This is a genomic window from Stappia albiluteola (assembly GCF_014050225.1).
In the GTDB taxonomy this organism is placed as follows: domain Bacteria; phylum Pseudomonadota; class Alphaproteobacteria; order Rhizobiales; family Stappiaceae; genus Hongsoonwoonella; species Hongsoonwoonella albiluteola.
This window is the reverse complement of record NZ_JACFXV010000042.1, coordinates 1-50,652: the sequence shown is the minus strand read 5'-3', so window position 1 is coordinate 50,652 and position 50,652 is coordinate 1. Positions and strand designations below refer to the sequence as shown.

Annotated in this window: 47 protein-coding genes and 1 pseudogene; 27 read left to right on the top strand and 21 right to left on the bottom strand. The window is 62.5% G+C overall.

The window, feature by feature from the left end; genetic code table 11:
* Positions 1–251 precede the first annotated feature (251 nt).
* The 6 genes from H2509_RS04360 (at position 252) to H2509_RS04335 (ending at position 7,038) form a co-directional block, all read left to right on the top strand.
* The gene (locus H2509_RS04360; RefSeq protein ID WP_182162680.1) at positions 252–986 is read left to right on the top strand and encodes an HAD family hydrolase; all 735 of its coding nucleotides are present in this window, start codon (positions 252–254) and stop codon (positions 984–986) included.
* A 106-nt stretch (positions 987–1,092) separates the two neighbouring features.
* On the top strand, positions 1,093–2,715 hold the full coding sequence (locus H2509_RS04355; protein WP_182162695.1) for a long-chain-fatty-acid--CoA ligase: 1,623 nt from the start codon (positions 1,093–1,095) through the stop codon (positions 2,713–2,715).
* A gap of 42 nt (positions 2,716–2,757) precedes the next feature.
* Entirely contained in the window at positions 2,758–3,777 is a 1,020-nt protein-coding gene (locus H2509_RS04350) for a DUF1499 domain-containing protein (RefSeq protein ID WP_182162678.1), read from the top strand.
* 26 nt (positions 3,778–3,803) lie between these two features.
* The gene (locus tag H2509_RS04345; RefSeq protein WP_182162676.1) at positions 3,804–5,183 is read left to right on the top strand and encodes an aminotransferase; all 1,380 of its coding nucleotides are present in this window, start codon (positions 3,804–3,806) and stop codon (positions 5,181–5,183) included.
* A 438-nt stretch (positions 5,184–5,621) separates the two neighbouring features.
* Positions 5,622–5,771 (top strand): hypothetical protein, encoded by a 150-nt coding sequence (locus tag H2509_RS04340; protein WP_182162675.1) that lies wholly within the window; start codon positions 5,622–5,624, stop codon positions 5,769–5,771.
* Between the two features lie 292 nt (positions 5,772–6,063).
* The gene (locus H2509_RS04335; RefSeq protein WP_182162673.1) at positions 6,064–7,038 is read left to right on the top strand and encodes a magnesium transporter CorA family protein; all 975 of its coding nucleotides are present in this window, start codon (positions 6,064–6,066) and stop codon (positions 7,036–7,038) included.
* A gap of 4 nt (positions 7,039–7,042) precedes the next feature.
* On the opposite strand, the gene pdxH is transcribed toward H2509_RS04335, so the two are convergent.
* The gene (pdxH, locus tag H2509_RS04330; RefSeq protein WP_182162671.1) at positions 7,043–7,681 is read right to left on the bottom strand and encodes a pyridoxamine 5'-phosphate oxidase; all 639 of its coding nucleotides are present in this window, start codon (positions 7,679–7,681) and stop codon (positions 7,043–7,045) included.
* Positions 7,682–7,762: 81 nt separating this feature from the next.
* On the opposite strand from pdxH, the gene H2509_RS04325 reads away from it, so the two are divergent.
* On the top strand, positions 7,763–8,257 hold the full coding sequence (locus H2509_RS04325) for an RT0821/Lpp0805 family surface protein (protein ID WP_182162668.1): 495 nt from the start codon (positions 7,763–7,765) through the stop codon (positions 8,255–8,257).
* 138 nt (positions 8,258–8,395) lie between these two features.
* Positions 8,396–9,361 carry a DnaJ C-terminal domain-containing protein gene (locus tag H2509_RS04320; protein ID WP_182162666.1) on the top strand — a complete coding sequence of 322 codons (966 nt, stop codon included), beginning with the start codon at positions 8,396–8,398 and terminating at the stop codon, positions 9,359–9,361.
* On the opposite strand, the gene H2509_RS04315 is transcribed toward H2509_RS04320, so the two are convergent.
* The 5 genes from H2509_RS04315 to H2509_RS04295 form a co-directional block, all read right to left on the bottom strand.
* Positions 9,362–10,342, bottom strand: a complete 981-nt coding sequence (locus H2509_RS04315; RefSeq protein WP_235974679.1) for a bifunctional helix-turn-helix transcriptional regulator/GNAT family N-acetyltransferase — start codon at positions 10,340–10,342, stop codon at positions 9,362–9,364. It lies immediately after the preceding gene.
* 62 nt (positions 10,343–10,404) lie between these two features.
* Entirely contained in the window at positions 10,405–10,788 is a 384-nt protein-coding gene (locus H2509_RS04310) for an MAPEG family protein (protein ID WP_182162664.1), read from the bottom strand.
* A gap of 31 nt (positions 10,789–10,819) precedes the next feature.
* Positions 10,820–11,686 carry an SDR family oxidoreductase gene (locus H2509_RS04305; protein ID WP_182162662.1) on the bottom strand — a complete coding sequence of 289 codons (867 nt, stop codon included), beginning with the start codon at positions 11,684–11,686 and terminating at the stop codon, positions 10,820–10,822.
* A gap of 21 nt (positions 11,687–11,707) precedes the next feature.
* Positions 11,708–12,454, bottom strand: a complete 747-nt coding sequence (locus H2509_RS04300) for a crotonase/enoyl-CoA hydratase family protein (RefSeq protein ID WP_182162660.1) — start codon at positions 12,452–12,454, stop codon at positions 11,708–11,710.
* Between the two features lie 25 nt (positions 12,455–12,479).
* Complete coding sequence (locus H2509_RS04295; RefSeq protein ID WP_182162658.1) at positions 12,480–14,258, bottom strand: acyl-CoA dehydrogenase; 1,779 nt, start codon at positions 14,256–14,258, stop codon at positions 12,480–12,482.
* Between the two features lie 278 nt (positions 14,259–14,536).
* Here H2509_RS04295 and H2509_RS04290 point away from each other — a divergent pair, with 278 nt between their 5' ends.
* From H2509_RS04290 to H2509_RS04230, 13 genes are all read left to right on the top strand, one after another.
* Positions 14,537–15,541: an L-threonylcarbamoyladenylate synthase gene (locus tag H2509_RS04290; protein WP_182162656.1), complete on the top strand. Its 1,005-nt coding sequence runs from the start codon at positions 14,537–14,539 to the stop codon at positions 15,539–15,541.
* Positions 15,542–16,153: 612 nt separating this feature from the next.
* On the top strand, positions 16,154–17,083 hold the full coding sequence (locus tag H2509_RS04285) for a histone deacetylase family protein (protein WP_182162654.1): 930 nt from the start codon (positions 16,154–16,156) through the stop codon (positions 17,081–17,083).
* A gap of 112 nt (positions 17,084–17,195) precedes the next feature.
* Positions 17,196–17,450, top strand: a complete 255-nt coding sequence (locus tag H2509_RS04280; protein WP_182162652.1) for an exodeoxyribonuclease VII small subunit — start codon at positions 17,196–17,198, stop codon at positions 17,448–17,450.
* Between the two features lie 585 nt (positions 17,451–18,035).
* Positions 18,036–19,952, top strand: coding sequence for a 1-deoxy-D-xylulose-5-phosphate synthase (gene dxs / locus H2509_RS04275; RefSeq protein WP_182162650.1), 1,917 nt, complete (start codon positions 18,036–18,038; stop codon positions 19,950–19,952).
* Between the two features lie 157 nt (positions 19,953–20,109).
* On the top strand, positions 20,110–21,396 hold the full coding sequence (locus H2509_RS04270; protein ID WP_182162648.1) for an MFS transporter: 1,287 nt from the start codon (positions 20,110–20,112) through the stop codon (positions 21,394–21,396).
* A gap of 537 nt (positions 21,397–21,933) precedes the next feature.
* Positions 21,934–22,416 carry a copper chaperone PCu(A)C gene (locus H2509_RS04265; RefSeq protein ID WP_182162646.1) on the top strand — a complete coding sequence of 161 codons (483 nt, stop codon included), beginning with the start codon at positions 21,934–21,936 and terminating at the stop codon, positions 22,414–22,416.
* Positions 22,417–22,538: 122 nt separating this feature from the next.
* The gene (locus tag H2509_RS04260) at positions 22,539–23,033 is read left to right on the top strand and encodes a copper chaperone PCu(A)C (protein ID WP_182162644.1); all 495 of its coding nucleotides are present in this window, start codon (positions 22,539–22,541) and stop codon (positions 23,031–23,033) included.
* Positions 23,034–23,041: 8 nt separating this feature from the next.
* Positions 23,042–23,662 (top strand): SCO family protein, encoded by a 621-nt coding sequence (locus tag H2509_RS04255; protein ID WP_182162642.1) that lies wholly within the window; start codon positions 23,042–23,044, stop codon positions 23,660–23,662.
* Between the two features lie 92 nt (positions 23,663–23,754).
* Positions 23,755–24,192 (top strand): EamA family transporter, encoded by a 438-nt coding sequence (locus H2509_RS04250; RefSeq protein ID WP_182162640.1) that lies wholly within the window; start codon positions 23,755–23,757, stop codon positions 24,190–24,192.
* Positions 24,193–24,257: 65 nt separating this feature from the next.
* Positions 24,258–24,407, top strand: a complete 150-nt coding sequence (locus H2509_RS04245) for a hypothetical protein (RefSeq protein ID WP_182162638.1) — start codon at positions 24,258–24,260, stop codon at positions 24,405–24,407.
* A gap of 25 nt (positions 24,408–24,432) precedes the next feature.
* Positions 24,433–25,176 (top strand): TlyA family RNA methyltransferase, encoded by a 744-nt coding sequence (locus tag H2509_RS04240; protein WP_182162636.1) that lies wholly within the window; start codon positions 24,433–24,435, stop codon positions 25,174–25,176.
* Positions 25,177–25,226: 50 nt separating this feature from the next.
* On the top strand, positions 25,227–26,471 hold the full coding sequence (locus tag H2509_RS04235; protein ID WP_182162634.1) for a class I SAM-dependent RNA methyltransferase: 1,245 nt from the start codon (positions 25,227–25,229) through the stop codon (positions 26,469–26,471).
* Between the two features lie 12 nt (positions 26,472–26,483).
* Positions 26,484–27,566, top strand: a complete 1,083-nt coding sequence (locus H2509_RS04230; RefSeq protein ID WP_182162632.1) for a class I SAM-dependent methyltransferase — start codon at positions 26,484–26,486, stop codon at positions 27,564–27,566.
* Between the two features lie 5 nt (positions 27,567–27,571).
* Here the strand turns inward: H2509_RS04230 and H2509_RS04225 are convergent, their stop codons facing one another.
* The 4 genes from H2509_RS04225 to H2509_RS04210 all read right to left on the bottom strand — a co-directional run bounded on the left by H2509_RS04225 (position 27,572) and on the right by H2509_RS04210 (position 31,993).
* Positions 27,572–28,159, bottom strand: coding sequence for a hypothetical protein (locus H2509_RS04225; RefSeq protein ID WP_182162630.1), 588 nt, complete (start codon positions 28,157–28,159; stop codon positions 27,572–27,574).
* A gap of 33 nt (positions 28,160–28,192) precedes the next feature.
* Positions 28,193–29,512, bottom strand: a complete 1,320-nt coding sequence (ribB, locus tag H2509_RS04220) for a 3,4-dihydroxy-2-butanone-4-phosphate synthase (protein ID WP_182162628.1) — start codon at positions 29,510–29,512, stop codon at positions 28,193–28,195.
* Positions 29,513–29,589: 77 nt separating this feature from the next.
* Positions 29,590–30,678, bottom strand: coding sequence for a chorismate synthase (gene aroC / locus H2509_RS04215; protein ID WP_182162626.1), 1,089 nt, complete (start codon positions 30,676–30,678; stop codon positions 29,590–29,592).
* A gap of 97 nt (positions 30,679–30,775) precedes the next feature.
* Positions 30,776–31,993 carry a DUF3095 domain-containing protein gene (locus H2509_RS04210; protein WP_182162624.1) on the bottom strand — a complete coding sequence of 406 codons (1,218 nt, stop codon included), beginning with the start codon at positions 31,991–31,993 and terminating at the stop codon, positions 30,776–30,778.
* A 299-nt stretch (positions 31,994–32,292) separates the two neighbouring features.
* Between H2509_RS04210 and H2509_RS04205 the strand changes: the two genes are divergently transcribed.
* On the top strand, positions 32,293–32,547 hold the full coding sequence (locus tag H2509_RS04205; RefSeq protein WP_182162622.1) for a DUF1344 domain-containing protein: 255 nt from the start codon (positions 32,293–32,295) through the stop codon (positions 32,545–32,547).
* 72 nt (positions 32,548–32,619) lie between these two features.
* Here the strand turns inward: H2509_RS04205 and H2509_RS04200 are convergent, their stop codons facing one another.
* On the bottom strand, positions 32,620–33,516 hold the full coding sequence (locus tag H2509_RS04200) for a D-alanyl-D-alanine carboxypeptidase family protein (protein ID WP_328804975.1): 897 nt from the start codon (positions 33,514–33,516) through the stop codon (positions 32,620–32,622).
* A 291-nt stretch (positions 33,517–33,807) separates the two neighbouring features.
* Here H2509_RS04200 and galE point away from each other — a divergent pair, with 291 nt between their 5' ends.
* Positions 33,808–34,794 (top strand): UDP-glucose 4-epimerase GalE, encoded by a 987-nt coding sequence (gene galE, locus H2509_RS04195; RefSeq protein ID WP_182162618.1) that lies wholly within the window; start codon positions 33,808–33,810, stop codon positions 34,792–34,794.
* 44 nt (positions 34,795–34,838) lie between these two features.
* Here galE and H2509_RS04190 read toward each other — a convergent pair whose 3' ends face one another.
* The 3 genes from H2509_RS04190 to H2509_RS04180 form a co-directional block, all read right to left on the bottom strand.
* The gene (locus H2509_RS04190) at positions 34,839–36,002 is read right to left on the bottom strand and encodes an AGE family epimerase/isomerase (protein ID WP_182162616.1); all 1,164 of its coding nucleotides are present in this window, start codon (positions 36,000–36,002) and stop codon (positions 34,839–34,841) included.
* Positions 36,003–36,014: 12 nt separating this feature from the next.
* Entirely contained in the window at positions 36,015–37,514 is a 1,500-nt protein-coding gene (locus tag H2509_RS04185) for a phosphomannomutase/phosphoglucomutase (protein WP_182162614.1), read from the bottom strand.
* 72 nt (positions 37,515–37,586) lie between these two features.
* Positions 37,587–39,020 carry a mannose-1-phosphate guanylyltransferase/mannose-6-phosphate isomerase gene (locus tag H2509_RS04180; protein WP_182162612.1) on the bottom strand — a complete coding sequence of 478 codons (1,434 nt, stop codon included), beginning with the start codon at positions 39,018–39,020 and terminating at the stop codon, positions 37,587–37,589.
* Between the two features lie 473 nt (positions 39,021–39,493).
* On the opposite strand from H2509_RS04180, the gene H2509_RS04175 reads away from it, so the two are divergent.
* Genes H2509_RS04175 through H2509_RS04160 form a run of 4 tightly spaced genes read left to right on the top strand, consistent with a single transcriptional unit; the run spans position 39,494 to position 43,382 of the window.
* A complete protein-coding gene (locus H2509_RS04175; RefSeq protein WP_182162610.1) occupies positions 39,494–40,294 on the top strand; it encodes an ABC transporter permease in 801 nt (266 codons plus the stop codon).
* Positions 40,291–40,947, top strand: coding sequence for an ABC transporter ATP-binding protein (locus tag H2509_RS04170; RefSeq protein WP_182162608.1), 657 nt, complete (start codon positions 40,291–40,293; stop codon positions 40,945–40,947). Before H2509_RS04175 ends, H2509_RS04170 begins: the two co-directional genes overlap by 4 nt.
* A gap of 14 nt (positions 40,948–40,961) precedes the next feature.
* On the top strand, positions 40,962–42,323 hold the full coding sequence (locus H2509_RS04165; RefSeq protein WP_182162606.1) for an RkpR, polysaccharide export protein: 1,362 nt from the start codon (positions 40,962–40,964) through the stop codon (positions 42,321–42,323).
* Positions 42,324–42,371: 48 nt separating this feature from the next.
* Entirely contained in the window at positions 42,372–43,382 is a 1,011-nt protein-coding gene (locus tag H2509_RS04160; protein WP_235974680.1) for a capsular polysaccharide export protein, LipB/KpsS family, read from the top strand.
* 475 nt (positions 43,383–43,857) lie between these two features.
* Here H2509_RS04160 and H2509_RS04155 read toward each other — a convergent pair whose 3' ends face one another.
* From H2509_RS04155 to H2509_RS04125, 7 genes and pseudogenes are all read right to left on the bottom strand, one after another.
* A complete protein-coding gene (locus tag H2509_RS04155; protein ID WP_182162576.1) occupies positions 43,858–44,382 on the bottom strand; it encodes a DUF4376 domain-containing protein in 525 nt (174 codons plus the stop codon).
* Positions 44,382–45,497: a hypothetical protein gene (locus H2509_RS04150; RefSeq protein ID WP_182162578.1), complete on the bottom strand. Its 1,116-nt coding sequence runs from the start codon at positions 45,495–45,497 to the stop codon at positions 44,382–44,384. The genes H2509_RS04155 and H2509_RS04150 overlap by 1 nt, the downstream gene beginning before the upstream one ends.
* Positions 45,490–48,807 (bottom strand): phage tail protein, encoded by a 3,318-nt coding sequence (locus H2509_RS04145; RefSeq protein ID WP_182162580.1) that lies wholly within the window; start codon positions 48,805–48,807, stop codon positions 45,490–45,492. Before H2509_RS04145 ends, H2509_RS04150 begins: the two co-directional genes overlap by 8 nt.
* Positions 48,777–49,208: a C40 family peptidase gene (locus H2509_RS04140; protein WP_182162582.1), complete on the bottom strand. Its 432-nt coding sequence runs from the start codon at positions 49,206–49,208 to the stop codon at positions 48,777–48,779. Before H2509_RS04140 ends, H2509_RS04145 begins: the two co-directional genes overlap by 31 nt.
* A 10-nt stretch (positions 49,209–49,218) precedes the next feature.
* Positions 49,219–49,737, bottom strand: coding sequence for a DUF1833 family protein (locus H2509_RS04135; protein ID WP_182162584.1), 519 nt, complete (start codon positions 49,735–49,737; stop codon positions 49,219–49,221).
* Between the two features lie 4 nt (positions 49,738–49,741).
* Complete coding sequence (locus tag H2509_RS04130) at positions 49,742–50,101, bottom strand: hypothetical protein (RefSeq protein ID WP_182162586.1); 360 nt, start codon at positions 50,099–50,101, stop codon at positions 49,742–49,744.
* Positions 50,098–50,652 (bottom strand): annotated as a pseudogene (locus tag H2509_RS04125) (hypothetical protein); the annotation flags it as partial. The gene H2509_RS04130 and the pseudogene H2509_RS04125, both read right to left, overlap by 4 nt.

Genomic DNA, 50,652 nt, shown 5'->3' with positions numbered 1-50,652 from the left:
ACTCAATTCGCAAGAGCGGCAAAGCCGCGCCTTGCCGCTTCCCAGGCCAAACCGCCGGCGCACACGAGCGCGCGGCGATGTTCCTGCTGGCCCCGAGCCACGCACTGCCATCATCCCGGACCGTGCGTGCGAAAGCGCACTGCGAGAACCGCGTCCATATTTGAATAGAGAGCGGGTGAGTGCCCCTCCCCTTGCAACATCGCACCGCATCCCCCATTGAAGACGGGAACCTTCACAAGGACGGGCAGGCCATGACGATCCGCGCGGTGCTTCTGGACAAGGACGGGACGCTGATCGATTTCGACCGCACCTGGGCGCCAACCTTCCATGACCTGATATCGGAAGTGACCCGGTCCGACGCCCGGCTGATGCGGGCCCTGTCGGAAAGCTGCGGCTATGATCTCGACCGCTGCGCCTTCGCGCCCGATTCCGTCGTCGTCGCCGGCTCCAATGCCGATTTCACCGAAAGTTGGGCTTCAATCCTGGGCGTTGCGGACGCGGACGCGCTGCTTGCCTATGTCGACGAGGCGCTCGGCCGCCTCAGCATCGCCCATGTCAGCCCCTTCGACGATCTCGCCGAGAGCCTGGAGCGGATGGCGCGCGCCGGCTTCCTGCTCGGGGTTGCCACCAACGACGCGGAAGGCTCGGCCCGCGCCCAGCTCGACGCGCTCGGCATCACGCCCCGCTTCGCCCATGTCTTCGGCTATGACAGCGGCCACGGGGCCAAGCCAGGCCCGGGCATGGTGCGTGCCTTTTGCGAGGCGGTCCGCCTGCCGCCGTCACAGGTCGTCATGGTCGGAGACAGCCTGCACGACATGCATGCCGGACGCGCCGCGGGCGCCCGCACGCTGGCGCTGACCACCGGCACGATCCCTCGCGCAGCCCTTGCTCCCCATGCCGATCACGTCGCCGACAGCCTGTCGCTCGGCTGTGACTGGATCGAGGCGCAGGCCACGGCACACGGAAAACCGGCACAGGCAATTTGAGGGTGGACAGGCCCGCATCGGCTTAGGATAGAATCCCGGAAAATAACGGCCTTTTCAAAAAACAGCGGGCCGACTTCCGGAGGAAAAGCCAATGCCGTCACCCGTCATGCCGGGCCTGATGCAGGACTGGTCGCTGACCTGCAATCGCATTCTCGATCACGCCGCCCTCCAGCATCCGCATCGCGAGATCGTCTCGCGCAGCATCGAGGGCCCGATCCACCGCATCGCCTATCGCGAATTGCGGGCTCGCGCGCTGCAGCTTGCCAAGCGGCTGGACGCCTATGGTATCCGCGAGGGCGACCGGGCGGCGACGCTTGCCTGGAACACCTGGCGCCACATGGAAGCCTGGTACGGCATCATGGGAGTGGGCGCCATCTATCACACCGTCAACCCGCGCCTGTTTCCCGACCAGATCGCCTGGATCGTCAACCACGCCGAGGACCGGCTTATCATGGTCGACCTCAATCTGCTGCCGATCGTCGAGAAGATCTGGAGCGAGTTGAGGACGGTCGAGCTGGTGGTGGTGCTGACGGATGCCGCCCACATGCCCGAGACCTCCCTGCCCGTCGTCCCCTACGAGGACTGGCTTGCCGAGGTCGACGGCGATTTCGCCTGGAAGGAACTCGACGAGAACGCCGCCGCCGGCATGTGCTACACCTCCGGCACGACGGGCGATCCCAAGGGCGTTGTCTATTCGCACCGCTCCAACGTGCTGCATGCCATGGCGGCGAGCCTGCCGGATGTGCTCGGCCTGTCGTCGCGCGACCGGGTGATGCCGGTGGTGCCGCTCTTTCATGCCAATGGCTGGTCGCTTGCCTTTTCGGCGCCGCTCAACGGCTCGGCACTGGTCATGCCGGGCGCGCGCATGGACGGAGAGGCGATCTGGGAGCTGCTTGACGCCGAGAAGGTGACGCTGACGGCGGCCGTGCCCACCGTCTGGCTGATGCTGCTGCAATATCTGGAAAAGACCGGCAAGACGCTGCCATGGCTCGAACGGGTGCTCATCGGCGGATCCGCCTGCCCGCGTGCGATGACGGAGAAATTCGAGACCGTCTACGACGTCCGGGTGATGCATGCCTGGGGCATGACTGAGATGAGCCCGCTCGGCACCGTATGCAGCCTGAAGCCGGAAGTGGCGAACCTTTCAGGTGAAGCCCTGCTCGACATCCAGGAAAAGCAAGGCCACGCCCCCTTCACCGTGGAGATGAAGATAACCGGCGACGATGGGGCGCCGCGTCAGTGGGACGGCGCCACCTTCGGCCGGCTGAAGGTTCGCGGCCCCGGCACGGCCAGGGCTTACTTCAAGGGTGACGGCGGCAACATTCTCGACGGGGACGGCTATTTCGACACCGGCGACGTCGCCCATATCGACGAACATGGCTACATGCAGATCACCGATCGGGCGAAGGACGTCATCAAGTCGGGCGGCGAATGGATCTCGTCGATCGATCTGGAGAACATCGCCGTCGGCCATCCGGCGGTCGCCGAGGCGGCGGTCATCGGCCTGCCCCATCCCAAATGGGACGAGCGTCCCCTTCTCGTCATCGTACCGCGCGAAAATGCGACGGTGACGAAGGAGGATATCCTCGCCTTCATGCACAACAAGGTCGCGCGTTGGTGGCTTCCCGACGACGTCGCCTTCGTGGACGAAATTCCCCATACCGCGACGGGAAAAATCAAAAAAACGGCACTGCGCGCGCAATTCGCCGATTTCACCTTCTCAGGCTGACGGGAGACGCCCCGGGCGACCCTTTCGGAGCCCCCGCCGGTCATGCTAGAGCATGGGTCGAGCGCAACCCGTCCGGGGTCCAACCGTCCAGGCATGCACAAGTACATTCCCCCTCGCCGCTCCAGATCGGCCCGTGTCAGCTATCGCGCAGGTCTGTTCGCGGTGCCGGTGCTTGTCATCGCCACGCTGTCCTTTCGCGGCGGCCTGATCTCGGCACGCGAGTTCTTTCCGGCGATGGGGCTGGGTTTCGTGCTCGGAGCCGTTGCGGTCATCGCCGCGCTCGGCGCCCTTGTATCGCTCTGGGAACAGGGTGGAATCGGCTGGAGCAAGGCCGTTCGCGGCATGCTTTACGGCGGCATCGCCCTCATTCCAGCCGCCATGGCCGTCGCCGGCGTCGTCGCCTATCCGAAGCTGAACGACATCAGCACCGATATCAATGAACCGCCGCCGATTGCCGGCCGCAACCAGGACGACCATCCTGCTCCCAATCGCGCCCTGCAGCGTCAGGCCTATCCGGACCTGCTGTCGCGCCGCTTCCGCGTGACGCCGGCCGAGTTGCATGCGGCCGCCCGACAGGTCATCGAGCGCCAGCGCTGGACCATCGTCGGCGAACTCACGCCGGCGCTCCCCGACGATCCATCGCTGATCCAGGCGGACGTGCGATCCCTGGTTTTCGGCTTCACCGACGACTTCGTCATCCGCATTCGGCCGGACCCCTTCGGCGCGCGGCTCGACCTGCGTTCCGCCTCGCGTATCGGCGAGCACGATCTTGGCGCCAATGCGGCTCGCATTCGCCTGTTCCAGCAGGACCTCGACGCCGTGCTTCTGGAAGCCTATGGCGCGCTGGAGCCGGTCGGCGAAGACGACGAGGCGCCCGTGGAGGAAGAGGAACTGCCGCTTCTTTCCGACGTGCCGCAGGAGGAACGAGAGGGCCCTCCCCCGGCACCAAGCCGCAAGCCGGGCGAGGAGCCGGAAGGTCCGCTTTCGCTTGACGGAGGGCTGGAACGGCTGCCCTCCGACCTTGAAGAAATCTACGAAGACGAACCCGCTCCGCAGCAATGAGCAGGATCAGACAAAAGGATCGTCGAATGCCGCTCACCAACGTACAGACGCGCGATGTCGAAGCCCTGCTTCATCCCTATACCGCCCTGCACAAACTCAGGGAAACCGGGCCGCTGGTGCTCGACCACGGCAAGGGCGTCTATGTCTACGACACCCAGGGCAAGGAATATATCGAGGGCATGTCCGGCCTTTGGTGCGCCGGCCTCGGCTTCGGCGACGAGGAGCTGATCGAGACCGCGAAGGAGCAGCTTTCGCGGCTGCCCTATTATCATCTCTTCGGCGGCAAGAGCGTCGAACCGGCGATCGAGCTGGCCGAAAAGCTCAAGGAGATCGCGCCGTTCGAGGCTTCGAAAGTGTTCTTCACCTCGTCCGGCTCGGAGGCCAACGACACGCAGGTGAAGCTCGCCTGGTATTTCAACAACGCCAAGGGCCGGCCGGAGAAGAAGAAGATCGTCTCCCGCGTGAAGGCCTATCACGGCGTCACCATCGTCTCGGCCTCCCTCACCGGCCTGCCGAACAACCACCGCGACTTCGACCTGCCGGTCGACCGCATCCTGCACACCGACTGCCCGCACTACTATCGCTTTGGCGAAGCGGGCGAGAGCGAGGCCGACTTCACCGCCCGCATCGTCGGCAACCTGAAGGCAATGATCGAGCGTGAGGGGCCGGAAACCATTGCCGCCTTCATCGCCGAGCCGATCATGGGCGCCGGCGGCGTCATCGTGCCGCCCAAGGGCTATTACGAGCAGGTGCAGGCGCTGCTTGCCGAACATGACATCCTCTTCATCGACGACGAGGTCATCAACGGCTTCGGTCGCACCGGCAACTGGTGGGGCTGCGAGACGATGAACTTCACGCCGGACTCGATTTCCTGCGCCAAGCAGCTCACCTCCGCCTATGCGCCGCTTGGCGCTGTGATGGTGTCGCAGGAGCTTTACGACGCCTTCGTTGCGGAATCGCAGAAGATCGGCGTCTTCGGCCATGGCTTCACCTATGGCGGCCATCCCCTGTCCTGCGCGCTTGGCGTGAAGTCGATAGAGATCTACCAGAAGCGGAACATCCTGGCGCATGTGCGCTCTCTCGCGCCGCAGTTCGAGGAGCGCCTGAAGCGCATCGCCGATCACCCGCTCGTCGGCGAGGTCCGCTATTCCGGTCTGGTCGGCGGCGTCGAGCTCGTCGCCGACAAGACGACGAAGCGCCCCTTCCAGCCGGGTCACGGCATCGGCGCGCTCTGCGCCCGCCATGGCGAGTCGAACGGCCTCATCGTGCGCGCGATCGGCGATACGATCGCCCTTTGTCCGCCCATGATCATCACAAGTGACGAACTGGATGCGCTCTTCGACAGGCTCGAGAAAACTTTGGACGACACGGAAAGGTCGGTTGCGGAAGGTAGCCTAAGAGACTGATATCAAGCAGTCTTTTCGGATTTCTTGGCGAACGGCCGGCCGCATCCTGCGGCCGGCTTCTTTTTTCCGCGCCGCTTCCGGCCGTCCGTTCCGGCCGCAATTACGCGAATGTGACGTTACGACAAGGAATGTGACTGGAACTATCGCCTATTGGGGCGTCATCCTTATATTTGCCTGAATTGCACAGTTGATGTGCAACGTGCCCATCGATTAGGCGGGCGCCGTTTGGAAATGCTGTACCTCTTTTTCCTGAAAAACGGTGGATCGCTCTTCGAGAGGGGGCAGGCACGTCCTGGCTTTGACCGGATAGCGGCAAGGCAGATGGGCGATTGGCCGAGACGGGATGTAACCGGGAATGGAGGCTTCCCTGTCGCATATCCCTCGACCGGACATACGAACCGCCGCTTGAATCGCGGCATTCACAATCGGAACAAGGCAATGACTGCGCAACCGAAGAAAGTCGAACAACCAAGCCCGCGCCCGGACCTCGACAAGCTCTACAAGCCCGTCGGCATCCAGGCGGTGACCGCGGCAACGCTTTGCCGCAAGGCTGTGGCTCCGATGACCCGCAAGCCGCTCAAGCACTGAGCGACGCCTCCAGAAATTCAGCGGCGGCGGCATCGCGGCCGCCAGTAAGTCATGTGCCGGCCAGGGAGGACCTGACCGGCACTTATCTTTTCTCCGTATAAGGCATAGTTTCCCGAAAGGATGATTTCCCCGGAGCGCTTTCCACGAAAGCGGGATCGCTTTTCTGGATTAAGAAACCGCACCGGGATCAATACCTTGCGCATATCCCTGTTGCCAAATCCGATTCAGATCTGGTGGGATATGCTCCAGGGTTCTGGCCCTAGCGGCGATCAGCCCTTTACGGAGCATGCCGATGATCACAGCCTTCCTGCCGACGGCACGGGCCATGGAAGCGGTCAATATTGCGCCCGGCAACGCGATCCCCCCGACGGCGATCTGGATCGACCTCAACTCTCCGACGCCGATGGAACGAAAAGCGGCGGAAGACTTGATCGGTGTTGAGATACCGACGCCGGAGGACATGGCGGCGATCGAAACGTCAGAGCGGCTTTACGAGGACAATGGCGTATTGGTGATGACCGCCGTCATGCCGATGGCGGTCCGCGAGCCCGACCCCAAGGTCTCTTCGCTCACCTTCGTGCTGACAGCACGACGCCTGATCACCGTGCGCTACGGCGATCCGAAATCCATCGCAATGAGCGCGCGGCGCGCGCAGACAGACGGCACCGTGCCTCACACCGGCCCCGGCGCGATGTTCCTCTTGCTTGAATCGATCATCGACCGCGCCGCCGACGAAGTGGAGAAAGCATCGAGCGAATACGACCTGATGGCGATGAGGGTTTTCGAGGGCGGCGTCAACACGCGCAAGAGCGGCGACTACCAGCAGGCGATCAAGACCATTGGCCGCATCGGCTTGAAGATCGCCAAGATGCATGACGTCTGCGCGACGATTGCCCGGCTGATGCTGTTTCTGTCATTCCACCGCACCACCGTCTCGCTCACCCAGCAGCAGAGCGCTGCGTGCAAGTCGATCGGCCGCGACATTCAGTCGATCAAGCAGCATGCCGACGCGCTCGATGCGAAGCTGAATTTCCTGCTGGACGCGACGGTGGGTCTCGTCACGCTGGAGCAGAACCAGATCATCAAGCTTTTCTCGGTGCTGGCCGTGATTTTCCTGCCGCCCACCCTCATTGCCTCGATCTACGGCATGAATTTCGAGATCATGCCCGAGCTGAAATGGGTCTACGGGTATCCGTTTTCCCTCGTCGTGATGGTGGGATCGGTGGCGCTGACCTTCCTCTTCTTCCGCTGGCAGAAGCTTCTCTAACGCGTTACGGATAAAGCCTCTCCTTGGTCCAATCCGCGGTCGGCGCCTCTCGACTGAAGACGATGCGATCATGCAGGCGGAAAGGCCGGTCGTGCCAGAACTCAATTGACGACGGCACCAACCGGAAACCCGACCAGTGCTCGGGACGGGGGATTTCGCCGATCGCGAATTTGGCGGTGTATTTCGCCACTTCCTTCTCCAGCGCGAAGCGGCTCTCCAGCGGTCGAGACTGTTTCGACGCCCAGGCGCCGATGCGGCTGCCGCGCGGTCGTGATTGATAATACTCGTCAGCCTCTGCATCGCTGACGATTTCCACCGACCCACGGATGCGGATTTGCCGGCGCAACGATTTCCAGTGGAAACACAGCGCTGCCTTCTGCTGCGACAGGAGTTCGCGCCCCTTGGCGCTTTGGAAGTTGGTATAAAAAACGAATCCAGCCTCGCTGAACCCCTTCAGGAGTACCATGCGGACATTCGGCAGTCCCGTTTCGTCAACCGTCGCCAGGGCCATGGCGTTCGGATCGTTGGGTTCGGAGGCTGTCGCGTCTTCAAGCCATTCGGCAAAAAGGCGAAACGGATCCGCCCCCTCTTCAAAGTTACGCTTTGTTAAGAGTTCTGCCGGAATCTCGGAATTCTCCGTCATGATGTCTCCTGCCGGACACGAGGCGGATGGGCCCCTGCCGCGCTGTACCTTTTCGCGGCCGGACCCGGAGGTCCAGAACCGATGACCGTATCGACATATACCGCGAAGGCCGAACGACGCCAGTTTCGTTTTTGGATGCATTGCCTGCTGCTTTCGGGGCTGGCGACGAGCCTTGCCGCATGCGGATCTTTCGGCGGTCCCGTCGGCAGCGACGACCTGGTAGCGCCGCTCGATCTGACAGGTTCGATCGAAGGCACGCAAAATCCAGCCGACGCCGACATAGGCCAGGGCGACCGCAGCGCCATCGCCTTCGCGCTTGCCGCCGGGCCGACTTCGGTCGCCAAGTCTCCCGCCTTCACGTGGTCGAACCCGGTCAGCGGCAATTCCGGCACCATCATCTCGGCAACGAAGGAGCCGGTGACCATCGGCACCGAATGCACTCGGTTCGAAACCACCGCCAACACGATTGCGGGAGTGCGGGCCTACGAGGGTCTGGCCTGCCGCGACGCCAAGACAAACTGGACGATCGTCGAGCTGAAGCAGAAGTCCGAACAGGCCGCGGCAACGCCATCCTGAGCCGCTTGTGACCCGGCGAGCGCTCTGGCAAATATTCCTATTCACCCCCATATGAAGATACGGGCCCAGACCGGTATATCCGGGAGGCCATTGACCGGTATATATCTGGGGCATTCCTTTTAAATGACGGTCCATACGATGAGAGATCCCTATAGCGTCCTGGGTGTCGCCAAGACGGCGAGCGAGGCCGACATCAAGAAGGCCTTCCGCAAGCTGGCGAAGAAATATCATCCGGATCAGAACGCCAACGATCCCAAGGCCAAGGAACGCTTCGCCGAGGTCAACCAGGCTTACGAGATCGTCGGCGACAAGGAAAAGCGCGTGAAATTCGACCGCGGCGAGATCGACGCGGAAGGCAAGCCACGCTTCCAGGCGCACGGTTTCGAGGGCTTCTCCGATTTCGATTCCTTCCGCCAGGCCGGTGCGGACAAGGGCTTTCGCTTCAACGAACCCGGCGGCGGTGGCAGCGGCGGGTTCGAGGACATTCTGGGCGACATTCTGGGCGGCTTCGGCGCGCGCCGGCGCGCAGGCGCGGGTGCCGGCGGGTTCCGCCGCGCAGCGGCGCCGCGCCGGGGGCAAGACGCCCAGATCACGGCCCGCATTCCTCTGGAGAAGCTGGCGCATGGCGGCTCCGTCCGCGTGACACTGCCAACCGGCAAGACGGTCGACGTGAAACTTCCGGCGGGGACCACGGACGGTGAGAAGATCCGCCTGAAGGGTCAGGGGTTCGAAGGCGAGCAGGGCGGGCCGAGCGGTGACGCCATCGTGGAAATCCACCTCACCCCGCATCCGCTCTTCAAGGTCGACGGGGATGATCTGCGCCTAGAACTGCCGCTTACGCTTTATGAAGCCACCCTGGGAGCCAAGGTACGCGTCCCTACGCTCGACGGCGCGGTAAACCTGACCATCCCGGAAAACGCCAGCGGCGGGCGCACCATGCGCCTCAAGGGCAAGGGCCTGCCGAACCGCACTGGCGGCCATGGCGACCTGCTGGTCACGCTCAGGCTTGTCCTGCCCGAAAAACCCGACAAGGAGTTGCAGATGCTCATGCGCTCCTGGCAGGAGACGAAGCCCTATCGGGCACGCGGTCCGGAATACGATTGATCACTGCCCGGCATTGGATGGCGCCGTCCTGACGAAGCGCTGTTCCAGCAGGCGCGTGCCCCATTGATCGCCATGATACTCCTCCGTCAGGCGGAAACCATGGCGCTCGTAGAGCCGGCGTGCCGCGTCGAGCCCGCTGAAGGTCCACAGATGGGTCTCGCCGAACCCACAGGCGTCGCAAAACGCGACGGCGCGCTTCACCAGTTCATTGCCGAGACCCGTACCGCGCAAGCCATCCTCGAGGATAAACCAGCGCAAATGCGCACGCCCCCCGCCCAGGTCCTCGCCGTCGACCGCAAGGCTGCCCGCAATCCTGCCGTAGCTTTCGATATGCCAGATTTCGTTGCAGGAATTTGTGAGGCGCGGCGCGAATTCGGCAACACCCGCAGCGACCTTCGCCTCGAAGACCGGGCCGAAGCCGTAATGTCGGTTGTAATAGGTCCCGTGCATCTCGGCGATGCGGCCGATCAGGCCGGGCTTGAAGCCGGTGAGGATTTGCGCGTCAGGCTGTAGCGCAACCGCTGCGCCGGTCCTGCTCGCGGCAAGCGCATGCGAATAGGCGCCCATCCCTTCCGCCACCTGAAGTTGCTCGTCCGGCGGCAACTGGCCAAGCGCATTGCGGACTCGGCTTTCCGCGAAGGCGGCGATCTCGGCATGCAGCCTCTCGCCGGCGCCGGTCAGGAAAAGGTCTTTGGAGCGGCCGTCGCCCTCGCTGCGCGCTTCGCACACGAGACCCCGGACGACCAGCGACTGGACGAGACGGCTGACCGTCGATTTCTCCAGGAGCAGGATCTCCGACAACGCTTTCGCCGAAATCCGCCCCGCCGCGCCGATTTCGATCACGGCGTGAACCGCGGACGCGGAATAGTCGGTTCCGGCTAGCGTACGGTTCATGAAGCCGAGTTCGCGCACCAGCCGGCGGGATGCAGCGCGGATGTGCGAAACGATCTCGTTATCGACGGCAAGCATCATCTGACCCATATAGTTGTATGTGACAACTATATGGGTCAGTCAGCGCTATCTCAAGTTCCCTGCAGCGAAAATCAGCTGAAAGGCAGGAGCAGATTGGCGACGGAACCGCATAGCAGAGCGGCGAACGTCAAATACATGCCGGCAACACGGAACTGGAACGGCCGGCTCTCGCCGCCAAGCGCATAGGCATGCGACAGCCGCCCGCACAGCAGGCAAAGCCCCGTCAGGTGCAGCAGCAGGAAGGGCGCGCTCTGGATCTCGGCCAATGCCATCAGGATCAGGACAAGCGGGGTGTATTCCGCGAAATTGCCGTGCGCCCGCTGCCTGCGCAGCAGGATCTTGCTGCCGCCGTCGCCGAGGCTGACCCTTTCGCCCCGCCGCACCCGGATGACACGAATGCTCAAGACAAGGAACACGAGACCCAGAAGCCCCGCATAGATCGGAGTAATTGTCATTCTGAAACAGAACCTTGAAGTTTGTTATTGATCAGTTCGTCTTGACAGGCCCGAGGCCGACCGGTGCAACGCTGTCATCAGGCACGAAGAAATCCGGGGTCAGTGCCTTCGTCGGATCGACCCGGTACTTGTCAAAGTCCCGTTCGCCGCGCTCGAAAAGGAAGGTATCGTCGATCAGGAACTGGCCGGTGAGGTCGCGCGAGGGCGTGGCGAAAATCTGGTAGGCCGCATCGGCGAGAATTTCCGGCGTACGGCTGGAGCGGATCATCGCGTCGCCGCCGATGATGTTCTTCACCGCCGCCGTCGCAATCGTCGTGCGTGGCCACAGCGCATTGACGGCAATACCTTTCGACCGCAATTCGCCGGCGAGCCCCAGCACCACGAGGCTCATGCCGAATTTCGCGATTGCATAGGGCGTAAAGGGCGCGAACCACTTTTCCTGCATGTCGAGCGGTGGCGACAGCATGAGGATATGCGGGTTTTCGGCCTTCTCCAGATGCGGAATGGCGTATTTCGAGCACATCAGCGTGCCGCGCGTATTGATCTGATGCATCAGGTCGAAGCGCTTCATGTCGGTCTGGGCGAGCGGCGTCAGCTGAATGGCGCTGGCATTGTTGACCAGGATGTCGATGCCGCCGAAGGTCTCCGCAGTTCTGTCGATCGCATCCTTCACGCTGTCTTCGTCGCGTACGTCGACGACAATTGGCAGCGCCTTTCCGCCGGCTGCCTCGATCTCTTCGGCAGCCGTATAGATGGTGCCCTCGAGCTTGGGATGCGGTTCCGCCGTCTTGGCGGCAACGGCGATATTGGCGCCGTCGGCAGCCGCCCTCAGCGCGATTGCCTTGCCGATGCCACGAGATGCGCCCGTGATGAAAAGCGTCTTGCCTTTCAGTGACATGATGTCCTCCCGCCTGTGTCCTCAGGCTTTCGATTTCTGCATGAAGGCGGTGAAGGCCGCCATTGCCTCGCGCGAAGTCAGGCGTTCCGCGAACAGGCGGATCTCCTCCTCCATACGCTCGCGCAGGGCGGTTCGATCCCCCATCAGGAGCGAGCGCGAAATCCGCATGGCTTCCGCCGGTTTCGCGGCAATCGCCTCCGCCGTTTCAATAGCGCGCGGCAGCAGGTCTTCCGCCGCCACGATATGATTGACGATGCCGGCCTCGCGGGCGCGCTCGGCGCTGAAGCCTTCGCCAAGACACAGAAGCTCGAAGGCGCGCGCATGGCCCATCCGCTGCGGCCCGAGCAGGCTTGCCCCGGCCTCTGGCACGAGGCCGAGATCCAGGAACGGCGTCTTGAAGAGCGAGGCTTCCGTCGCGAACACCATGTCGCAATGGAAGAGCAATGTTGTACCGACACCGATCGCAAGCCCGTCGACAGCCGCGACGATCGGCTTCTCGCAGCCGACCAGTGCCCGCAGGAAGCGGATCACGGGCGCGCCCGACATATCGCCGCCCATCGCCGATTGCAGGAAATCCGCGATGTCGTTGCCGGCGGTAAAGGCGCCCGGCTGGCCTGCGATTACATGGCAGCCGAGCGTTTCATCGCCGTTGCCGGCTTCGAGCGCTTCGGCAAGGCCGGCATACATCTCGCCGGTCAGCGCATTCTTCTTTTGCGGACGGTCGAGGGTCAAAAGCCCCACCCTGCCCCGCCGTTCAACGCGGATCATCTTCTTACTCCGGTAGCGATTGCGGTCAGGACGCGATCAGCGACACATCGAAATCCGTCACGGCGTCGGCTCCGCCCATGACGTCGGCGGCCAGACCGCCGGTGAGCGGCAAGTGGCTGTCCGCAAAATGGCGCGCAGCCAGAAGGCGCAACCGCTCTGCCGGGCTGTCGCCCGACGAACGCAGCGCTCCCTTGATCAGCAGAGCCCCGCCCAGCGTCAGGCCCGCGAGCCGAAGGAACGGCGTGGCGCCGGCAAGCGCCTCGCTCATGCGTCCCTCGCCCAAGGCCGCGAGCAGCCATTCGACCGCCTCCCGCAGATCGGCAATCGAATTTTCCAGCCTTTCGGCCATGCGGGCGAATTCGGCCCTGTTGGCACCGCGCGCCGACGTGGCGATCTCACCCAGTTCGGCAAGGAAGCCCCGGATGTGCTCACCACCCGAAAGCGGCAGCTTGCGCGTGACCAGATCGATCGCCTGGATACCGTTCGTGCCTTCGTAGATCGGGGCGATCCGCGCGTCGCGAAGCAGGCGGGCAGCCCCGGTTTCCTCGATATAGCCCATGCCGCCATGCACCTGGACGCCCATGGAGGCGACCTCCACACCGATATCGGTGGAGAAGGCCTTGGCGATCGGCGTGAGCAGGCCGGCACGTTCGCTCCAGTAGCGGCGGGAGCCCTCGTCGTCGACAAGGCCGGCCATGTCGATCGCATGGGCATTGGAATAGCAGATGGCGCGCGCGGCCTGCGTCAGCGCCCGCATGGTCAAAAGGGTCCGCTTGACGTCGGGATGGTGGGCGATCGGGCTCATGCCCTCGCCCGCATCGCCCGCCGCGCGGCCCTGCCGGCGCTCCAGAGCATAATTGGCGGCATGCTGCATCGCGCGCTCGGCCACGCCCACTCCCTGGATGCCCACCGCAAGGCGGGCGTTGTTCATCATCGTGAACATGCAGGCAAGACCACGGTTTTCCTCGCCGATCAGCCAGCCGACAGCCCCCCCCTCGTCGCCATAGGACATCGTGCAGGTCGGCGAACCGTGAATGCCGAGCTTGTGTTCGACGCCGGTGCAGCGGGCATCGTTACGCGCACCCAGCGAGCCGTCTTCGTTGACGAGGAACTTAGGTACCAGGAAAAGCGATATTCCGCGCGTACCGGCCGGCGCATCGGGAAGGCGGGCCAGCACCAGATGCACGATATTGTCGGTGAAATCGTGCTCGCCATAGGTGATGAAAATCTTCTGGCCGAAGATGCGGTACGTCCCGTCGCCCGCCCGCTCGGCGCGCGCCTTCAATGCGTTGAGATCCGAACCCGCCTGCGGCTCGGTCAGGTTCATCGTCCCCATCCACTCGCCCGAGACGAGCTTCGGCAGATACGTTTCCTGCAATTGCGGGCTGGCATGCTTCTCCAGCGCCTCGATCGCGCCGATGGTCAGCGTCGGACCGATGGCGAAGGCCATGGAACCGGAGTTCCACAACTCCATTGCGGCCACATGCAGCATGGTCGGCAGGCCCTGGCCGCCGAATTCCGGCTCGCTGATGACGGAGTTCCAGCCGCCTTCCCGCCAGCGCAGATAGGCCTCCTTCCAGCCCGGCGGCGTGGTGACCGCGCCGTCATTCAGCACCGCTCCCTGCCGGTCGCCGATCTCGTTCAGCGGTGCGATCTCCTCGGCGGCAAAGCGGCCCGCTTCCTCGATGATCGCATCGACCAGATCGTCCGAAAGCTCGCCATGCGCGGGAAAGGCCATGACGTCGGTGAGTCCTGCCACGGACTTGAGAGTGAACAGGATATCGCCGACCGGTGCGCGAAACATGATGACAGAGCCTCCCGAGTGTATATTGCAGCGGGCTTTGACGCCCGCCGGCATCGGTCTTCGATCCGCCGGAGGTTCGCTCGACCGCAAACCACTATGGCGGAACGGCTTGACGAATGCGCGGGCAATTCGCACAACGCCGTGGACGAAGCCGACCCGGCGGACATTATCGCAGTTGACGTAAACGTCAACCTCAAGTCTGGCGCCATCGGGTCCTTCTTTGGAATAGGCTGTTGGACGGCGCGGCATTGCCGGCCGCAAACCATGCAGGCAGGCGGATGCGGCGTTTCACCATAGACCCGGGCAACGAATCCTGGCGGAATTCCGAGGATTTTCGGGCCGCCGTCACCGCGATCCGGAACGGCCTGCTTGTCGCCGTGCCGACGGAGACCGTCTACGGGCTCGCCGCTGACGCGACGAACGCACTCGCCTGCGCCTCGATCTATGCCGCGAAGGGGCGGCCGAGCTTCAATCCGTTGATCGCTCATGTCGCCTCGCTCGAAGACGCCGAGCGTCACGGTGTCTTCGACGAGCGGGCGCGCAAGCTCGCCGCCGCCTTCTGGCCCGGCCCGCTGACGATTGTTGTGGAGAAGCGGCCAGACAGCCCGATAGCCGATCTGGCGACCGCGGGCCTTCAAACCGTGGCATTGCGCGTGCCAGCCGCCGCCGCGATGCGCGCCCTGGCGGCGGATAGCGGCTGTCCGATTGCCGCGCCCAGCGCCAATCGGTCCGGCCGCATCAGCGCAACCACCGCAGATGCGGTGATCGAGGACCTTCGCGACAGCCTTGCCGTCGTTATAGATGCGGGTGCAACGCCGGTTGGCGTGGAATCGACCATCGTGGAATGCGTCGGCCCGAGGCCGCGACTGCTGAGGCCCGGCGGCGTGCCTACCAACGAGATCGAAGCCGTTCTCGGCGAAACGTTTCAGGCCGCGGCGCCGAACGATACCGCCCCGACTGCACCCGGGATGCTCACATCGCACTACGCGCCGGCCGCCCGAATGCGGCTCGACGCCAAATCGGTTCGGCCGGGCGAGGCATTGCTCGCCTTTGGCCTGCCATTGCCGCCCGGCAGCGAGCAGGCGATGGCAGTGGAGAACCTCAGCGAGAGCGCAGACCTGACGGAAGCCGCCGCCAGGCTCTTTTCAGCCCTGAGACGCCTGGATGCGACTGGCGCGAAGGCAATTGCGGCGACGCCGATCCCGCGAACCGGACTTGGCGAAGCGATCAACGATCGGCTTCGACGCGCGGCGGCTCCCAGACCCCAAGAAAACGCTACGTAAGCCTCAATCACACCCACTACACGTGCTTCTGAAGGCCTCCGGATTTTCTTTGCCCGGTACTGTGTCTTTTATGCACCAACGACCTGCAGGCCCAGGAGCCTTCGAGTGGAGGCTTTTATTTTCTTCATTTTTTCAAGCACTTCTGGAAGTGGCCTTCCGAGAGGAAAATTAGTTTAAGTTTCCAATAATGTGAAAAACCGGTGAATACGCGCCTCTTCAACTTGGCTTCTACATGTTCGGTGCTTCGCAAATCGCTTCGAATCAACTAGGTTAATACTTGTAACCTTGGTGATGCAGCGGACCTCCCCACGAGCCATTAGCGCTCGCAACTTTCCCCCGGAGCAGGCCCCTCCAGCCCGCTCCGGTTTTCCTTGTCCGGGCCCCGCTTTCTTCCGTTTCATCTCGATCAGGATCGCAGGTGTCTCGCACCTCCCAACGGTGTTGGCGCTGACGACCGGGCACGCAACGTCCCCCGCAGGTTTGACCCAGCGCATTGACTTGGCCAGACCCCCTCGGTCACATGTGCATCCCCGTTTGCGTCAGCGATGACGACCGCCGCATATTGCGGGCCGGCATCCGCACCGCGACTGGTTCGACCCGAGGATCTGTATCTTGGCAACGCTTCTCCTGCACCACACGTCGTTTCTCGACCACCTGACGCCTGTGGGCCACCCTGAACGTCCCGATCGCATCCGGGCGATCGACCGGATCCTGGAGCATGAGAAGTTTCAGGCGCTCGAACGCGAAGTGGCACCGATGGGAACGGTCGTCGACATCGCGCGATGCCACCCGTCAGCCTATGTCGACATGATCCACAATGCGGTGCCGGAGGAAGGTCTGGCGCGCCTCGATGCGGATACGACGGTTTCCCCGGGTAGTTGGGAGGCCGCCATGCGCGGGGTGGGCGGCGCATGCCGGGCGGTCGACGAAGTGATGGAGCGCAAGGTCAAGAACGCCTTCAGCGCTTCACGCCCTCCCGGCCATCACGCCGAACGGGACCGTGCAATGGGTTTCTGTCTCTTCAACAATGCGGCCATCGCCGCACGCTACGCGCAGTCGAAATTCGGCGCCGAGCGTGTCGCCATCGTCGATTTCGACGTCCATCACGGCAATGGCACGCAGGATATCTTCTGGTCCGACCCGTCGGTGATGTACTGCTCCACTCACCAGATGCCGCTCTATCCCGGCTCCGGCTCTGCTTCCGAGCGGGGTGATGCTGACACCATCGTGAACGCACCGCTCATGGCCGGCGACGGCGGTGCAGAATTCCGCGAAGCGATGGAAGTCACCATCCTGCCGCGCCTTGCGACTTTCGCGCCGGATCTCGTGGTGATCTCGGCGGGGTTCGACGCCCACGCCCGCGATCCCCTCGGCGGGCTGAACCTTGTCGAGGCCGACTTCGCCTGGGCTACACTGAAACTGATGGAAATTGCCGACAAGCATGCTGACGGACGGGTCGTCTCGGTGCTGGAAGGCGGTTACGATCTCGAGGGCCTGGCACGTTCCGTCGCAGCTCACGTCATGACGCTTATGACCGCATGACCGTCCACAGGCATGTCCTCCGGCGGGCTCCCTTCGCTTGACCGGGGGTGCGCTTTCTTCGATCCTGCCGCGCGCACGAACGGATCGAGAGTTCCCTGAAAGGACAGTTCCCATGGCCAAGGATGCGGCGGCCGCCGAAGTTTCAAACCTTTCTTTCGAGGAAGCCCTCAAGGAACTCGAAGGCATCGTCGGGCGCCTGGAGCGTGGCGACGTGCCCCTTGAAGAAAGCATCGGCCTCTACGAAAAAGGCGACGCCCTGCGGCGCCATTGCGACAAGCTGCTGAAGGCTGCGGAGGCCAAGGTCGAAAAGATCCAGCTTTCGCAGAATGGCGACGCCGCAGGGACTGCACCTCTCGACGTCGACTGAGCCCGCCCAGAAAGACTCAGGCGCGATCCATGCCGCTTGCGGTCCTGCGTTGACGCAACGTTAGAAATACCACTTCCGATTGCATCACCATAGGCTGTACCGATGCTGACACTGCACGCCCATGGTCGAATATTCGTATCGAACGAGGTCTTTTGCCTGCATCAGTCCCGTAAAATATGACGCGTCGGGACGTCAAAAATCATAAGTTTGCCTGAGATTGTCAATTTTTACAGGGGCAAATGCCTCTAGACGGCAAAGCTCCAGCCTGCGACAAAAAAAGGGCCGCATTGCTGCGGCCCTAAGTCGATCACTGTGCACGTGGCCCCATCGACCACAACCCTTGTTTAGTGCTTTTCACGCTGATTTGCATCACCTTTCTGAAGCCAGAGGCGGAAAAAATTCACCATAGAGGTAACATTTCCGTTCCAAGCATGTGATGACGTTGCGGCACGACGCTGGAACAGGCATGCGTGAGGCACGCGCTTCCGGATCGTCAATTGCGCCCCATATTTCATTGGTGTAAGCCAAAACCATCCACTGGAATAACCAGACGCCCGACAATCCAAGTATAGCGACCGAACAAAAGTGCCCGATCAACCCAAGACCCCTCTGCTCGACACCATCGTCTATCCGGCGGATCTGCGGATGCTTGCGGAGTCGGATCTCAAGCAGGTCGCCGAAGAACTGCGCCGGGAGACGATTGACGCGGTATCGACCACCGGCGGCCATCTGGGCGCGGGGCTGGGCGTCGTCGAATTGACGGTTGCACTCCACTATGTTTTCAACACGCCGGAAGACCGGCTGATCTGGGACGTTGGCCACCAGGCTTACCCGCACAAGATCCTCACCGGCCGGCGCGACCGGATCCGCACGCTGCGACAGGATGGCGGCCTGTCTGGATTCACCAAGCGCACGGAGAGCGAATACGACCCCTTCGGCGCGGCCCATTCCTCCACATCGATTTCGGCCGGCCTCGGCATGGCCGTCGCGCGCGACCTCGACGGTCGTGCCAACAACATCATCGCGGTGATCGGCGACGGAGCCATGTCGGCGGGCATGGCCTATGAAGCGATGAACAATGCGGGCGCGCAGCATTCGCGCCTGATCGTCATCCTCAACGACAACGACATGTCGATCGCTCCGCCCGTCGGCGCGATGTCGGCCTATCTTGCCCGTCTGGTGTCGGGACGCACCTATACCTCGCTGCGCGACGCGGCGAAGCACCTGGTGCAATCGCTTCCCAAGCCGCTGAAGGAAAAGGCGGCTCGGGCGGAAGAATACGCACGCGGCTTCCTGACCGGCGGCACCATGTTCGAGGAACTCGGCTTCTACTACGTCGGGCCGATCGACGGTCACAACCTCGACCATCTCCTGCCCGTCCTGAAGAACGTCCGCGATACTCATCAAGGTCCGGTGCTGATCCATGCCGTGACCCAGAAGGGCAAGGGCTATCCGCCGGCGGAGACGTCGTCCGACAAATATCACGGCGTATCCCGCTTCGACGTGATCACCGGCAAGCAGGCAAAGCCGAAGGCCAATGCGCCGAGCTATACGCGCGTCTTCGCGGAAAGCCTGATCGCCGAGGCGCGCGACGACGAAAAGATCCTGGCCATTACCGCCGCCATGCCGGACGGAACGGGCCTGAACCTTTTCGAGGAAGTTTTCCCGAAGCGGACATTCGATGTCGGCATTGCCGAGCAGCACGCGGTCACTTTCGCCGCAGGCTTGGCGTCGGAAGGCTACAAGCCGTTTTGCGCGATCTACTCCACCTTCCTGCAGCGTGCCTACGATCAGGTCGTGCACGACGTGGCGATCCAGGGCCTGCCGGTCCGTTTCCCGATCGATCGCGCCGGACTTGTGGGTGCCGACGGCCCGACCCATGCCGGTTCCTTCGATACGACCTATCTTGCCTGCCTGCCCGATTTCGTGGTGATGGCGGCCGGCGACGAAGCAGAGCTTCGCCATATGGTGGCAACGGCCGCCGCCTTCGATGAAGGCCCGATCTCATTCCGCTATCCGCGCGGCGAAGGACTTGGGGTCGATCTGCCGGAACGCGGCGAAATTCTGGAAATCGGCAAGGGCCGTATCCTGAGGGAGGGAACGAAAGTCGCCCTGCTCTCCTTCGGCGGCCGCCTTGGCGAGTGCCTGAAGGCAGCGGACGATCTGGAGGCCGCCGGCCTTTCGACGACGGTTGCCGACGCCCGCTTCGCCAAGCCGCTCGACGTTGACCTGATCAGCCGGCTTGCCCGCGAGCACGAAGTCCTCATCACGATCGAGGAAGGGTCGGTCGGCGGCTTCGCCAGCCATGTCATGCAGGCACTGGCCACTCTCGGCCTCTTCGACACCGGCCTCAAGATTCGGCCCCTCGTCCTGCCCGATATCTATATCGACCATGGCAAGCCCGAGGCGATGTATGCGGCGGCCGGCCTTGATGCGGCTTCAATTTTGGCTAAGGTTTTCGAAGCGCTCGGACAGGACGCCATCCCCGTTCGCCGTGCCTGACGGATCGTGGCGTAAAGGCGCGTTTCCTCAATCCGGCGTCGGATAGGACGCCGGGCCGACGTGTCATTTCCGTTATTTTCTAATACGGTAACCTGAGCTTCCTTCGCCGCGGACATCCGCGCAAGCACATATTCGCTCGAGAAGCAGATCGGAAATCATGGCGCAAACCCTTGGCTCAATCGCAGCCTTGCTTCTTTCGATCGCCTTCGTGCTGTTCGGCCACGGGCTGCAGGCGACGCTGCTGCCGCTCGCTGCAAACCAGGCGACTTTCGGCGACGTGGCGATCGGCGTCCTTTCTTCGGCCTACTATGTCGGCTTCGTCGCAGGCTGCCTGCTGGCGCCCTATGCGATCATGCGAGCGGGCCACATCCGGGCATTCGCCGCAATCGTTTCCCTCATGTCCGGAGCGGCGATCTTCCATCCGATCCTGATCGATCCGGTGTCGTGGTCCGTGATCCGCTTCGTTTCCGGCTTCTGCCTTGCCGGCTTCTACCTGATCGTCGAAAGCTGGTTGAACGAACGCGCGACGAACGAGAACCGCGGTACGGTCATGTCGATCTATATCGTTGTGCTCTACCTCTCCATGACCATCGGGCAGGTCACGGTGACGGGCTTCGATATCTCGACCTTCGTCCCTTATGCGATCGCCTCGGTCGTCGTCAGCGTTGCCGTCATTCCCGTTTCACTCACCCGTGCCAACCAGCCGGCTCCGATCACGCTCGTTCGACTGAGGCCGATCGCTCTATACCGGACATCGCCGGCAGCGGTTGTCGGCGTTCTGTTAATCGGCATGGCGAATGGCGCGATCTGGACGCTTGCACCGCTTTACGGCTCCCTGATCGGCCTCGAAACCAGCAATGCCGCCTATTACGCCGCCGCCGTGATTTTTGGCGGAGCGCTGGCGCAATGGCCGTTCGGACGCCTCTCCGACCGCATGGATCGGCGCTACATTCTGGTCGGACTTGGAACCGGGGCAGCCTTGAGCGGTCTCATCGTCTATCTACTGGAGCCGACATCCCCGCTCCCCGCTATCGCGTTTGCCTTTCTTGTCGGTGCGATGACGCAGCCAGCCTATGCAATTGCCGTTTCGCATGCCTACGACCACTGCGAACCGGACGCCTATGTGGAAACCTCCTCCGGTCTTCTGCTTGCCAACGGCATAGGTTCGATCATTGGCCCGTTCACGGCCTCCCTGCTGATGGAGGCCATGGGACCCGGCGGGCTGTATATCTGGATCGTCGGCGTACAGTCCCTGCTGGCGGGCTTCGTCCTTTCGAGGCTTTTCATCCGCTCCGCGCCACCCGAAGGGACCCGAACCGAGTTCGAATACGCGGCCTCGGCTCCTGTCGGCGCCGTCATCACGCCCGATCCGCTCGACACCGACAACCCGGATGTCATTCCGCCCGAAGAGTTCCCGGCCTACGAGGAACGGGCGGTCAGCTGATGCCGGTCGGCATGCGGCATGGTGGCACTGGACGTGGCTTCGACCAACCGTCATAGTCCGGCGCGATGGGACAGGGCATGACGATATTGCAAGCCTTTCGGCGGGAAAGGGCCCCGGTGGCGCTTCTTGCCGCGCTTGCCTTTGCCTTCGGCCTCTATCTTCAGGCGTCCGTAGCCCTTGCAGGATTCGATCCCGCCGCCGCCGCCGGTCTATGCCTTTCAACAGGCGAGGCCCCGCAGTCGAATAACGCACCGGGCGACCAGGATCCCGGCAACTGCCCCTGCGGCCCAGCCTGTATTGCCGGTCATTGCTGCGCGACCGCTTTGGCGCCCACACTCGCTGCGCAAGATTTCGAACCCCGTTGCGGGCATGCGGAACACCCACTGGCGGTTCGCCTGCCTTGGCATGGCGACACCGGCAACGGCCACGCCATCCGCGCGCCGCCGCGCGCCTGATTTTGCATCATCCATATTAACAACCGGGTGGGATCAAGACTCGCCCGCGCGCCATACAAAGCAAGTTCAGGACTGCAATCCAATGTCTCTCATCAGCAAGCTCGCGCTCGCAGCAATAGTTGCGCTCACACCCCTTTCTGCCCTGGCTCACGACATCACGCTCGGCAGCCTCACGCTTTCGCCCGGCTGGACACGCGCCACACCGCCCAATGCCCAGATCGGTGGCGGCTTCCTCACCATCGCGAACAACGGCAGTGAAGACGACCGGCTGATCGCGGTGGCGGCCCCCTTCTCCGGCCATGCGGAGCTGCATGAAATGAGCGTCGTCGACAATGTCATGACCATGCGCCACATGGAGGGCGGCATTCCGATCCCGGCCGGACAGACGGTGGAACTGAAGCCCGGCGCCTATCACGTCATGTTCATGGACCTGACCGGACCACTGAAACAGGGCGATACGCTGACGGTAACCCTCACATTCGAGAAAGCCGGCTCCGTCGAGGTACCCTTCAACGTCGAGAAGATCGGTGCCAAGGAGCCATCGCAGGAGCACGGGGCGCACTGAGCCAGGAGCCTCGCGAACACGCTTGATTGTGATGGAGCCCGACCGGCCTTGGCCTCGACGGCAGGGTAGTCGCGCTCCATAGTCCCGGCAACAAAGGCGTGGTGCAGACAGGAAGGACGGGAATGAGGATCATCCGCTTTGCAGCTCTGGCTTTCGCGGCCTGCCTCCCCTTCTGTACGGCGCTGGCGGGCGAGGCCTCGCTCGGCGATCTGAGCATCTCGGGAGCCTGGGCGCGGGCAACGCCTCCCTGGCCTGTGGCGACGCTCGGCTTCCTGACCATAGCCAACGCGGGCGATGACGACCGCCTCATGGCGGTGGCCGCTCCAGTGGCGGGCCAATCCGTGCTTCACCGCGTCGTTTTGGAAAATGGCCAGGCGATCATGCTGCCGCAACAGGAAGGAATTCCACTTTCCAGCGGCGAAACGCTCGACATGGCGCGTGCCGGCTTCCACCTGATGTTCATCGGGCTCAAGGAGCCGCTCGACGACGGCACGAAAATGCCCGTCGAACTGACCTTCGAAAAGGCCGGCAAGATCACAGTCGAGTTCGATATCCGCAAGACACCGCCGGCTATAGCCGCTGCCGGTGCCGAATCCGCACAGGACAAGACAAAGTAGGAATTGCCATGTCCGGACTGAAAATCATCCGCTACGGCGCATGGGCGGCGGTCGCCGTTCTCGTCTTTGCAATCATTACAATTTCGCTCGGCCACTTCCGCTCGATCGACAAGGACGAACTCATCTCGCCTGTCGCCGGCATCGGCGGCCCCTTCGAGCTCGTTGATGGCGCGAGCGGTCAAACAGTGACCGACGCCGATTTCAAGGGCAAGCCGTCGGCCTATTTCTTCGGTTTCACCTTCTGTCCCGATGTGTGTCCGACGACGCTGGCCGAAGTTCAGGGCTGGATCGATGAACTCGGCAGCGACGCGGACAAGATGAACTTCGCCTTCGTCACCGTCGATCCGGAGCGGGATACGCCGGAAGTGCTGCGCGACTATGTCTCCGCCTTCGACAAGCGCATCCATCCGCTTTCCGGCTCGCCGGAAAAAATCGCCGACATGCTCATGACCTACCGGGTGTATTCTCGCAAGGTGACGCGGCCTGACGGCGGCTACACGATGGACCATTCGGCGGGCGTCTTCCTGATGGACGCGGATAACCGGTTCGTCGGCACCATCGCCTATGGCGAAGCGCATGAAAATGCCATGGCCAAGCTGCGGCGGCTGATCGGCAAGGCGGGGGCCTGACGAAAGCCGGCTGCCAAACCTTGTCGATCAGGTGGAATCGCCTGATCGACAGGAATATGCTCACGGAAGGCATGTGAGCGGGAGCCACCGGCATGAAGCTTGTCATCGCATCCTGGCAGTTCTGGGCGCTGCTCGCCGCAACCTTCGCTGCCTTGACGGCCATCTTCGCCAAGATCGGCGTGGAGACGGTCAGCTCCGATCTGGCGACCTTCCTGCGCACCCTCGTTGTGATTGCCGCATTGGCAGGGATCCTCTCCTTCACGGACGGCTGGCGCGACCTGACAGCCGTATCCTCCAGGTCCGCCACGTTCCTGGTATTGTCCGGCTTGGCGACCGGAGCGTCATGGGTGTGCTATTTCCGCGCCCTGAAATTGGGCGACGCTTCGCGCGTCGCACCGATCGACAAGCTGAGCGTCGTGCTTGTCGCTGTTTTCGGAACGCTGTTTCTCGGAGAGCGCCTGAGCCCGGTAAACTGGCTCGGCGTCGCGCTGATCGCTGCCGGCGCGCTTCTCGTTGCGATAAAAATCTAGCAAATTTCGACCACGCCGCCCTATATAGGGCAGAAGAAGTCCGCCCCGAGGAAGGCCTCACCGGCATGCAAGCGAACCATGAGACCAGCAAGCTGATAGCGCCTTTCGCCGCCCTGGCTGCGCTCGCGCTTGCCGGCACGGGCTTGCTGTGGTGGCACTACGGCGAGCGTGTCTTCATCGAGCGCCTGCTTGCGGGGATCGCCGGCTGCTTCTGAACAGCCGCGAACAGGCCGGCCATTCATGTCCAATCGTGAACGCATCGACCAGTTGCTTGTGGCGCGCGGCCTCGCCGAAAGCAGGGCGCGGGCACGCGATGCGATCCTGCGTGGCGCCGTCGCCATCGACGGCAATCCCGTTGCCAAGCCCGGCCAGCTTGTCGCGTCGGACGTCTTGATCACCGTCGACGATCCTGCCGCCGCCTATGTCTCGCGCGCCGCGTTGAAGCTCGTCGCGGGGCTCGATCGCTTTTCGTTCGATGTCAGGGACCTGATCGCGCTGGATGTGGGCGCCTCGACCGGCGGCTTCACGCAGGTGTTGCTGGAGCGTGGCGCGGCCAGGGTTCACGCGATCGATGTCGGCCACGACCAGCTCCATGCGAAGGTTGCCTCCGATCCCCGCGTCCGCCGCAGGGATGGGCTGAATGCCCGCGCCCTGACGCTTGCCGATCTGGATGGCGACCATCCGCAGGCCGTCGTTTGTGACGTCAGCTTCATTTCGCTGACAATTGCCCTGCCGCCCGCCCTCGATCTGGCGGCGCCCGGCGCGCTGGGGCTCTTCCTCGTCAAGCCTCAGTTCGAGGCTGGCCGCAACGCCCTCGGCAAGGGCGGCATCGTCGCACCGGATATCGCGGAGGAGACATCCCTGCGCATTTCCGGCTGGCTCGGCGCCTACCCGGGCTGGTCCGTCCTTGGCCTTGAACCGTCGCCCATTGCCGGCGGTGACGGCAATCGGGAATGGCTTCTCGGCGCCCTCAAGGCAGGTTGAACCGATCAAGCCACTTGCCCTTTGAGCGCCACGCCTGTACCGCCTCAATCATGTCGACCAAATCCACATACGAGATAGACTCTCTCGCACACAAGGGCGACGGCGTCGCCAGGACTGCGAAGGGCCCGCTGTTCATCCCCTTCACACTGCCCGGCGAGACTGTCGTTGCTGAGCCGAAAGGCTCCCATGCCGCGCCGATAGAAATCACAGCCCCCTCGCCTGTCCGTATCGATCCGGTCTGCCGGCATTTCGGCACCTGCGGCGGCTGTGCGCTCCAGCACATGGCGGGCGAGGCCTATCTGGCCTGGAAGCGCGAGCAGGTTATTGCCGCCTTGCGGGACCGGGGCATCGAGGCGGAGGTCGGCGACACGATCGATGCGGCCGGCGCCGGTCGCAGGCGCGCGGTGCTCACCGCCTTGCGCGCCGGTCACAAGACATTGCTGGGCTTTCACGAAAGGCAGAGCCACCGGCTGGTCGATCTTGCCGAATGCCCTGTGCTGGTTCAGGAAATCACCGACGCCCTGCCCGTGCTTCGCAAACTGGCCGCGCCGCTTCTGCCGAGACGCGGCGAGTTGCGCGTCACCGTCACCGCCACGCAAAACGGCCTCGACCTTGCCTTCGAGCGGAAGGAGGCGATGCCGGTGAAGCTCGTCCCCGAACTCGTCTCGTCGGCAATGGAGGCGGGTTTCGCGAGGCTTTCGGTCAATGGCGAAGTTCTGGTCGAGGCGCGCCCGCCGCATCTGTCGATCGACGGCGTGCCGGTCACCCCGCCGCCCGCCGGCTTCATTCAGGCGACGGCCGCCGCGGAACAGGAACTCTCCAGTCTGGTCTGCGAAGGTATAGGCACGGCGACCAAGGTTGCCGATCTCTTTGCCGGTATCGGCACCTTCACCTTCCCGCTGGCGCGGCAGGCCAACGTGCATGCGGTCGAGACCGACAAGGCGGCGCTGGCCGCGCTCGATGGCGGTTTGCGCAGGGCGCAAGGACGCAAGTCCATCACCCATGAGCGGCGCGACCTGTTCCGCAATCCGTATGTCGCCTCCGAGCTCGACGATTTCGGCCGCGGCTACCAGGCCGTCGTCTTCGATCCTCCGCGCGCGGGAGCGGAAGCCCAGGCCCGCGAAATCGCCCGCTCGAAGGTGGAGCGCGTCGTCGCCGTTTCCTGCAACCCGGCAACGCTTGCCCGTGACCTGCGGATCCTGCTCGACGGCGGCTACAAACTGGAAAAGATCGTGCCTGTGGACCAGTTCCGCTTCTCGCCCCATATCGAGGTGGTTGCCATAATGACGCGGTAAGGAGGAACCCACATGGCGCCATCGCCGGTTGCGACGCTTGCCACCCGCGCCCGTTTCATCGCCCGCCAGGGCGCGCGGGTCGCCTGGTTCGCCGCGCATGGCGAGGCGCTGAAACGGCTCAACCGGCGCCTGAAAGCGAAGCTGCCGGAAAACCCGCGTCCCTTCGTTCCTCCATCGAAGCCCGTTCCTTCCCAGTCCGAACTGCTGGCCGGGATCGCAGCTCTCTTTCGTCGCGATCTCGCCAATGTGGAGGCTGGCATTTACCCGCTGCCCCGGGGCGAATTCGGTTCGCCCGGCAACTTCCTGAGCTTGAGCCGCCACTTCTTCGAAGACGCGCCGAAGGTCGCCAGACGGCGCGCAGAAGGCTCCCATCAGGAAGTCTATCGGGAGACGAAAGCGGAAAAGGACAGCCTGCCGCGCTACTACCGCCAGAACTTCCATTTCCAGACCGACGGCTGGCTGTCAGATGAAAGCGCCCGCCTCTACGATTTTCAGGTCGAGGTGCTGTTCACCGGCGCGACGGCAGCCATGCGCCGCCAGGGCCTCCTGCCTCTCGCCGAGATCCTGCGCCAACGCGACCAGCGAAAGGTGGCCTATGCGGACATTGCGTGCGGCACCGGCGGCCTTCTGGCGCCGGCACTCGCGGCCTTTCCGCGCCTCAAGGGCGTCGGCGTCGATCTGTCGGAAGCCTACATGAACGAAGCTCGAAGCCGGCTTCGCCCCTCGGAAGAACGGCGTGCGACCTTCATCTCCGCTCCGGCCGAAGCCTTGCCTTTCGGCGACGAAAGCCTCGACATCCTCTCGACCGTCTATCTCTTTCACGAATTGCCGCCCGAGGTCAGGCGACAGGTCGCGGCGGAATTCTCTCGCGCCCTGAAGCCCGGTGGGCGGCTGATCTTCATCGATAGTCTGCAGACGGGAGAACGGCCGGCTTTCGACGGTCTGCTCGAAGTCTTTCCACAGCTCTTCCACGAGCCCTATTTCGCGTCCTATCTGTCTGACGATCTGGACGGGATATTCGCGGCTACCGGCTTGCGCCTTGCCTCTTTCGACACGGCATTTCTTTCGCGCATCGCCGTCTATGAGAAGGTGTGAGGCACCTATCTCGCGTGCAGCGGCAGGAAATCCCGCACCCGCTCCAGGATCTCGTGCGGGTCGCCGTCGAGCGGGTGCAGTTCGACCTCCAGGCCATCGCCGCCGGGCCAGCGCCTGACCTTCCAGGAACGGGTCATCAGCATCCGCACGGACGGCCGTTCAAGCCGTTTCGCGAGGGAATCCTCCAGCGAACCGTTCAGCGTGACGCGAAGCGCGGCAAGGCGGATGTTGCGCACGGAGGTCTGGAAAAGATCCACTTGGGCAATCGATTGCCAGTAAATGAAGCCGATACCCTCGACGAACAGCCCCTCGGCATTGGCGCCGAGTTGCGGCGTCCTCGTCTCGACCATCGGATAGAAGCGATAGGCGCAAAAACCGGCCGGCAGGACGCCCAGCAATATCAGCCCGGAACCGTGGAGAACGGCGGCTACAACGCACAGCAGGCCAGCGACCAGCGCGCCATAGACGAGCGCCTCGCCGGCTCCCTTCCGATAGCCGATGGCGAAGGGGCGCGGAGTGCGGCCGGCGAGCCCGCCCGCAACCTCCTGATCATCTCTCGCAGGCAGACTGCGCCGCCTCGATGCTCCAGCCATGGTTCAATTCCCCGGCTGGCGGAGTAATTTCCATCAGCCTTCGAGGATATCTGTCCCCTCGATCACGATACCGAACCCTTCCAGTCCGACATAGTGCCTTTGGCGCGAGGACAGCAGCTGAATGGAATTGACGCCGAGATCCTTGAGAATCTGCGCGCCAAGGCCGACTTCGCGCCACTGCTCCTCGCGGGCCTGTGCGGATCCGTGCTTCTCGAGTTCCGCCGCCTCGATGTCGGCGCGCGACCGGCGCGCCTGGCGTGCGACGCCGACCGAGCCCTCACGCAGATAGACGATCACGCCACGGCCGCGCTCGGCAAAACCGCGCATCACATCGTCGAGCTGACGGCGCTCGCCGAAAATATCGTCCAGCACCGATTCAAGCTGCAGGCGCACCGGCACGTTGCGGCCGTCGAGAATGTCGCCGAAGACCACCGCCACATGATGCATCGGATCGTAGGGCGTTGCGTAGGTGATGGCATAGGCCGGTCCGGCGATCGTATCGATCGGCTGCTCGCTCACCCGCTCCACAAGCCGCTCGGTCCGCTGCCGCCAGGCGATCAGGTCGGCGACGGAAACCATCTTCAGCCCGTGCTCGGCGGCGAATTCCGCCACCGCCGCGCCACGCTTCACCGTGCCGTCGTCATTGACGAGTTCGCTGATGACGCCGACCTCGGGCACGCCGGCAAGCCGACACAGGTCGACTGCCGCTTCCGTATGGCCGGACCGCATGAGAACGCCGCCATCCTTCGCGATCAGCGGGAAGATATGGCCGGGGCGGGCGAAATCCGTTGCGCCCGCGTTCGGGTTGGCGAGGCCATGCACTGTTGCTGTCCGTTCCTCCGCCGAGATACCGGTGGTCAGGCCATGACGGTAGTCGACGGAGATCGTGAAAGCGGTCGACAACGGCGCATCATTGTCGGCCACCATCGGGTCCAGCCGCAGGCGGCGCGCCGTATCGCGCGTCATCGGCGTGCAGACGATGCCGGAGGTGTGGCGGATGATGAAGGCCATCTGCTCCGGCGTGATCTTGGAGGCGGCGACGATCAGATCGCCCTCATTCTCGCGGTCGTCATCGTCGGTCACGACGACGATCTCGCCGCGTTCGAAAGCCCGGATGGCTTCGGCGACACGGGACTGTGACATGGCTATTTCCTTGGATGGGGCAAGTCCGAGAAGGTCGTTGGGCGTCACGGTGCCGCCCGTCGCAGCGGCGATCTTCTCCGCTGTCTCCCGCGAGACCCAGACGCGCGGGTCGTTGCATAGCGCGGTGATCGCAGCGGGTGACAACCCCGTGCGGCGGGCGAAGGCGGAACGCGATTCCTGATTGTGGACAAGCCATTGGTCGAGACGCATGCCGGCATATTAACGCCAGCCGATTTCAGTCTCAACAAAAAATCAGAAATCTTTCAGTGTCGCTGAAATCTCCTGAATCAGCCGCCCACCTGCCCCCTGTGACGCAGGTAATGATCAGCAATGGTGCAGGCAACCATGGCTTCGCCGACCGGCACCGCGCGGATACCGACGCAAGGGTCGTGGCGGCCCTTCGTCATCACGTCGACTTCCTCGCCGCCGCGCGTGATCGACTTCTTCGGCGTCAGGATCGATGAGGTCGGCTTCACCGCGAAACGTGCGACTACGGGTTCGCCGCTTGAGATGCCGCCAAGCACGCCGCCGGCGTTGTTGGACAAAAACACCGGATGACCGTTGCCGCTAAGGCGCATCTCGTCGGCATTTTCCTCACCCGTCAGCGCCGCCGCCTCGAAGCCGTTGCCAATTTCGACACCCTTGACCGCATTGATCGACATCAGGCCCGACGCGATTTCCTGGTCGAGCTTGCCGTAGATCGGCGCGCCTAGCCCGACCGGAACCCCTTCCGCCACGACCTCGATGACCGCGCCGACCGATGAGCCGGCCTTGCGGATGCCGTCCAGATAATCGGCGAAGAGGACGGCCGCTTCCTTGTCCGGGCAGAAGAAGGGGTTGTTGTTGACCTCCTCCCAGTCCCAGTTGTCGCGATTGATCCTGTGCGGACCGACCTGCACCAGCGCGCCGCGCACCAGCAGGCCCGGCACCACCTTGCGGGCGACAGCACCCGCCGCAACGCGCATCGCGGTCTCGCGCGCCGAGGAGCGCCCGCCGCCGCGATAGTCGCGAATGCCGTACTTTGCGTCATAGGTGAAATCGGCATGGCCGGGCCGATAGCGTTCCTTGATCTCGGAATAGTCCTTCGAACGCTGGTCGGTATTCTCGATGATGAGGGAGATCGGCGTACCGGTCGTCTTCTGGATACCGTCCTCGTCGACCATCACGCCGGAGACAATGCGCACCTCGTCCGCCTCGCGCCGCTGGGTCGTGAACTTCGATTGCCCGGGCTTGCGCTTGTCGAGATAGGACTGGATATCGGCTTCCGTCAGCGGGATCAGCGGCGGGCAGCCGTCCACGACGCAGCCGATCATCGGCCCGTGGCTTTCGCCCCAGGTGGTGACGCGGAAGAGATGGCCGAAAGTGTTGTGCGACATGAATACGTCCCGGGATGCGGAATTTAAGCCGCATGCATGCGGCATCTGTGCCGCACGCTTTCTAGTCTCATTTCCCGTCAATTGGAAACACCGATGGTCAGTTTGCCCGTTCCTTTGCATCGAGCAGCGCGACCCGCTCCTTGAATTCACGCGCCGCCTCCGAGAAGCCGCCGTCTCCACCGTCGACGAAATGGATATGGCGGCTCTGCTCCAGACTGAAGACGAGGCAGGTCATAAGGGCCGAGGACGCGCCATGCAGGCCATAGACCAGACGGCCCCGCCGATACTCCCCTTCCAGGTAGGCCGAGAGCACGTCGACCTGAGCCACCGTCAGATCGAGGACGAGGCGGAGGGTATCGTCGAATTTCCGGAAGTCGGTGTTCTGCTGCAATTCGCCGACATAACGCACGGGATCGAATGGACCGACGCGCCGGGCCGTGGCATAGGCATAGGCGGCGGCCGCGCATTCGAAGAGAGCTTTCGCGAAGGTCTTCAGTTGGCCGCTGCGAAAACCGACGACGCGCACCTCCCGCATGAGGCCGCTGGGCGGAAAGCGGTGGCGCAGCGTCTCCTTGCGGACAGGTTCCGCCCCGGTCTGCCGCTCTACCAGCGACGAGCCGAGGATGGCTTCGAGGCCGGCGATCAGCGCCGGCAGGTCGTAGCCTGCCGCGAGCCCGGCACTCGTCGGGCGCACCATCAGGCTGACGATCCGCCCGTTCCTTGCCGGCAGCGGCTCCCAGCGGCAGGAGAGCCCGTCGAGGGCGGCGTCGGATTCAACCTCTTCGCCAATGAGATAGGCGGCCGCTTTCGCTTCGTCTTTCAAAAGCGTATCGGCGACTTCCAGGCCGCCGCCGGCAAACATCGCCAGATGATTGCCGGGGGAAAGCTCGAACTTCCGCACCCTCAGCGCCCCGCCCGCTTCGGAAAGGTCCCCGACGGGAAACGAGGCGGCGCGCAGGGCAAGTCCCAGGACCGAACCGGCCATTCGCCGCACGCCGGCAAGGGCGGCGCTGGCCTTTTCCTTCAGCGAACCGGGTACCGCGATCATCGCCCCGTCGCCGCCAAAGACAAAGGGAAGTTCAGTCCCTTTGGAAACGTTCAGCACCGCCGCGATCGCCGCCGCCCCCACCATGTTGACGTCCTTGTAGCGGCCTGCGGCGATGGCATCGCTGGAACGCACGATATCGCATGCAAGCAGGCTCCAGCTTTCGGGCAAAGGACGGTAGGCCGCATCGTCGCCAATGCCGCTGAAATCGGAAAACACCGGCAAATCCGCATAGAATCTGCTTTCTAAGTCCGGACTATCGGAGACCATTGCGCCTTCTCCCATACCGGACATACGCTCTTTCCATCCCCGCGGTTTGGTGGCGCGCGGAACGTCCCGCCGATTTCGGGCGCAGGAAAAGCCCATTTCCCCACGCCGCAATTCCGCCCCAGCATCGTCAAACGCGTTTCGAAATCGCCTGCCACTAAATGCAGGCGATTGACGGCAGCGCCAATCCTGCCCAAATGATCGCGGCAGGTGGCCGCAGGCCGCCATCTCGATTTGGAATCGATCGTACGACTGGTGCCGACAAGCGGGATCAGCGCGATCAATCGCCCCGGAGATTTCGCATGAATTTCATCGCGCGCATGACAGCTCTCGCCCTGTCGGCCATGATCGCGACCTCGGCCATAGCCGGTGAATCGGAGGGCCATATCGTCAATATCGACAATGAAAACGCCACGATTTCATTGAGCGACGGACAGACCTACCTCATCCCCGTCGACTTCTATGTCGACGACCTGCAGCCGGGCATGAAGGTGCGGGTCGTCTTCGACGAGGAAGGCGGCCAGAAGGTGCTCGCCGATCTTCAGATCGAGGAATGAGAGCGGCCTGTCGGTCCAGTCACAACAATCGCGGGACCGGGTGACAGCATCCGGCCCCGCATTTTTATCCCGTCAGAAATATTCCTCGAAGAGCGCGGCCACCCGCCGGTCGCGTGCGCCTTCGCTCTCCCCGCCCATGACGACGACGATAAGGCTCTTGCCGCCGCGCCTCGCAGAGGCAACCAGGTTGTAGCCCGACAGCCGGATATAGCCGGTCTTGATGCCGTCGACGCCATCGACCTTGCCGAGCAGATTGTTCGTCGCCTTGTAGACGCGCCCGCCATAGCGGAATTCGCGGGCTCGGAAGAACGAGGCATATTGCGGAAAATCGCGCTTCAGCGCGCGTCCCAGCGTCGCCATGTCCCGCGCGGTCGTCACCTGCCGCACATCGGGCAGACCGGACGCATTGACGAAACGCGTGCGCGACATGCCGAGGCTTCTTGCCTTGGCCGTCATCTGCACGGCGAATGCCTCCTCCGAACCGGCAACGCGCTCGGCGATCGCCACCGCAAGATCGTTGGCTGACCGCACGGCAATCGCCTGCGCGGCGTCGCGCACGGCAATCTTCGAGCCAGCCGGCAGACCGATCTTCGTCGGCGGACGCGACGCTGCATTGGTGGAGATCGCGAGTTCGCTGCCAAGCGACAACCTGCCTGCACGCACCTCCTCGAACAGGAGATACAGCGTCATCATCTTGGTGAGCGAAGCCGGGTAGCGCGGCGCATCCGCCGCTTCCTCGAACAGCACGGCGCCGCTCGACGCATCGATGACGATGGCCGCATCCGCACGCGCCTCCGCGCGGTGCGGCACGGCCTGGAGCGGCACCGCTTCTACCGCTGCAACCGCCGTTGCAACAGAAACTCCGCCCGTGGCCGCTTTCGATTGGGGCGAAACCGACTGGCAGGCGGCAAGGAGAGCGGAAAGGGCAAGGGCGGCGACGAGGCCGCGAAGCGGACTGGGAAAATACACGAAACGCCTCACAAGAAATCCCGGCTTCGCATTTACCCTATACGCAAGAGGAGTTGATGTCCGGTCAAGATCGAACAAAAGATTTGCGCGCCGCTTTGCGTGACATATCCGCCAATGCGGAAAACCGACAGCGGCGCGCTTGGGCTGTGCGACCCAAGGCGTCCGTGGTGGCTCCATGGCCATGTTCGTGGGCATGGCGCGGAAGGTGGCAAATACCCAATTTCGCAAGCTTGCTTGGACACACCAGAATCTGATCAATAGCGGTCAATACTTGCTTCAAGGGAATTTCACATGACCGTCCTCGTCACCGGCGGTGCCGGCTATATCGGCAGCCACATGGTCTGGGCCCTGCATGACGCGGGCGAGGCAGTCGTGGTCATCGACAATCTTTCCACCGGCTTCGATTGGGCGCTGCCGGGCGATGTGCCGCTGGTGCGCGGCGACATCGGCGACGAAGCGCTCGTGGCCCGCGTTCTTTCCGAACACGGCGTCGACGCGGTCATCCATTTCGCCGGCTCCATCATCGTACCGGAATCCGTCGCCAACCCGCTGAAATATTACAAAAACAACACTGCCAACTCGCGCAGCCTGATCGCCGCCTGCGCGGCCAAGGGCGTCGACAAGTTCATCTTCTCCTCGACTGCCGCCGTCTATGGCGATCCCGAGATCATCCCCGTTCCGGAAGACGCACCCCTGAAGCCCGTCTCGCCCTATGGCACTTCGAAGCTGATGACGGAGATGATGCTGGCCGACGTCGCGGCCGCCCATGATTTCCGTTACACGGCACTGCGCTACTTCAACGTCGCGGGCGCCGATCCCAGGGGCCGCACCGGCCAGTCCACCGCCGGCGCCACCCATCTCATCAAGGTCGCGGCCGAAGCCGCCCTTGGCAAACGCGCCCATCTTTCCGTCTACGGCACCGACTATCCGACCGAAGACGGCACCGCCATCCGCGACTACATCCATGTCGCCGACCTCGTGGGCGCCCACGCGCTCGCCCTTGAGCGCCTGCGACAGGGCGGCGACAGCGCCGTGATGAATTGCGGCTACGGCCACGGCTATTCCGTCTTCGAGGTCATCGAGGCCGTCCGCAAGGTTTCCGGGCGCCCCTTCGAGACCCGCATGGAGGCACGCCGACCCGGCGACAGCGTCCGGATCGTCGCCGACGCCAGCCGGCTGCGCGCCGAACTCGGCTGGCAGCCGCGCCACGACGACCTGACCGAGATCGTGACCCATGCGCTGGCATGGGAGGAGAAGTTGGCCAAGCGCAATTCCTGAACGCGGCAAGGCCAGAGCAGAGCGGGGCAAGCCGAAGGCCGCGCTTACCGGCAAAGCTCCAGGACTGCGCAGACGATGTGATAGAGCGAGCTTGCCGGAGCCGGTTCGTCGATGAACCTGTCCTCGACCGTCAGCTTGTCACGCCAGAGCCCCGGCCTGTCCTCGTCGAAAAACCGTTCCAGCGCGGCTACCGCCTGCACCGCGGAGGCGAGATAATATTCACGCTCCTGCGCGGCGGATATCCGTGCCAGTATAAGTGCTGCCTTAATCCATTCCGTCTGGCCCCAAAGCCGCGCCACCGGATCGCGTACCGAGAAGTCATCGGCAAGCTGCATCACCGCGACACCCCGCCGCCGGTCGATGCCGTACTGCCCGCCGATCTCGAAAAGCCGGCGCGCTGCCGAAAGCGCCTTGCCGTTCCCGCGCGACACTCCCCAGCGGGTCAGCAGCCAGGCCCATTCAAACTGGTGTCCAGGCTCGACAATCCTGCCGCTGGCATCCGCCATTGGACGGAAGTCACCGTCGAAAAACTCGCGCAGATAGCCGCCGTCGCGGTCGATGAAGCAGGTCAGCGCCAGCCCGGCGATCTCGTCTGACAGCGCTGCCCAAGGGCCGGCAGGCTCAAGTTCCTCCCAGGCAAGTGCCGCTTCGAAGAGATGCATATGCGGGTTCGAGCGCAAAGGCAGACGGCGCGGATGCGCTTCCTCAAAGCCTGCGAGCGGATGGCCCAGATCCGACCTCAGCCGGGAAAGCATCGCGCCAGAGCGGCTGGAAAATTCAGTCTTTCGTTCCGGGAAGGCCGTTGCCGCTTCTGCCAGGGCGAACAACGCGAAGGCCTGATCATAGAGATCGATACCGGCATCAACGACCGTTCCGTCCAGATCGCAGGCAGCGACCATCAAACCGGCTTCACTCGTAAAATCCGTTAGATATCGGTCGAGGCCGACTTCAGCGGCGCGGCGCCAGTCGTCCCGCCCCCCAAGTTCGGCTCCGGCGAGGAAGGAATAGACCTGGCGCGGCGGTACGCGGGCTCGCGTCGGCCTGCGCACCGGCTCACCCGTATGGATGTCGAGTGCTTCGAAATAGCGCCCGCTTGCCGCGTCCTGACCGGCGTCAAGCCAGAGTGGCAGTGCGGCTTCGAGCAGCCAGCGGCGGAGGCGTTCCCCCGCTTGCTTCAAAGCCGCTGCGTTGGCCGGCTCGCCTTCCATCAGGATCAAACCTCAGATCGTCTGATTGTAGGCGCCGACTTCCGGATTCTCGCGCAGCACCGTATCCACCGCCTTGAACATCTCGTGCAGCCTGGCTTCGGAAACCGGGCTTTCGACCACCACGACCAGTTCCGGCTTATTGGAGGAAGCGCGCACCAGGCCCCAGGTGCCATCCTCGGACACGACCCGGACACCATTTACCGTGATCAGGTCGCTGATCGGCTGGCCCGCGACCGTCTCGCCCTTTTCCCTCATTGCCTTGAACCGGTCGATCACGCGGTCGATCACCTCGTATTTGATCTCGTCGTCACAATGCGGAGACATGGTCGGCGAGCCCCATGTGCGCGGCAGCGCCCGGCGCAGATCAGCCATGGTGCGGTCCGGGTTGCGGTCGAGCATGTCGAGAATGGCGATTGCCGACACGAGGCCATCGTCATAGCCGCGCCCGATCGGCGTGTTGAAGAAATAGTGGCCGGACTTCTCGAAACCGACGATGGCGCCAAGCTCGTTGACCCGCCGCTTCATGTAGGAGTGGCCGGTCTTCCAGTACTCGGTCTTCGCGCCGTTTTCCCTCAACACCGGATCCATGGCGAAGATGCCGGTCGACTTGACGTCCACCACGAAGGTGCAGCCGGGATGCAGCGCCGAGATGTCGCGCGCCAGCATCACGCCCACCTTGTCGGCGAAGATCTCCTCGCCCTCATTGTCGACGACGCCGCAACGGTCGCCGTCGCCATCGAAGCCGAGCCCCACTTCCGCCTTCGTTTCCAGCACCTTGTCGCGAAGGGCGTGCAGCATCTTCAGGTCTTCGGGATTGGGGTTGTAGCGTGGGAAGGTATGGTCGAGCTCGCAGTCGAGCGGGATCACCTCCGCCCCCAGAGCTTCGAGCACGCGCGGCGCGAAGGCGCCTGCCGTTCCGTTGCCGCAGGCCGCCACGACCTTGATCGGCCGCTTCAGCTTCGGCCGGTCCGTCAGGTCCTTGATATAGCTTTCGGGGAAATTCTCGACAAAGCGGTATTCGCCGCCGACGCGCAGCTTGAAGGCGGCGCCGAGCACGATGTCCTTCAGCCGACCCATTTCGTCCGGCCCGAAAGTCAGCGGCCGGTCGATGCCCATCTTCACGCCGGTCCAGCCGTTATCGTTATGCGACGCCGTGACCATGGCAACCGCCGGCACGTCAAGCGCGAATTGCGCGAAATAGGCCATTGGCGACAGTGCGAGGCCGATGTCGTGCACACGGATGCCAGCCGCCATCAGGCCGGAAACGAGTGCCATCTTGATGGACGCCGAATAGCCGCGGAAATCGTGACCCACAACGATATCGGGCCGGACCTCGCGCTCGTGCATCAACGTGCCGATACCAAGCCCAAGGGCCTGAATACCCATCAGGTTGATTTCCTTCTCGAAAAGCCAGCGCGCATCGTATTCGCGAAAGCCCGTCGGCTTCACCAGCGGGCGCGATTCATAAGCGTAGGTATTCGGAGAAAGCTTCGGTTCGGGCTTGGGAAACATGGATGATCCTGCGGTCGAATGAATTTGCGGCAGATATGGACGAAGGAGCTTGGCGAGATTGCGGCGCCCCGCTCAGCTCTGGCCGGGCTTATCGACATCGTCCCCGTCATGCCGGACGATGTCTTCCTCGGAGATATGGGCGCCCGATTGCACCTCGATCAGGCGGGCCGGGATGCGGCCGGGATTGGCAAGGCGATGTTTTGCACCGATCGGCACATAGGCGGACCGGTTCTCGGTGAGAAGCTGGGTCTTGCCTTCTATCTCGACCTCGACCGTGCCCGAGACCACGACCCAGTGCTCCGCCCGGTGGACATGGCTTTGCCTGGACAGGCTCTTGCCGGGTTTGATCTCGATTTCCTGTACCTGGTAGCGCTCGGCGGCGGCGATTTCCTCGCGCCAGCCCCAGGGGCGATAGACGCGGCGATGCCGCCGCGTCTCACGGCGCTCGTCCGCCTCCAGCGCCTCCACCACCACCTTCACGTCCTGTGCCTTGTCCTTGGCCGCAACCAGAACCGCATCCTTGGTGGAGACCACCATGACGCCGTCCAACCCGACCACGGCGACAAGCGCATCGTCGGTCACGATCAGATTGTTCGTGGCCCCGACGAACATGCCTTCGCCCAGCACGCTGTTGCCGGCCCCGTCCTTTTCCAGGCTGTCCCAGACCGCCGACCAGGCACCGAGATCGCTCCATCCCGGGTCCATCGGGACGCAGGCGACGTTGTCCGCCCGCTCCATGATCGCGTAGTCGATGGAAATCTTCTCGATCGCCGAGAAGGCCTGCGGGTCGAGCCGGAGAAAGTCGAGATCCGCCCGCCCCTTGTCGAGCGCCTCGCGCGCCTTCTTCAGCACTTCCGGAGCGTGTCGTTCGAAGGCTTCGATCATCGCTTTTGCCGAGAACAGGAAGATGCCTGCATTCCACACATAGTGGCCATCGGCAAGGAAAGCGCTGGCGCGCTCCAGATCCGGCTTTTCGACGAATTCCGCCACGTTTCGCACGGAGCCGTTCGCCTCGCCGCCTTCCCTTTCCAGCCGGATATAGCCGTAACCGGTATTCGGCTCGCTTGGCGCGATGCCGAACGTGACGATCCGTCCGTCCACGGCGGCCTTTGTCCCCGCCCTTACCGCCGCTAGGAACGCCCGTTTGTCCCCGATCAGATGATCGGACGGCGTCAGCAACACCAGGGCATCCTTGTCCTCGCGCAGCGCGAGCAGCGCCGCCACCGCGGCGGGAGCGGCTGTATTCCGCCCCTCCGGCTCCAGCACGATGGCAGACGGCCTCACCCCCATTTCCTCGGTCTGTTCGCCGATCAGGAAACGGTGAGCTTCGTTGGCAATCATGATTGGCGCCGCAAAAATCTCATCATCGAAACGGTCGATGGTCTTCTGCAACAGGCTGGCGCCATTGAAGATTTTCAGAAACTGCTTAGGGTAGATCTGCCGGGAAAGCGGCCAAAGGCGCGAACCGGCTCCTCCGGACAGAATGCAGGGAACAATCTTTTTCACACTCGCGGGCTCTCGATAGGGCTGAGGCTGTCATTCATGCCGGGCTCAATTCCACCGTTTCCAATCCCGGCAACCCGAATTCTGCTGATCGTGATCCATTCGCCTTAAGCATCGGCTAAAAGCGACATAACTGGAAGGGAGATAGAGGTCCCCGCCCTGAAAACAGCAGCAACCTAATGATTTAAAAGGCATATTCATACTATGCAACCAGACGGAGCCGCGCCGGACCAGTGTTCCGGGCGATACTTTCCACTTCAAGAGGTCGCGGAAACGGCGATTCAAACGATCATATTGACAATGGGAGACCTGCGCATCCTTATCTAGTCGACCAGCGTTTTATCTGCAATCGCGCTACTATCCTATGTTGTAACGATCAACCCTTATTGATAGCTAGGAGACTGTATTTGCGTGGTTTGCACCGGTGATTCTCCGACCGGGAAAGATATACAGACAGGACTCTCGGGATTTATATCGTGACGTCGTCGACTTTCCCCCCGCATAGCTCTGTGTTTAAGACACATATCCGTGTCGTTGCGGCATTGACCATTCGCGAGATGACGACACGTTACGGCCGGAAAATCGGCGGTTACTTCTGGGCGATCCTGGATCCGGTAGCCTTTATCGGCCTCATGTCGATTGTGTTCTCATCCGTATCGCATACCCCGCCCATCGGGCGCAGTTTCATGCTCTTTTATGCGACAGGCTATCTCAGCTTCTGGATTTACAGAACGCTCGCGGAGCAAACCAGCACGGCCGTCAAGTTCAACAAGTCCTTGCTGACTTACCCGGTCGTTACGCCTTACGACGCAGTATTGGCCCGGGCAGCCCTTCAGATTGTCACGCAATTTATTGTTTGTACGATTATTTTCGGCGGCATGGCTTTCTTTATCACGCCCTTTCCATCCATAGACTTCGCAAACCTTATGGGAGCCACCATCGTCGCCACGGGGCTGGGTTTTGGCATAGGTCTTCTCAATACTACCTTGTTCAACCTGAGCGGTCTCTATGAGCGAATCTTCACGATTGCAAACAGGCCACTATTCCTGATTTCCGGAGTGTTTTTTCTGCCGGATTCAATTCCAACTCCCTATAGGGATTACCTTCTTTGGAATCCGATCGTTCACATCATCGGTTGGTTCAGGAGAGCATTCTATCCTGCATACCGGGCAGCCTATGTCGATGAAACCTGGCTGATCAGTCTGGCCTTCGGATCGACGCTGGCTGGCCTAGTTCTGCTTAAGATATTCGGCACACGCCTGAGGGAAAGCGAATGATTCATCTCGATCGGGTCAGCAAATCCTTCAAGCACAAGGGACATCGGAAATACATCGTCGAGAATGTCTCCTTTTCCATTCCAAGAGGACGCAGCCTCGGGTTGCTTGGCCGGAACGGCGCCGGAAAATCGACGCTTTTAAGAATGATCGCGGGGATCGCCTACCCAGACAGCGGAAAGGTCATTCGACAGGCGCGCGTCTCGTGGCCTCTCGGGTTCGCGGGCAGCCTGCATGGCGCATTGACAGGCGAACAGAACGTCCGCTTCATTGCCCGCATATACAACCAACCGACGGAAGCACTGGTGGCCTATGTCGAAGAGTTTGCAGAACTCGGCCGCGCATTCAGGATGCCTGTCAGCACCTATTCGTCTGGAATGCGCGCCCGACTCGCATTCGGCGTGAGCATGAGCGTTAAATTCGACTATTACCTGATCGATGAAATCACAGCGGTCGGCGACACGAACTTCAAGAACAAATGTAAGGATGTCTTTCATAACAAGCTGGCAGACTCGGATATCATCATGGTGTCTCACTCGGTCAAGACGATCCGGGAATACTGCCAGGCGGGCGTGGTGTTGGAAAACGGGAAACTCACCTACTTCGAGAACATCGAAGAAGCTATTGCAGTCCACGAAAATAATATGAAATCCTGAGACAGGACGATACGATGAAACGGCAAGAGCGCGATATCGCAACTGCCTCAAGCAATGCAGACCCCGTCGACGCGCTGAATGTCGATGCCCCGGATTCTCTGTCGGTGCGCAAGGCAAGCACCAGAGGCAGGCGACTCGCCGTTATTTCCGGAACGGCAATAAGTACGCGCCTCAAGGACGCAGGACTCGATCCTGTTCATCTGATCCGGCAAATCGACCCGACGACTCACGGGCGCGGCAAGCTGCGGTTGCGCCACCGTTTCATCGTTCTGGGGTTCCTGCTCGGCGTGGTTCTTCCCTCACTGGCTGTATCGACGTACATGGCGTTCATCGCCGCCGACCAGTATCACAGCAAGGCGGCCTTCGCGGTTCGCAGTGTGGATGGCGGAAGTCCGGCAGATCTTCTTGGCCTCATTGCTCCGAGCGGTCGCTCAGACAATGTCTCGAACAGCTATATCATCAGCGATTACCTGCAGAACCAGGTTGTGATTGAGGATGTTTCCAAGTCGATAGACATCGACCAGATTTTCAACAGAAGCTCTGCAGACTGGTTTTTCAAGCTTGGCACGGGTCGGCCGATCGAAGACAAGCTCGAATATTGGAATAACATGGTTTCGGTGAATTACGACCCATCCTCGGGGTTGATATTCGTCGAAGCCCGCGCCTTCTCTCCAGAGGACGCGCAAGCAATCACAAATGCGATTCTCGAAAGAAGCGAGTTTCTCGTAAACAACCTCTCGGATTCTGCCCAGCGTGAATCGGTAAGGTTCGCGAAGGAAGAGGTGGCGCATGCCGAAGCAAGACTCAAGGTGTTCCGCAAGCAACTCCTGAATTTCCGCCAAACAACGCAGGAAATTAGCCCGACGGAAAATGCCCGCATTACGCTGGAGCTGATCGGAACCCTTGAACAACAACTTACGAAGAACGAAGCCGAACTCAAGACCCTGAACCAATATCTCGATCCCGAGTCGCCGCAGATACGCATTCTCAAACGGCAGATACAAAGCCTTCGTGAGCAGATCAGCGCCGAAAGGGCACGTCTTGGATATGGTTCGTCGACTTCAAATGGCGACGCTGCCCTTTCCGAGGATAAAAGGGGGGACACGATCTCCGGCCGGATAGCCAGCTACGAGGAACTGGAACTAGAGAGGGAATTTGCCGAGCGGCTCTACACCGCAGCGCTTAGCGGCCTGGAAAAGGCGCGAGCAGACGCCGACGCAAAGCAAACCTATCTCGCGGTCTTCCTGCGCCCGACCCTGTCCGAGGATGCCCAATATCCACATAGGTTATTGATCTCGCTTGCAACTTTTTTGGCCCTCTTCGGCGTATGGCTCGCCTCCGTGTTGATTTACTACAACATGCGGGATCGCTCGTGATTTTCCTGTCGAATTCCCAAAGGCTTACTAGGCTACGTCACATTGCTGATGCCGGGCGACTTCCAGACGCCCGCGCGAGCGGTCAACCGACTGCGCGCACCCGATAAATACATGGCGCCACCACCGACAGATGCTTCCCGCTTCGCCATTTCGATCGCTGATAGCGGTTTGTGGCGACAGCGAAGGCTGCTTGAAGGTTTTCTGGGCAAGAGCATCGTTCGCGATCTGCCGCTGTTACGCGCAAAAAATGCCGCGCGGCTTGGTTGGGGCCGCAAACCGAGCGGTCTACGGGCGGAGCACATAGCCGCACGCACAGGCCAGCCTGTATGGCTTCTTGAGGACGGTTTCTTGCGTTCGCGGAATCTCGGTCATATCGATCCGCCGCTTTCGATCGTAGTGGATGACCTCGGTATCTATTATGACTGCTCTCGACCGTCGCGACTCGAACGCCTGATCTGCGAGACATTGACGAAAGACGAGGAAGCCGAAGCGCGGGAACTTATCCTTGCCTGGCGGCGCGCGCGGGTCTCGAAATACAATTTTCAACCGGAATACGCCGGGTCGCTACCGGAGAAATATGTCCTGGTTGTCGATCAGACGCGCAACGACCATTCGATTCGGTACGGCGGCGCAAACGCGGCATCATTCGACCGGATGCTCAAGTCCGCACTTTCCGATTATCCGGACCATACAGTCATCGTAAAAACTCATCCGGACGTTCTTGCCGGCAAGAAGAACGGTTATTTCGATCCCGGTATACTAGCACTTTCAAACCGCATTCAGCTCCTTGCAGAGGCCGTGCATCCCGTTCGCTTGATAGAGCATTCAGACGCCGTCTACGCGGTAACGTCACAGGTCGGCTTCGAGGCACTAATATGGGGAAAGCCGGTTCGGACGTTCGGCATGCCATTTTACGCCGGATGGGGACTGACCGAGGATATAAGACCGGCGCCAATACGCAGGCAAAATTCCACACTATACCAACTGTGCATTAGTGCACTTTTGAAATACGCAGCTAAAAAACTATATTTAGAAAACATTTTTAATATTTATCTTTGACATCTAAATAAGATCGACACTTGTAATTTAGACTGAAATACATAAAATATATTTATACTAGAAACATCATACCAACGCAGCGAATACACGGCGAGCTGATTTAAAATCCACTTTTATGACGTGCATGATGGCAGGGGCTCACAGCGACGATCTTCTCTCACGAATATTGCAGGCTTAAGCGGGCGCGATGCCGGGCGACTGAGTAACAACGCGAAACCTTATGACTATGTCAGCTGACGGGACGCGAAGATGGCGCAAGTTGCCTCTCGCTTCGCCCCCCGATGTCGGGGCCGTGCTCGACCGCCATTACCTCGCCGACGCGCAACAGCTTGGCGATGCCGTGGTGGAGATGACAGAGCACAAGCAGCGAACAAATGTAGCGCGCAAAATCAAATGGCAGCGCGCGCAACATCAAATGACAACAGTTTTCCGAAGCATTTAAGGCCCTTCGAAGAGGCTTTGTCGGATGCCGCTTTTAGCGCGCTGGGCCGGCCTCCTTCGCAAACGCTTTTTCGACGTCCTGCAATGACCGGATAGCGCCGCCTTCGATTGCCGCAATGACAGACTGCTCGATGGCGAATGCCCTCCGAACGTGCTCTCTGACCGCTGTCGAGACGGCAACCATTTCGTCATTCGACAAGGTGCGGAAAACGCCGTCCGCGAACTTGAAACCATCTCCATCCACGCGAATGCCAGACAGGATTGCCAGGCGCTCGGCCATGATCTTTGCCTGGCTGTCCCGATCCGTAGATACGAGAAGCCCGTCCCAGTTCACGCCGCCGACCTCCAGGCGCCATCTCAGATCGGCCGCTGTTCTCAAGAGTTCATCGCGGGTTACTGCCGCAACCGATGGCGCGTAAAAGGCGTCTGTGATGGGATCGTAGATGTCTCCAGGCCCTGCATCGCCGGCAGGAACGACGATATGGCCTGGGATCTGGTGTCCTTTAGGAGCAATGATGACATTTATCACCACTCCGTCCTTGATGACCGCGTGTCTCATCAGCCGATAACCCTCACTCTAACCTCACCGCGAGCGCCGACCGCCTGCGCTCCACCACCTCCGCCTGGCGGATTGCCGGCCTGAAGGCCATTTCCACCCGAGCCTCCATAGACGCTCGTCCCCCCCGTGCCTTCACTACCGCCGCCATTGTGATGGCCGCCGCCGCCAGCTCCGCCAAACAAAGAAGCGCCTCCCGTGCCGCCGCCCATGGCGCCGCCCACGTTTGCCCCACCTCCGCCACCCCATATACCCACAGCAGCCGAGGCGCCCGCCCCGCCGCCAATAATCCCGCCAGCACCAGGAGTTGGGCCGCTTGTGCCGGATGTCGGCGTGCCTGAAGTACCCGCCGAAATTTGACCGCCGCCACCGCCGCCGCTCCCGCCGCCGACGCCTGAGGAATTTGTGTTTGTGGCACCGCCGCCGCCGCCATATGCAAAGACATGCGAGCCGAAGGAGGTAGTGCCTCCGACACCGCCCGGATTGCCGGGGGCACCTCCTGCGCCTACGGTCACGGCCTCATTGTCCGCGAGATCTGCGAGCTTGATGACCGCCCGATTATAGCCGCCGCCCCCGCCGCCGCCTTGCCGGTGATTTCCCGTCGCGCCGCCGCCGCCGGCGCCCCAGCATTCAACAATCGCTATTGCCTCTGAGCCGAGGCCAGTCGGCTTAACCCATGTCCCGGAGGCAGTGAACTCCTGATAGCTGATGGTTGCACCACCGCCGCCGCCGCCACTGGCTGCCACCGAAAGAATGCGGAAGTCCCCGCCGAAAAACACCACGAAATAAACGGTGTCGGCATCGAAGTCGCCGGGGCCAAGAGGATCGCCCGTCGCCTTTACCAGGTCGTAATAGGGATTGTCGGCGGTAGCCCTAAGGCGGCAGGCATCGGTGTTGCTGACGTTTGGTTGGACATAGAAGCCCATGCCCGCGACCACGTCGCCATCCAGTTCCGGATCGACCGTGATCGTGTAGTCGTTGCCGGCATTGACGATGGCTGTCGGTTTCAGGGCGACCGCGTTGAACAACAGGCCGAACTTTTCCGCCACTTCGTCCAGATAAGCCGGCCCGCCGACGGGCGGCGTAGATGCGGACGTGGGTACCTTCCTGTCAGCCATTCACGGCCTCCCATATCTGCGGAGCCTCGTCGACCAGCGTTAGCCTGGCGGTGAGGCCTTTCCCGTTTTCGATCTCGGACACGATGAGACGCTTGAACTCCTGGCCAACCACGCCGACGACAACGAGGCACCCCTCGGTAATGGCTGCGACCGAACCCGGGTCGAAAGGCCCGCCTGGCACGGCGTCATTCGGCACCGGCTCCGCAAAGGTCAGCGTGTCCGTTTCACCAGGCGCATTTGCCAAGGCATGGACGGTCGAGGTGCCGTCAGCGCGTCGGATCGCGATGCCGGTCTTGTTGCCGAGCTCAAGCAAGTCCGGCACCTCGAGAAGGTCGGCCGTGCCCAGCATGTCGGCCTCGTCCTTCACCTCTACGACTGCATCGAGAACCACGCCCAGGACGTTCTCTTCCGGGCCGTCGAGAATGACCGACTTGATGCGCGCACCGCCATGATGCCGGCGAAGAATGTCGTGATTGACAGTGACCAAGGAGCCGCGCCGGCAGACAATCGCTTCAACCGGCGCGGTAAAGCTATAAAAGGTCGAGCGGTGCTGGGCCTGGGCCAGGTCGAACGATGCGCGGCGGATGATATCCGCCTCGTCCGTCAGTCCGTCGTAAGTCACCTGCTCGGTGCGGGCGTCAGTACCGGCAGCACCTGCGCGAAACACGGTGATCTGACGCTCGGCGTCATCGTCCTCCGCCTCGCGGTAGTTGATACGAAGGCCGGCAGGCAGGCGTGAAAACGCCTTGCTCCAGCGAAACTCCCTTATATTGCGCGGTGAGAACACCTGAATTGGCGCCTCTGCGCTGCGGTCATAGTCGCGGATGACGCCCCACAGTTCCGACTGATATTTTCTTGCATAGCCACAGCTGGAGATGATCCGGAGCAGATCGTCCAGGCCGTCGCCTTCCGCGACCATGTTGCAGCTGTAGCCGTTTTCCAGGCACTTCTGCCGCCATTCGAACAGGCCGGCCATATCGACAAGCTCTTCCGGAATTGGGTCGGCGTTCAGCGAGCCGGTCATGGCGTCCAGAAAATGCGGCGCAGGATTGCTCGTGACAGTCTGGATATGCCAGCCCGCTGCGGAAGCGTCATGAAGCTCACCGCCAGCCCAAACGCTCAGGTCGCTCGCGTCGGAGGGATCGTCCCAATTCACGGCGCTTGCGGCTGGCGAACCCGCGATCTGATCAGGGGCTGCACCGGAAGGGCGAAGGTAGCCTCCGGCATCGCCACCGGCCCACGTTCCTCCTTCAAGGCTTCCGCCGAGCGTGGTACCGGCCTCGCCAACAAGAACGTCATCGATCCAGAGCCGGACGCGGCCTGGGCTGACCCTTATATCCCACCCAAGCGTGTGCACCTCGCCGTCGAACGGCAGAAGCTTGATGGGAACTTTCAGCACCACAGTGTCATCCGTGGTCGACTGCACCGCCGTGTCGCCATCTCCGGCGCGGGCCACCAGCCTCGCATTGTCGTCGATGTAGATGGCCGATCCCGTGCCCGAACCGCCATCCTCCCATACGACGGACCAGGCGCTTGGCTGTTTCGGAAGCCTTAGGCTGCATTCAAAAGCGATGTCGGCCGACTTGTCGAATGTGCCGTGTGTGATCACGGAAACCGGAGCCACGGTGCCCGGCACCGCCGCCGGCACCTGATAGCCGCCATAGTCCCGCACATAACCTGACGCCCTGACAGACAACTGGCCCACGGCCCGGTTCCTGGCGCGCACGCCGATCAAGGCCACATCGCGCCTGGCGATCGGGTATTGCTCGCGGACCGACACCAGCCGGCGCAGGGTGACACGGTCTATCAGGCCGTCGCGCGTCAGCGGCAGGCTGCCGCCGTCGTTGACGCCGAAGAAGTCGTAAATGTTCCCGTCGTAGATGTAAGTGTCCGAGGTGAAGAGCGTGTCCCGAAAGGTTGCTCCGCGAATGACCTCGATCTCATATACTCCGGCAGGCCATTCGTCGGCCGAAAGGTAGACCTCTACCAGGTCCGAGGTGACCGTGACGTTGCGCACATTCGTCGTCGCGGCCGTATCCGATCGATAGATGTCGTCGCCGGCGCCGGCCGAGAAATAGGGGTCGGCGTCGAAGTCCTCGCCCACTGGAGAAACATCCTGACCAGGCACCAGCTTGCGCGCCTCGATAAAGCCTCGATCGGTCGGCGGCGGAGGCAAGGTGCCATCAAATGCGGAGCCGAAACGGAACTTGATCTGGGCGCGCCGCGGTGCCTGGGTCGCGTCCATGTAATGAAGCTCCGGCAGGTACCGCCAGGCGGCCGCGCCGCGCCGCCGTATCCTGATGCGAAAGGGAATGCGCAGCTTGTCGCTGACATCGTCCTGCCGCAGCAACGCCGACACAACAAGGTGCAACCACGCCTGGTCGGGCGCGTCCGCTGTTGCCATCCCGTGCCAGACGGGCGTCGTGCCGCTGTAGACTGACTGGTCGATAGGATCCACGCCGTGTACGGACATTTCCTGGCTGAGATCGGCCGTCTTGCCATATCTGGTGACAAGGCCGAGACGGCTTTCGCCGGCAAGCCCCTCGCGGAGCTCGATCTGCAGGTCGCCGTCTTCTTTCTCCGGATCCCACGTCGTCTCGCCCAGGCGAATATCGGACAGCTTGTGCGGACCGGCCAGCACGTGAACGGCCTCGACATATTCGTCCTGGCCGATCAGCTCGACGATCGGCTGCATGGCAAAGGGCGGGAACAGCCGGCGCGAGCCGATGACGCGGGGCACGGCCGCATTTGGCTGCAGCACATTACCGCTCACCGAGGCCGGCTGCAGCTCTCCGCTGCCGCTCTCGCTGGACGCTTGTTCCTGGCGGCTGCCACCGCGCGTCGGAGGCGAGCTCAGTGCCGTGATGGCAAGGGAGCCGGCAATGCCCACTGCGGTCGCCAGCAGTTTCGCACCAAGAGAGCCGGCCGCGATGCCGATGGCCGGGATCCCGAGAGTGGAAATGCCGGCAGTAATTAAGGTCAGCGCAATCGCCGCCACTATCGCGAAAATGCGCTTGCCGCCTCCGCCGCCGCCACCACCGCCCTGGAGCGGCATATGAAACGTGACGTGAACCGGCACACCGTTGACGCGACCCGCTTTGGGCCGAACATAAGCCCACATGTGCCGCGGCACCGGCTCGCCGTCGACCGCCACCACGCCGCGGGCATGAAAGTCGGCAGGCAGGCATCCGGCGCGCGATACGATCTCGCTGACGGAGAGCCCTTGCGGCCATAGATCGAGCCTTGGCGAGCCGAGCTGAAAGGGCTCGCGCCAGATCGTCACGACATGGCTTTGTGGCGCCGGAAGCATGCGATCCTCTCGCGTATGGTGAAATGTGAGAGCGGTACCGCGACGGTCGCGGTCGCATATTCGACGTGCAGTACCTGGCCTGGCCGGATCAGCACCCCTACGTGGCAGGCGTTTATCCCGCCCGAACGCCGCATTACAGCGACGTCGAAGGGCCTTAGATTGTCGCTGCCCACCGGGCGCCACTCTTCGCTTCGCGCACCGGCCGAGATCGCTCGCGCCACGCTGATTAGCTGCCGCGCCGAGATCTCGCCATAGCTGGGCAGATCAATGCCCAGCTCTTGTGCGTAGACCAGCCTGACAAGGCCCCAGCAGTCCAGCCCGGCAAGATCGCGGCCGCCATCCCTGAAAGGGATACCGACATAGCGGTCGCTCCAGTGCATTTTGGCGGTGGCGATCCCCATGCCCGAGACCTCACAGATAAAGCCCCGGGAAGCCGAGCTGAGTGGCGCGCATCGCCGGCCAGGCCTCCTGGGTGTAGTCGTAGGACCGGATCGTGCCGGAGAGTTGCAGCACGTCGCCGTCAACGTCGGTAAGTGCGAGGTGCCTTGCGGCGTAAATACGCTGCACGGGAGTGGCAAGCGGCACCCTCGGGTTTTGCGTCAGGTCGAACTGGCTGGCCGCGATCACTTCGAAGTCAAGCCGTGCCCTGGTTGGAACGGACAGGATCGCATCCCCGATCCTTTCGTCGACGTTCTGGAGCGTGAGCCGCGTGGTGGGCGGGGCGTCCGTGTCGCTCAGGAGCTGGATGTCGAACATGAAGCCCTGGAAGGTATTGCCGTCGAGTACATAATCGACCGGATCCGACACCACGCGCACGTCCTCGGGGAGATTTGCGTGACGGATGGTCAGAAAGACCAGCAGCGTTTCTGCGCTCTCCTGCCGATCGAGCTCGCGGCGCGCTGACGGGTCGATATCTCGTTCGATCGTCATCGCCTCAATCCATCACGAGCGCGGTGAAGCTGACCGTCCATCCGCCCGGGGCAAAGGACGCGATCTGGTAGGGCGTCTCGCCTGTCAGCTTCACGGTCACGGGCACCTTGCGGCGCGGGTGCTCGATGGTGAAGGGCAGGACGCCGCGCGCCAGGTCGACCCGGTAGAATGCTTCGAAGGTCTCGACCTGCGCCTCCGTCATCACAAAGGCGAAGCTTGCGGTCGACAGCGTCACGGTGCTGCGGCTGCGGCCGATCGGCGGCCCGACTTCGGGTTCGAACAGCGCCGCCGCGCGCTGCGGCGCCTCCTGGTAGGAATGGGCGTCGCTTTCCTGAGGCAGCGACGCCGGCCATGCCGCAGTCATCGTCTGACCCTCCTTGGGCTGATGCCGTATCTCGCCGCGTTCGCCGCATCGAAGCCTCCCGACGCGAAGCTCTCGCGCACCCGCTCGATGACCACGTCGACGATCTCTCGCCCGTCGCCATCGGTCCTGCGCCGCTCGCGCGCTTCAGTACCGTCGGCATTGTTGATGACGTTGACCGTGACGCCGGCGCCCTGTGCGCCGCGAAGAGACGAATTCGGAAGCACCATGGCGCCGCGCGACGTGCCGATGACAGGCTCCGGCCCGCGCTCGCCGACAATGCCGAACGTGCCGGACGGGATCAGGCCGCCGGTTGCGAAGAAGCCGGAGAAAAGCTCGCCGAAGAAGTCGCCGATGCCGGACAGGAAACCGCCGCCGGAAGAGCCGCTTGAGGTTTCGCTCTTGAACATGAGCACTGCATCGAGCACGTCGTTCAGGAGCTTGTCGGTGATACGATCGAGCGCGCGCAGCGCGGTATCGGCGAGAACCTCGAAGGCGTTCTCGCCATTGCGCAATCCGCTGACGATATCCGAGACCGCCCCTCGCACGATCGC

Bases quoted from the DNA above. Each gene is read 5' to 3' on its own strand.
- H2509_RS04315 (WP_235974679.1), bottom strand. From the start codon at position 10,342: ATGGGTCAGATGATGCTTGCCGTCGATAACGAGATCGTTTCGCACATC.
- H2509_RS04265 (WP_182162646.1), top strand. From the start codon at position 21,934: ATGTCTCTCATCAGCAAGCTCGCGCTCGCAGCAATAGTTGCGCTCACA.
- H2509_RS04225 (WP_182162630.1), bottom strand. From the start codon at position 28,159: ATGGCTGGAGCATCGAGGCGGCGCAGTCTGCCTGCGAGAGATGATCAG.
- H2509_RS04245 (WP_182162638.1), top strand. From the start codon at position 24,258: ATGCAAGCGAACCATGAGACCAGCAAGCTGATAGCGCCTTTCGCCGCC.
- H2509_RS04300 (WP_182162660.1), bottom strand. From the start codon at position 12,454: ATGATCCGCGTTGAACGGCGGGGCAGGGTGGGGCTTTTGACCCTCGAC.
- H2509_RS04205 (WP_182162622.1), top strand. From the start codon at position 32,293: ATGAATTTCATCGCGCGCATGACAGCTCTCGCCCTGTCGGCCATGATC.
- H2509_RS04325 (WP_182162668.1), top strand. From the start codon at position 7,763: ATGACCGTATCGACATATACCGCGAAGGCCGAACGACGCCAGTTTCGT.
- H2509_RS04360 (WP_182162680.1), top strand. From the start codon at position 252: ATGACGATCCGCGCGGTGCTTCTGGACAAGGACGGGACGCTGATCGAT.
- H2509_RS04320 (WP_182162666.1), top strand. From the start codon at position 8,396: ATGAGAGATCCCTATAGCGTCCTGGGTGTCGCCAAGACGGCGAGCGAG.
- H2509_RS04310 (WP_182162664.1), bottom strand. From the start codon at position 10,788: ATGACAATTACTCCGATCTATGCGGGGCTTCTGGGTCTCGTGTTCCTT.
- H2509_RS04340 (WP_182162675.1), top strand. From the start codon at position 5,622: ATGACTGCGCAACCGAAGAAAGTCGAACAACCAAGCCCGCGCCCGGAC.
- H2509_RS04355 (WP_182162695.1), top strand. From the start codon at position 1,093: ATGCCGGGCCTGATGCAGGACTGGTCGCTGACCTGCAATCGCATTCTC.
- ribB (WP_182162628.1), bottom strand. From the start codon at position 29,512: ATGCGTCTCGACCAATGGCTTGTCCACAATCAGGAATCGCGTTCCGCC.
- H2509_RS04255 (WP_182162642.1), top strand. From the start codon at position 23,042: ATGTCCGGACTGAAAATCATCCGCTACGGCGCATGGGCGGCGGTCGCC.
- galE (WP_182162618.1), top strand. From the start codon at position 33,808: ATGACCGTCCTCGTCACCGGCGGTGCCGGCTATATCGGCAGCCACATG.
- H2509_RS04210 (WP_182162624.1), bottom strand. From the start codon at position 31,993: ATGGTCTCCGATAGTCCGGACTTAGAAAGCAGATTCTATGCGGATTTG.
- H2509_RS04145 (WP_182162580.1), bottom strand. From the start codon at position 48,807: ATGCTTCCGGCGCCACAAAGCCATGTCGTGACGATCTGGCGCGAGCCC.
- H2509_RS04190 (WP_182162616.1), bottom strand. From the start codon at position 36,002: ATGGAAGGCGAGCCGGCCAACGCAGCGGCTTTGAAGCAAGCGGGGGAA.
- H2509_RS04260 (WP_182162644.1), top strand. From the start codon at position 22,539: ATGAGGATCATCCGCTTTGCAGCTCTGGCTTTCGCGGCCTGCCTCCCC.
- H2509_RS04150 (WP_182162578.1), bottom strand. From the start codon at position 45,497: ATGGCTGACAGGAAGGTACCCACGTCCGCATCTACGCCGCCCGTCGGC.
- H2509_RS04280 (WP_182162652.1), top strand. From the start codon at position 17,196: ATGGCCAAGGATGCGGCGGCCGCCGAAGTTTCAAACCTTTCTTTCGAG.
- H2509_RS04130 (WP_182162586.1), bottom strand. From the start codon at position 50,101: ATGACTGCGGCATGGCCGGCGTCGCTGCCTCAGGAAAGCGACGCCCAT.
- H2509_RS04345 (WP_182162676.1), top strand. From the start codon at position 3,804: ATGCCGCTCACCAACGTACAGACGCGCGATGTCGAAGCCCTGCTTCAT.
- H2509_RS04250 (WP_182162640.1), top strand. From the start codon at position 23,755: ATGAAGCTTGTCATCGCATCCTGGCAGTTCTGGGCGCTGCTCGCCGCA.
- H2509_RS04170 (WP_182162608.1), top strand. From the start codon at position 40,291: ATGATTCATCTCGATCGGGTCAGCAAATCCTTCAAGCACAAGGGACAT.
- H2509_RS04140 (WP_182162582.1), bottom strand. From the start codon at position 49,208: ATGGGGATCGCCACCGCCAAAATGCACTGGAGCGACCGCTATGTCGGT.
- H2509_RS04290 (WP_182162656.1), top strand. From the start codon at position 14,537: ATGCGGCGTTTCACCATAGACCCGGGCAACGAATCCTGGCGGAATTCC.
- H2509_RS04230 (WP_182162632.1), top strand. From the start codon at position 26,484: ATGGCGCCATCGCCGGTTGCGACGCTTGCCACCCGCGCCCGTTTCATC.
- H2509_RS04185 (WP_182162614.1), bottom strand. From the start codon at position 37,514: ATGTTTCCCAAGCCCGAACCGAAGCTTTCTCCGAATACCTACGCTTAT.
- H2509_RS04350 (WP_182162678.1), top strand. From the start codon at position 2,758: ATGCTAGAGCATGGGTCGAGCGCAACCCGTCCGGGGTCCAACCGTCCA.
- aroC (WP_182162626.1), bottom strand. From the start codon at position 30,678: ATGTCGCACAACACTTTCGGCCATCTCTTCCGCGTCACCACCTGGGGC.
- H2509_RS04240 (WP_182162636.1), top strand. From the start codon at position 24,433: ATGTCCAATCGTGAACGCATCGACCAGTTGCTTGTGGCGCGCGGCCTC.
- H2509_RS04305 (WP_182162662.1), bottom strand. From the start codon at position 11,686: ATGTCACTGAAAGGCAAGACGCTTTTCATCACGGGCGCATCTCGTGGC.
- H2509_RS04235 (WP_182162634.1), top strand. From the start codon at position 25,227: ATGTCGACCAAATCCACATACGAGATAGACTCTCTCGCACACAAGGGC.
- H2509_RS04160 (WP_235974680.1), top strand. From the start codon at position 42,372: ATGCCGGGCGACTTCCAGACGCCCGCGCGAGCGGTCAACCGACTGCGC.
- pdxH (WP_182162671.1), bottom strand. From the start codon at position 7,681: ATGACGGAGAATTCCGAGATTCCGGCAGAACTCTTAACAAAGCGTAAC.
- H2509_RS04295 (WP_182162658.1), bottom strand. From the start codon at position 14,258: ATGTTTCGCGCACCGGTCGGCGATATCCTGTTCACTCTCAAGTCCGTG.
- H2509_RS04335 (WP_182162673.1), top strand. From the start codon at position 6,064: ATGATCACAGCCTTCCTGCCGACGGCACGGGCCATGGAAGCGGTCAAT.
- H2509_RS04165 (WP_182162606.1), top strand. From the start codon at position 40,962: ATGAAACGGCAAGAGCGCGATATCGCAACTGCCTCAAGCAATGCAGAC.
- H2509_RS04155 (WP_182162576.1), bottom strand. From the start codon at position 44,382: ATGAGACACGCGGTCATCAAGGACGGAGTGGTGATAAATGTCATCATT.
- H2509_RS04135 (WP_182162584.1), bottom strand. From the start codon at position 49,737: ATGACGATCGAACGAGATATCGACCCGTCAGCGCGCCGCGAGCTCGAT.
- H2509_RS04270 (WP_182162648.1), top strand. From the start codon at position 20,110: ATGGCGCAAACCCTTGGCTCAATCGCAGCCTTGCTTCTTTCGATCGCC.